General features: G+C 69.6%; 49 protein-coding genes, 8 pseudogenes and 1 riboswitch. Of the genes and pseudogenes, 36 read left to right on the top strand and 21 right to left on the bottom strand.

What is annotated here, in order from left to right:
* Positions 1-181: 181 nt before the first annotated feature.
* Entirely contained in the window at positions 182-970 is a 789-nt protein-coding gene (gene aztA / locus ACZ7L9_RS25070; RefSeq protein ID WP_471418345.1) for a zinc ABC transporter ATP-binding protein AztA, read from the bottom strand.
* Positions 971-1,036: 66 nt separating this feature from the next.
* On the opposite strand from aztA, the pseudogene aztB reads away from it, so the two are divergent.
* The 6 genes and pseudogenes from aztB to ACZ7L9_RS25100 form a co-directional block, all read left to right on the top strand.
* A pseudogene (aztB, locus tag ACZ7L9_RS25075) lies at positions 1,037-1,890 on the top strand (zinc ABC transporter permease AztB); the annotation flags it as partial.
* A gap of 265 nt (positions 1,891-2,155) precedes the next feature.
* Positions 2,156-2,884, top strand: a complete 729-nt coding sequence (locus ACZ7L9_RS25080; protein WP_471418347.1) for a hypothetical protein — start codon at positions 2,156-2,158, stop codon at positions 2,882-2,884.
* On the top strand, positions 2,881-3,834 hold the full coding sequence (gene aztC, locus ACZ7L9_RS25085) for a zinc ABC transporter substrate-binding protein AztC (RefSeq protein WP_471418349.1): 954 nt from the start codon (positions 2,881-2,883) through the stop codon (positions 3,832-3,834). The genes ACZ7L9_RS25080 and aztC overlap by 4 nt, the downstream gene beginning before the upstream one ends.
* A 50-nt stretch (positions 3,835-3,884) precedes the next feature.
* Positions 3,885-5,075 (top strand): zinc metallochaperone AztD, encoded by a 1,191-nt coding sequence (gene aztD, locus ACZ7L9_RS25090; RefSeq protein ID WP_471418352.1) that lies wholly within the window; start codon positions 3,885-3,887, stop codon positions 5,073-5,075.
* A gap of 424 nt (positions 5,076-5,499) precedes the next feature.
* Positions 5,500-5,611 (top strand): annotated as a pseudogene (locus ACZ7L9_RS25095) (DNA cytosine methyltransferase); the annotation flags it as partial.
* Positions 5,611-6,374: pseudogene (locus ACZ7L9_RS25100) on the top strand (DnaB-like helicase N-terminal domain-containing protein). The pseudogenes ACZ7L9_RS25095 and ACZ7L9_RS25100, both read left to right, overlap by 1 nt.
* Before the next feature lie 300 nt (positions 6,375-6,674).
* On the opposite strand, the pseudogene ACZ7L9_RS25105 reads toward ACZ7L9_RS25100, so the two are convergent.
* The 4 genes and pseudogenes from ACZ7L9_RS25105 to ACZ7L9_RS25120 all read right to left on the bottom strand — a co-directional run.
* A pseudogene (locus ACZ7L9_RS25105) lies at positions 6,675-7,345 on the bottom strand (DUF5655 domain-containing protein); the annotation flags it as partial.
* Between the two features lie 83 nt (positions 7,346-7,428).
* A complete protein-coding gene (locus ACZ7L9_RS25110; RefSeq protein ID WP_471418354.1) occupies positions 7,429-8,589 on the bottom strand; it encodes a caspase family protein in 1,161 nt (386 codons plus the stop codon).
* An 11-nt stretch (positions 8,590-8,600) separates the two neighbouring features.
* The gene (locus ACZ7L9_RS25115; RefSeq protein ID WP_471418356.1) at positions 8,601-8,951 is read right to left on the bottom strand and encodes an effector-associated constant component EACC1; all 351 of its coding nucleotides are present in this window, start codon (positions 8,949-8,951) and stop codon (positions 8,601-8,603) included.
* Positions 8,952-9,347: 396 nt separating this feature from the next.
* On the bottom strand, positions 9,348-9,674 hold the full coding sequence (locus ACZ7L9_RS25120; RefSeq protein WP_471418359.1) for a hypothetical protein: 327 nt from the start codon (positions 9,672-9,674) through the stop codon (positions 9,348-9,350).
* An 89-nt stretch (positions 9,675-9,763) separates the two neighbouring features.
* Between ACZ7L9_RS25120 and ACZ7L9_RS25125 the strand changes: the two genes are divergently transcribed.
* From ACZ7L9_RS25125 to ACZ7L9_RS25140, 4 genes are all read left to right on the top strand, one after another.
* Positions 9,764-10,213 (top strand): tyrosine-type recombinase/integrase, encoded by a 450-nt coding sequence (locus ACZ7L9_RS25125; RefSeq protein WP_471418361.1) that lies wholly within the window; start codon positions 9,764-9,766, stop codon positions 10,211-10,213.
* Between the two features lie 201 nt (positions 10,214-10,414).
* The gene (locus tag ACZ7L9_RS25130; RefSeq protein ID WP_471418682.1) at positions 10,415-11,050 is read left to right on the top strand and encodes an ATP-dependent Clp protease proteolytic subunit; all 636 of its coding nucleotides are present in this window, start codon (positions 10,415-10,417) and stop codon (positions 11,048-11,050) included.
* 7 nt (positions 11,051-11,057) lie between these two features.
* Positions 11,058-11,366: a hypothetical protein gene (locus tag ACZ7L9_RS25135; RefSeq protein ID WP_471418363.1), complete on the top strand. Its 309-nt coding sequence runs from the start codon at positions 11,058-11,060 to the stop codon at positions 11,364-11,366.
* Positions 11,367-11,769: 403 nt separating this feature from the next.
* Positions 11,770-11,934, top strand: a riboswitch (cyclic di-AMP (ydaO/yuaA leader).
* A gap of 3 nt (positions 11,935-11,937) precedes the next feature.
* Positions 11,938-12,411, top strand: coding sequence for a C40 family peptidase (locus ACZ7L9_RS25140; protein WP_471418365.1), 474 nt, complete (start codon positions 11,938-11,940; stop codon positions 12,409-12,411).
* A gap of 25 nt (positions 12,412-12,436) precedes the next feature.
* On the opposite strand, the pseudogene ACZ7L9_RS25145 reads toward ACZ7L9_RS25140, so the two are convergent.
* Positions 12,437-12,631: pseudogene (locus tag ACZ7L9_RS25145) on the bottom strand (LysE family translocator); the annotation flags it as partial.
* Between ACZ7L9_RS25145 and ACZ7L9_RS25150 the strand changes: the two are divergent.
* Positions 12,588-13,082, top strand: a pseudogene (locus tag ACZ7L9_RS25150) (LysR family transcriptional regulator). The pseudogenes ACZ7L9_RS25145 and ACZ7L9_RS25150 overlap by 44 nt on opposite strands.
* A gap of 156 nt (positions 13,083-13,238) precedes the next feature.
* On the opposite strand, the gene ACZ7L9_RS25155 reads toward ACZ7L9_RS25150, so the two are convergent.
* On the bottom strand, positions 13,239-13,670 hold the full coding sequence (locus tag ACZ7L9_RS25155) for an ATP-binding protein (protein ID WP_471418368.1): 432 nt from the start codon (positions 13,668-13,670) through the stop codon (positions 13,239-13,241).
* A gap of 215 nt (positions 13,671-13,885) precedes the next feature.
* Here ACZ7L9_RS25155 and ACZ7L9_RS25160 point away from each other — a divergent pair, with 215 nt between their 5' ends.
* Together ACZ7L9_RS25160 and ACZ7L9_RS25165 are read left to right on the top strand one after the other, a co-directional pair.
* Complete coding sequence (locus ACZ7L9_RS25160) at positions 13,886-14,746, top strand: helix-turn-helix domain-containing protein (protein WP_471418370.1); 861 nt, start codon at positions 13,886-13,888, stop codon at positions 14,744-14,746.
* Between the two features lie 25 nt (positions 14,747-14,771).
* The gene (locus ACZ7L9_RS25165) at positions 14,772-14,978 is read left to right on the top strand and encodes a DUF397 domain-containing protein (protein WP_471418372.1); all 207 of its coding nucleotides are present in this window, start codon (positions 14,772-14,774) and stop codon (positions 14,976-14,978) included.
* Here the strand turns inward: ACZ7L9_RS25165 and ACZ7L9_RS25170 are convergent.
* Positions 14,971-16,113 (bottom strand): 8-amino-7-oxononanoate synthase, encoded by a 1,143-nt coding sequence (locus tag ACZ7L9_RS25170; RefSeq protein ID WP_471418375.1) that lies wholly within the window; start codon positions 16,111-16,113, stop codon positions 14,971-14,973. The genes ACZ7L9_RS25165 and ACZ7L9_RS25170 overlap by 8 nt on opposite strands.
* A gap of 142 nt (positions 16,114-16,255) precedes the next feature.
* On the opposite strand from ACZ7L9_RS25170, the gene bioB reads away from it, so the two are divergent.
* The 4 genes from bioB to ACZ7L9_RS25190 all read left to right on the top strand — a co-directional run bounded on the left by bioB (position 16,256) and on the right by ACZ7L9_RS25190 (position 20,175).
* Positions 16,256-17,422: a biotin synthase BioB gene (gene bioB / locus ACZ7L9_RS25175; protein WP_471418377.1), complete on the top strand. Its 1,167-nt coding sequence runs from the start codon at positions 16,256-16,258 to the stop codon at positions 17,420-17,422.
* Positions 17,415-18,719 carry an adenosylmethionine--8-amino-7-oxononanoate transaminase gene (locus tag ACZ7L9_RS25180; protein WP_471418379.1) on the top strand — a complete coding sequence of 435 codons (1,305 nt, stop codon included), beginning with the start codon at positions 17,415-17,417 and terminating at the stop codon, positions 18,717-18,719. The genes bioB and ACZ7L9_RS25180 overlap by 8 nt, the downstream gene beginning before the upstream one ends.
* 1 nt (position 18,720) lies before the next feature.
* Complete coding sequence (gene bioD / locus ACZ7L9_RS25185) at positions 18,721-19,428, top strand: dethiobiotin synthase (protein WP_471418381.1); 708 nt, start codon at positions 18,721-18,723, stop codon at positions 19,426-19,428.
* 69 nt (positions 19,429-19,497) lie between these two features.
* Positions 19,498-20,175 carry a class I SAM-dependent methyltransferase gene (locus tag ACZ7L9_RS25190; protein ID WP_471418684.1) on the top strand — a complete coding sequence of 226 codons (678 nt, stop codon included), beginning with the start codon at positions 19,498-19,500 and terminating at the stop codon, positions 20,173-20,175.
* Positions 20,176-20,238: 63 nt separating this feature from the next.
* Here ACZ7L9_RS25190 and ACZ7L9_RS25195 read toward each other — a convergent pair whose 3' ends face one another.
* Together ACZ7L9_RS25195 and ACZ7L9_RS25200 are read right to left on the bottom strand one after the other, a co-directional pair.
* Complete coding sequence (locus ACZ7L9_RS25195; protein WP_093551070.1) at positions 20,239-20,610, bottom strand: fic family toxin-antitoxin system, toxin component; 372 nt, start codon at positions 20,608-20,610, stop codon at positions 20,239-20,241.
* Positions 20,607-20,834, bottom strand: a complete 228-nt coding sequence (locus ACZ7L9_RS25200; protein WP_471418384.1) for an antitoxin — start codon at positions 20,832-20,834, stop codon at positions 20,607-20,609. Before ACZ7L9_RS25200 ends, ACZ7L9_RS25195 begins: the two co-directional genes overlap by 4 nt.
* Positions 20,835-21,058: 224 nt before the next feature.
* On the opposite strand from ACZ7L9_RS25200, the gene ACZ7L9_RS25205 reads away from it, so the two are divergent.
* The 6 genes from ACZ7L9_RS25205 (at position 21,059) to mug (ending at position 27,501) form a co-directional block, all read left to right on the top strand.
* Positions 21,059-21,484, top strand: a complete 426-nt coding sequence (locus ACZ7L9_RS25205; RefSeq protein WP_471418687.1) for a GNAT family N-acetyltransferase — start codon at positions 21,059-21,061, stop codon at positions 21,482-21,484.
* Between the two features lie 178 nt (positions 21,485-21,662).
* Positions 21,663-23,003, top strand: coding sequence for a hemolysin family protein (locus ACZ7L9_RS25210; RefSeq protein WP_471418386.1), 1,341 nt, complete (start codon positions 21,663-21,665; stop codon positions 23,001-23,003).
* Positions 23,000-24,019, top strand: a complete 1,020-nt coding sequence (locus ACZ7L9_RS25215; protein WP_471418388.1) for a hemolysin family protein — start codon at positions 23,000-23,002, stop codon at positions 24,017-24,019. Before ACZ7L9_RS25210 ends, ACZ7L9_RS25215 begins: the two co-directional genes overlap by 4 nt.
* 551 nt (positions 24,020-24,570) lie before the next feature.
* A complete protein-coding gene (locus ACZ7L9_RS25220; RefSeq protein WP_471418391.1) occupies positions 24,571-25,419 on the top strand; it encodes an SGNH/GDSL hydrolase family protein in 849 nt (282 codons plus the stop codon).
* 59 nt (positions 25,420-25,478) lie between these two features.
* The gene (purB, locus tag ACZ7L9_RS25225) at positions 25,479-26,921 is read left to right on the top strand and encodes an adenylosuccinate lyase (protein WP_471418393.1); all 1,443 of its coding nucleotides are present in this window, start codon (positions 25,479-25,481) and stop codon (positions 26,919-26,921) included.
* 19 nt (positions 26,922-26,940) lie between these two features.
* The gene (gene mug, locus ACZ7L9_RS25230; protein ID WP_471418395.1) at positions 26,941-27,501 is read left to right on the top strand and encodes a G/U mismatch-specific DNA glycosylase; all 561 of its coding nucleotides are present in this window, start codon (positions 26,941-26,943) and stop codon (positions 27,499-27,501) included.
* Positions 27,502-27,630: 129 nt separating this feature from the next.
* Here mug and ACZ7L9_RS25235 read toward each other — a convergent pair whose 3' ends face one another.
* Both ACZ7L9_RS25235 and ACZ7L9_RS25240 read right to left on the bottom strand, forming a co-directional pair.
* Positions 27,631-28,374, bottom strand: a complete 744-nt coding sequence (locus ACZ7L9_RS25235) for an ABC transporter permease (RefSeq protein WP_471418689.1) — start codon at positions 28,372-28,374, stop codon at positions 27,631-27,633.
* Positions 28,371-29,309, bottom strand: a complete 939-nt coding sequence (locus ACZ7L9_RS25240; protein WP_471418398.1) for an ABC transporter ATP-binding protein — start codon at positions 29,307-29,309, stop codon at positions 28,371-28,373. The genes ACZ7L9_RS25235 and ACZ7L9_RS25240 overlap by 4 nt, the downstream gene beginning before the upstream one ends.
* A gap of 108 nt (positions 29,310-29,417) precedes the next feature.
* On the opposite strand from ACZ7L9_RS25240, the gene ACZ7L9_RS25245 reads away from it, so the two are divergent.
* From ACZ7L9_RS25245 to ACZ7L9_RS25255, 3 genes are all read left to right on the top strand, one after another.
* Entirely contained in the window at positions 29,418-30,590 is a 1,173-nt protein-coding gene (locus ACZ7L9_RS25245; protein ID WP_471418400.1) for a sensor histidine kinase, read from the top strand.
* A 4-nt stretch (positions 30,591-30,594) separates the two neighbouring features.
* The gene (locus tag ACZ7L9_RS25250) at positions 30,595-31,245 is read left to right on the top strand and encodes a response regulator transcription factor (protein ID WP_471418402.1); all 651 of its coding nucleotides are present in this window, start codon (positions 30,595-30,597) and stop codon (positions 31,243-31,245) included.
* A gap of 100 nt (positions 31,246-31,345) precedes the next feature.
* Complete coding sequence (locus ACZ7L9_RS25255) at positions 31,346-32,503, top strand: ROK family protein (RefSeq protein WP_471418404.1); 1,158 nt, start codon at positions 31,346-31,348, stop codon at positions 32,501-32,503.
* Between the two features lie 53 nt (positions 32,504-32,556).
* Here ACZ7L9_RS25255 and ACZ7L9_RS25260 read toward each other — a convergent pair whose 3' ends face one another.
* On the bottom strand, positions 32,557-33,324 hold the full coding sequence (locus ACZ7L9_RS25260) for a GntR family transcriptional regulator (RefSeq protein ID WP_471418407.1): 768 nt from the start codon (positions 33,322-33,324) through the stop codon (positions 32,557-32,559).
* 327 nt (positions 33,325-33,651) lie between these two features.
* Positions 33,652-34,536, bottom strand: a complete 885-nt coding sequence (locus tag ACZ7L9_RS25265; protein WP_471418409.1) for an RNA polymerase sigma-70 factor — start codon at positions 34,534-34,536, stop codon at positions 33,652-33,654.
* A gap of 319 nt (positions 34,537-34,855) precedes the next feature.
* Between ACZ7L9_RS25265 and ACZ7L9_RS25270 the strand changes: the two genes are divergently transcribed.
* Positions 34,856-35,323, top strand: a complete 468-nt coding sequence (locus ACZ7L9_RS25270) for an alpha/beta fold hydrolase (RefSeq protein ID WP_471418411.1) — start codon at positions 34,856-34,858, stop codon at positions 35,321-35,323.
* A 74-nt stretch (positions 35,324-35,397) separates the two neighbouring features.
* Here ACZ7L9_RS25270 and ACZ7L9_RS25275 read toward each other — a convergent pair whose 3' ends face one another.
* Positions 35,398-36,588: a DMT family transporter gene (locus ACZ7L9_RS25275; RefSeq protein WP_471418413.1), complete on the bottom strand. Its 1,191-nt coding sequence runs from the start codon at positions 36,586-36,588 to the stop codon at positions 35,398-35,400.
* A 47-nt stretch (positions 36,589-36,635) separates the two neighbouring features.
* On the opposite strand from ACZ7L9_RS25275, the gene pdxR reads away from it, so the two are divergent.
* From pdxR to ACZ7L9_RS25290, 3 genes are all read left to right on the top strand, one after another.
* Positions 36,636-38,129, top strand: coding sequence for a MocR-like pyridoxine biosynthesis transcription factor PdxR (gene pdxR, locus ACZ7L9_RS25280; RefSeq protein ID WP_471418416.1), 1,494 nt, complete (start codon positions 36,636-36,638; stop codon positions 38,127-38,129).
* Between the two features lie 92 nt (positions 38,130-38,221).
* Entirely contained in the window at positions 38,222-39,802 is a 1,581-nt protein-coding gene (locus ACZ7L9_RS25285) for an alkaline phosphatase D family protein (RefSeq protein WP_471418418.1), read from the top strand.
* Between the two features lie 708 nt (positions 39,803-40,510).
* A complete protein-coding gene (locus tag ACZ7L9_RS25290) occupies positions 40,511-41,935 on the top strand; it encodes a GNAT family N-acetyltransferase (RefSeq protein WP_471418420.1) in 1,425 nt (474 codons plus the stop codon).
* On the opposite strand, the gene ACZ7L9_RS25295 is transcribed toward ACZ7L9_RS25290, so the two are convergent.
* Positions 41,871-43,163 carry a trans-sulfuration enzyme family protein gene (locus tag ACZ7L9_RS25295; protein ID WP_471418423.1) on the bottom strand — a complete coding sequence of 431 codons (1,293 nt, stop codon included), beginning with the start codon at positions 43,161-43,163 and terminating at the stop codon, positions 41,871-41,873. The two genes, ACZ7L9_RS25290 and ACZ7L9_RS25295, sit on opposite strands and share 65 nt — an antisense overlap.
* A 59-nt stretch (positions 43,164-43,222) precedes the next feature.
* Between ACZ7L9_RS25295 and ACZ7L9_RS25300 the strand changes: the two genes are divergently transcribed.
* The 3 genes and pseudogenes from ACZ7L9_RS25300 to ACZ7L9_RS25310 form a co-directional block, all read left to right on the top strand.
* A complete protein-coding gene (locus ACZ7L9_RS25300; RefSeq protein ID WP_471418425.1) occupies positions 43,223-43,720 on the top strand; it encodes an Lrp/AsnC family transcriptional regulator in 498 nt (165 codons plus the stop codon).
* A 73-nt stretch (positions 43,721-43,793) separates the two neighbouring features.
* Positions 43,794-45,479 carry a DUF885 domain-containing protein gene (locus ACZ7L9_RS25305; RefSeq protein ID WP_471418427.1) on the top strand — a complete coding sequence of 562 codons (1,686 nt, stop codon included), beginning with the start codon at positions 43,794-43,796 and terminating at the stop codon, positions 45,477-45,479.
* A gap of 91 nt (positions 45,480-45,570) precedes the next feature.
* Positions 45,571-45,873, top strand: a pseudogene (locus ACZ7L9_RS25310) (Lrp/AsnC ligand binding domain-containing protein); the annotation flags it as partial.
* Here the strand turns inward: ACZ7L9_RS25310 and ACZ7L9_RS25315 are convergent.
* Together ACZ7L9_RS25315 and ACZ7L9_RS25320 are read right to left on the bottom strand one after the other, a co-directional pair.
* On the bottom strand, positions 45,764-49,000 hold the full coding sequence (locus ACZ7L9_RS25315; protein WP_471418430.1) for an AAA family ATPase: 3,237 nt from the start codon (positions 48,998-49,000) through the stop codon (positions 45,764-45,766). The pseudogene ACZ7L9_RS25310 and the gene ACZ7L9_RS25315 overlap by 110 nt on opposite strands.
* Complete coding sequence (locus ACZ7L9_RS25320; protein WP_471418432.1) at positions 48,997-50,163, bottom strand: exonuclease SbcCD subunit D; 1,167 nt, start codon at positions 50,161-50,163, stop codon at positions 48,997-48,999. The genes ACZ7L9_RS25315 and ACZ7L9_RS25320 overlap by 4 nt, the downstream gene beginning before the upstream one ends.
* 326 nt (positions 50,164-50,489) lie before the next feature.
* Between ACZ7L9_RS25320 and ACZ7L9_RS25325 the strand changes: the two are divergent.
* Positions 50,490-52,205, top strand: a pseudogene (locus ACZ7L9_RS25325) (RNA repair domain-containing protein); the annotation flags it as partial.
* 179 nt (positions 52,206-52,384) lie between these two features.
* On the opposite strand, the gene ACZ7L9_RS25330 reads toward ACZ7L9_RS25325, so the two are convergent.
* Positions 52,385-53,011 (bottom strand): YigZ family protein, encoded by a 627-nt coding sequence (locus tag ACZ7L9_RS25330; protein ID WP_471418434.1) that lies wholly within the window; start codon positions 53,009-53,011, stop codon positions 52,385-52,387.
* Positions 53,012-53,069: 58 nt separating this feature from the next.
* Between ACZ7L9_RS25330 and ACZ7L9_RS25335 the strand changes: the two genes are divergently transcribed.
* Positions 53,070-53,480, top strand: a complete 411-nt coding sequence (locus ACZ7L9_RS25335; RefSeq protein WP_471418436.1) for a CoA-binding protein — start codon at positions 53,070-53,072, stop codon at positions 53,478-53,480.
* Between the two features lie 73 nt (positions 53,481-53,553).
* A complete protein-coding gene (locus ACZ7L9_RS25340; protein WP_471418438.1) occupies positions 53,554-54,378 on the top strand; it encodes an AAC(3) family N-acetyltransferase in 825 nt (274 codons plus the stop codon).
* 35 nt (positions 54,379-54,413) lie between these two features.
* On the opposite strand, the gene ACZ7L9_RS25345 is transcribed toward ACZ7L9_RS25340, so the two are convergent.
* Positions 54,414-54,974 carry a YbaK/EbsC family protein gene (locus ACZ7L9_RS25345; RefSeq protein ID WP_471418440.1) on the bottom strand — a complete coding sequence of 187 codons (561 nt, stop codon included), beginning with the start codon at positions 54,972-54,974 and terminating at the stop codon, positions 54,414-54,416.
* A gap of 44 nt (positions 54,975-55,018) precedes the next feature.
* A complete protein-coding gene (locus ACZ7L9_RS25350; RefSeq protein ID WP_471418442.1) occupies positions 55,019-55,591 on the bottom strand; it encodes a helix-turn-helix domain-containing protein in 573 nt (190 codons plus the stop codon).
* Positions 55,592-55,661 lie beyond the last annotated feature (70 nt).

A 55,661-nucleotide genomic window follows, 5' to 3' on the forward strand; every position in this document is an offset into this window, starting at 1 on the left:
AACGCTCCAACACCGCACGCTCGTCAGCGGACAACAACAACGGTTCCAGCTTCGGACCACGACGCGGTGCGGGCACACCCGCAGAAACACTCATACAGGAACTAACGACGGATCTCCGGCGCAGGACACTAGCCCGGCTCGTCTCCTGTTGCCCCGCCCCACGGCGGGGCTACAGCCGCTCTCAGCCCGGATCGTCCACGGGGCACTCAGGACAGATGCCTGTCGCGGCCGCCGCGTGACGCACGTTCTCGAACCCGTAACGTGCCCCGGGCTGTTCGACGGGCAGCTGCCAGATCCGCTCGACGGCACCGTCGGTGAGCACCTCCCCCGGAGCCCCTTCCGCCCATAGGCGCCCTTCCTGGAGCACCAGGACATGCGCCGCCGCCCTGGCCGCCTCAAGGTCGTGCGTCGCCTGAACGACTGTGACCCCTTCCGCCGCCACCTCAGCCAGAACATCGACAATCAGGCGCTGAGCCGTCGCATCGAGGCCGGTGGCGGGCTCGTCGAGCAGAAGCAGATCCGCCTCCTGGGCCAACCCCTGCGCAACGAGAGCACGCTGGCGCTGGCCGCCCGACAGCTCTCCCAGCTGCCGATGGGCGAGAGAGGCGATGCCGAGCCGGCCCATGCTCGTTTCCACGACTTCCCAGTCCCGCCGCGACAGTCGCCGCCACAGCCCTCGACGCCCCCACCTCCCCATCGCCACGGCGTCCCGCACCGTCAGGGGCAGCACATCGGCCACCCTGCTGCGCTGCACCACGAATGCCGCGCGCCCAGCAGTCCGGTACCCCACCGCGCCCGCTGTCACCGGGATCACGCCGGCGATCACCCCCAGCAGCGTGGACTTGCCCGAGCCGTTCGGCCCGACCACCGCGGTGGTGGCGAACGCCGGTATACGCAAGGTGAGTTGAGTCAGAACCGAACGGTTCACGTAGCCGGCCGATACTCCGTCGAGCCTTACCTGCGGCTGCATCTCCCGAACCTCTTTCCATCACATCTCTTTGTATTGATAATCATTTTCATTGTAGTGTCCCGCTCCATGGAATGGTTGATGGGCCCCTTCGAGGTGACCTTTGTTCAACGGGCGCTGTGGGGCGGTGTTCTCGTGTCGCTGATCTGCGCCCTGGCCGGTACGTGGGTGGTTCTGCGTGGCATGGCGTTCTTCGGGGACGCGATGTCGCACGGCATGCTTCCCGGTATCGCGCTGGCTTCGCTGCTGGGAGGCGATCTGCTGCTCGGTGCGGCCGTAAGTGCGGCGGTCATGGCGCTCGGCGTCAGCATCGTCGGCCGATCGCCTCGCCTGTCCCAGGACACCAGCATCGGGCTGCTTTTCGTGGGGATGCTGTCGCTGGGCGTCATCATCGTTTCCCGCTCGCAGTCGTTCGCCGTCGACCTGACCGGTTTCCTCTTCGGTGATGTGCTTGCCGTGCGCTCGGCCGATCTCGTTCACCTCGGGGGCGCACTGGTGATCGCGCTGCTGGTCTCCGTATTCGGCTACCGGCCCTTTGTGGCCCTGGCGTTCGACGAGCGCAAGGCGCACACACTGGGGCTCCGTCCGCGTATCGCGCACGCGGCTCTGCTGGTCCTCCTCACCCTGGCGATCGTCGCGTCGTTCCACATCGTGGGCACGCTGTTGGTCTTCGGCCTGCTGATCGCACCGCCCGCGGCCGTCCTGCCCTGGGCCCGGCGCATCCCGGTGATCATGATCGGCGCCGCTTGCCTCGGCATGAGCGCGACGTTCATCGGGCTGTTGCTGTCGTGGCACCTCCACACGGCTGCCGGGGCGACCATCGCCGCGACGGCGGTCGTCCAGTTCCTGGGAGCCGAAGAAGCCGCCGAGCAGCAGTCCCGGCTCGTGCTGGCCAGCGCGGGCACCGGAGCGGTCCGGGTCCTGGACCTGGTCACCGAGGACATCACGTCCCTCAAGGGAACCGGCCACGTGAAAGGGCTGCGCACCGACGGTCGGTTCGCCTACCTGAGCAACGCCGAAGGGACACATGTCGTCGACGCCGGTGCCTGGATGGTGGACCACGGCGACCACGTCCACTACTACCGCGCCAGTATTCGCGACGTCGGGCCCATCGCGGGGAGGGACACCGCTCTCGTCCACAGCGATCGGACCGTCACCGCGGTCACCTCGTCGAAGGGTGACACGCAGGTGTTCGACCGCAAGAAGCTGGAGGACGGCACCGTTCCCCGCGGTCTCGCACTGACCAGCGCGGGCGCCGGTGCGGTCGTCCCCTACCAGGGGCATCTGCTGGTCACAGCGGCGGGCTCCGGTCAGGACGCCGTGGAGGTCCGCGACCGGGACGGTGCGCAGGTGACCTCGCTGAAGGAGCCGTGTGCTCAGGTGCGGGGCGAGGCCGTCACCCGCCGCGGCGTGGTGTTCGGATGCGCCGACGGCGCGCTGCTGGTCAGTGAGGACAAGGGGAAGTTCACCGCCGAGAAGATCCCCTACGGCAAGGCAGTGAACGCCTCGGAGCGTGCGTCCGACTTCCGTCACCGGGCGGGCAGCACCACCCTCGTGGCCACGTCCGGTGATGACGCCGTCTGGGTCCTCGATGTCACCGACCGCTCCTGGACGCGCGTCGAAACCGGCCCGGTGGCAGCGGCCAACACCGCTGGGGAGGGAGCTCCGTTGCTTGCGCTCGGCAAGGACGGGGCGCTCACCGCTTTCGATATCACCACCAAGAAGCGCACCGCTCGCAAGGAGCTCCTTCCGAAGGGCGTCGCGTCCGCCGTCATCGAGGTCGACACCACCCGCGCGTACGTCAACGATGCCACGGCACGGAAGGTGTACGAGATCGACTACAACGACCGCCTTCGGCTCGCCCGGACCTTCCCCCTCGACTTCACCCCGACGTACATGGTGGAGACCGGCCGATGAGCACTGCATCCGCGACCGTACGCGGGCGTTCGCTGCCCATCCTCACCCTCCTCGCCTCCCTGTCCTGCGCGCTGCTCCTGGGTGTCACCGGCTGCGCGGGAAGCGACAAGGGCCGGCCCACAGTGGTCGTCACCACCAACATCCTCGGTGACATCACCCGCAACATCGTCGGCGACGAGGCCGAGGTGACCGTGCTGATGCAGGCCAACGCCGATCCGCACTCCTTCGGCGTCTCCGCCCCGCAGGCGGCGTCCATCGAACGGGCCGACCTGATCGTCTACAACGGCCTCGGCCTGGAAGAGAACGTCCTGCGCCATGTGGAGGCCGCCAAGGCGGCCGGCGTCCCCACTCTGGCAGTCGGCGACGCCGTCGACCCGATCACCCACACGTCGGGGGAAACCGCCGGTGAGCCCGACCCCCACTTCTGGACCGATCCGGAGCGGGTCCACAAGGCGGTCGGCCTCATCGCGGACCGGGTCGCCGAGCATGTGAAGGGCGTCGACCGGGCCGCCGTCGAGAAGAACGCGTCGGGCTACGGGACGAAGATCGCCGAACTCACCGCGTGGATGCGCCAACAGTTCGACGAAATACCTGCGGACAAACGCCAGTTGGTGACCAACCACCACGTTTTCGGTTATCTGTCCCAACGCTTCGGGTTCCGAATCGTTGGCGCCGTGATCCCCAGCGGGACCACCCTTGCGTCGCCGAGCGCATCGGACCTCAAGTCCCTTGCCACCGCGATCGAAAAAGCGGGCGTGAAGGCGATCTTCGCGGACTCGTCCCAACCCGACCGTCTGGCCCAGGTACTGAAAAGCGAGAGCGACATCGAGGTCGGCGTCGTGCCGTTGTTCTCCGAATCCCTCACCGAGAAGGGAAAGGGCGCGGCCACCTACCTGGAAATGATGCGCGCCAACACCACCTCCATAGCCACCGGTCTGGGCACCGAATAGCCATGCTGTCGCCGGTCGTCAGCGACAGCCACGGAAAGGAAAATCACGCAATGAAGCACGTAGCACGCCCGAGGGCGGCGGCCGCCGTCACCGCCCTTCTCGCGACATCCGTCGCACTCACCGCCTGCGGCGGCGACAAGGAGCCCGCTGCCCGGAAGAGGGACAAAGCGCCGAGCTCGTCGGCCGCCCAGGTCAAGGACCCGATCGTCACCACGTACGACGGGGGTCTGTACATACTCGACGGCGCGACGCTGAAGCTCGCCAAGGACATATCGCTGGAGGGGTTCAACCGGGTCAACCCCGCAGGCAGCAACCGTCATGTGATGGTCTCGACCTCGACAGGCTTCCGGGTCATGGACGCCGTGCAGCAGAAGCTCACGGACGTCGAGTTCGAGGGCAGCAAGCCGGGCCACGTCGTGCGCCACGCGGGCAAAACGATCCTCTTCACCGACGGGACCGGAGAGGTCAATATCTTCGACCCCAAGAACCTTGGCGACACCAAGCCGAAGAGCGAGACGTACAAGTCCGCCGCTCCGCACCACGGTGTTGCCATCCAGCTCGTCAACGGCGAGCTGGTGACCACCCTCGGCACGGAGGAGAAGCGCGTCGGCATCGCCGTACTCGGCAAGGACCGCAAGGAAATCACCCGCAGCGAGGAGTGCCCCGGCGTCCACGGCGAGGCTGCCGCGCAGGGCGAAGCCGTCGTCATCGGCTGCGAGGACGGCGTCCTGGTCTACAAGGACGGCGCCATCAAGAAGGTGAAGAGCCCTGCGGCGTACGGCCGGATCGGCAACCAGGCCGGGTCCGACGAGTCACCCATTGTTCTCGGTGACTACAAGAAGGACAAGGATGCCGAGCTGGAGCGGCCGGAGCAGGTGTCGTTGATCAACACCGAGGCGAACAACATGCAGTTGGTCGACATCGGCACGAGCTACACCTTCCGTTCGCTGGCCCGCGGCCCGCACGGCGAGGCGCTCGTCCTGGGCACCGACGGCAAGATCCACGTCATCGATCCCGAGAACGGCAAGGTCATCAAGAAGATTTCCGCCCTCGGTTCCTGGCAGGAACCGCTGGACTGGCAGCAGCCGCGGCCGGCGCTGTTCGTGCGCGACCACACCGCGTACGTATCGGACCCGTCGAGCAAGAAGCTGCTGGCCATCGACATCGAGTCGGGCAAGCAGCTGGCTTCGACGGAACTGCCGAAGGCTCCCAACGAGCTGAGCGGCGTCAAGCAGCACTGAGCCCCCGAGGTATGAGGAGCGCGTTCCCGATGGTCGGGGACGCGCTTCTCGCGCTGCCGCGACGCGATCTTCCGCAGCGCTCCACGACAGGACCCGCCGGCTGGAACAAGGTCTTGCGGGCCGGGAACGACAACGAGTGGTGACACCGACCGCATCACCACCCGTCATGGACACGCAGGAGTCACCAAGAGGACTTGGTGACTCCAGGAAGGAACGGCGTGCGCCGGGCGGACGGCGATGGCCCACGAGGTCACCCGTCTGCTCGGCATCCTCGCGGCGCCGCGGGCACGGGAGACAACGCGCCGCTGACGTACGACGGCGACACCGAGAACGAAACCGAGGGCGAAACCAAGAACGAAGACCAAGAACCCGCCAGGACTCGTGAAGAGCTCCGGCGGGCTCTTCTCGCGGCCCGGCGCGTGAACAGCAGTTCTCGCAGATCGGCAACGCCGTACCCCCCGCTGCTCGCCGGCCACCTTCTCGCCCCACACCTCGGCGTCGCCCTCGACCCCGACGACTTCACTCTCGCCGCCTGATGCCCCACGCCCCCGAATCCGACGAAGACGACCCCGAGTTCATCGCGCCGCCGCAGCCGGTGTTCCACGTCGAGCAGGCACTCCTCGGCACCCTCCTCCTCGAACCGCACCGTCTCGGCGACGTGACCGGCATCGCCGCCGACTCCTTCTCCACTGCCGCGCACGCCGCCCTGTTCGCCGCAATCAGCACCCTGCCTCCGCCCGACCCCGCCGAGCACGCGAAGAACACCAAATGGCTCGACCGCGTGCTCGCCACGGGACGTGGGCAGGCGCGCGGACTGACCGCCTCGTACCTGCACACCCTCGTCCAGGTCTGCCCCTGGCCCCGCCACGCACCGGCCTACGCACAGATGGTCGAGGCCGAACACGCCCGCCGCCGTCTGCACACGGCCGCCGAACGCCTCGTCCGGACCGTCCACGATGCCTCCCTCCCGCACCCCGTCCAGACGGTGCTAGCCGAGGCCGACGCACTCGCCACGGTTGGGGACGGCATCGCGAGCCGCTTCCCGTTCCCTCCTGGCCACCGCCGATCACACTGGCCGGCGCATCGAGGCGTACGTCGGCGACCCGACGAACAGCCCGTTCCAACTCGTCGTCGGCGCCCGCCGATCCCTCGCCGACATCGGCGCCGTTCGCACCTGCTGGCAGCACGCCAGCAGAACGGTCCCGCCGCAGCAACCGCGCCCGGCGCCTAACCACCCGCGCCGGCCCGCCGACCACCACGGCCGCGCACACCGCCCGCGCTGCGCGAGCAACCCGATAACACCCGCATAAGAAACCGGCCTTCGCCGCCCGCAGACCGCGGGCCCCGAACGCAGGACGACACACTTCACCAGCCCGCCGGCCGCTCCGGCGGTCGCGGTCGGTCCCGCTGCCAGCCGTTCACGCTGATCAACGGCACGCGAGAGCGGGGCAACGTAGCGCGGGATCGCCGGTTAGCCAAACCGTCGATCCCGCGCACCATTGATAGTCCACCGCCACGCCCTGCCCGCACGTCGAAAGGCACCACCCCACGACCACAGAGCAGCCACGAAGCAAGAACGGCCAAGAGGCCCACAGGCGATCACGCCGCCGCGCAACTCGCCCGGAACAGATCCTGCGCCCGCACCACGTCCTTCGGCGTAAGGAGCTGCACCTCCAGATCACCCGTGGTGACCGAGACCCGACACGTCCCGGGTGAACCCCGGCACGAGGTCGACGCCCTTCGGGTCGACCTTCAGGTAGACCAGCAGCTTGCTCCGCTGCGGCGGACACAAGCAAGCGAAGTTCCGCAGACGCTGATACGCCCGGTACTGCTTGCGCTCAACACGGTTCACACCGTCCCCGAGCCCGAGCAGTGCCTCATCGACCGCGCCCGCCGGCTCCATCATCGACGCGCCCTGGACGTCGGCCGCCGCCCGAGCAACCGGCTGGCGACGCGCCCGGCGGGCCCACCTGCATGCCGCCGCTCACGGAAGCCACGGTCTCAAGCCCGAGCAGGTCGCTGCCGAAGAGTCGGTAGCGGACCAAGTCGATCGACCTCCGGTGCTCGCGCACCACATGTACGTCGTAGCGCGTGAAGTCACCGGCGATGCAGATCAGGCGCGGTCCGCTCCACAGGACCTGGGACGCGGCCGTCACCCCGAGCCGGTCGCTGACCACACGCTCGAACTCGGCCCGGTGGTCCATCAACCACGAGAGATAGAACAAGCCCTGGTTGATGACGCCGGCATCGACGCCGCGCTTGTATTCGACATTAGCGACCGCTGGAGTTCAGATACCCGCTCAGAACTGCGACAATTCATAGGCTACATGTCCGCAACGCTTGCCCGGGGGCGTTACTTCAGGACGATGGCGGACAGGATGAGTGAACCGATGACGACCAAGCCAACGGTGAACGCGCCGATGGCCTTGGCCCGCGTCCAATAGGAAATGCCCTGGCTCGGAGACGTGTTTAGTTCCCCCGCCGCAACGGTGCTTTTTTCGGTGGCGAAGCCACCGAGCCGGCGCTGATACCCAAACCCACCATCTACGCGGTCCGAGACCGTGCTGCGTTCGGGCTGGCTGTCTGCCACATCGAGCTCCGCGCCCAGCAGATACCGCTTTCGGTTGTGCAGGGCTGTAACAACTCGGGCAGCCGTGACTTCCTGTGCGGCCCTCATGGCGGTGGCGGCGTGAGTGAGAAGGATTGTGCGGGGAACTGGGGCGAGCTCTGTGCGTTCCGCGGCCAGCAACGCATGTGCAACTGGCGCATCGGGCGAGTACGCGGGAGCGCGATTGCGGACCAACCCGAGCAGGTCAGCGGTTTCGGTACCGCGCTGCTGCGGCGCTGGCAGCCCTTCGGCCCGAAGCTGGATGTGCAGATGCCGGTAGATGTCACCAAGGCTGAGCATCGCCCCGGCCCGTGCGCTGCCAGCACGTAGCAGCCGAAGCAGTCGCTCGGTGAACGCTGTGTGCTCTTCCCCTGGCAGGATCACCGCCGTGCGGTTCGCCGGGGCCGAGGTCAGCGTGTACGTTCCGCCGACCTGCAGCTGACCTAGGATCGTCTCTTCCTCGTCGGCAAGCGTCTCGCCGATCACCGTGCCGCTGAAGCAGCTGTCGAGGATCACCGCGCGGACGGCGGCCTTGCTGTCCAGAAAGACGTCGCGTACTGCCTCGAAGGGCAAGGCGGTGAACGGTAGCCGGTCTTGCCGGGTGGTTGACAGGCTCAGATACAGCTCACGGCGGCGCAGGCTGAGCAACCCGTGCCCGCTGTAGTAGAACAGCAGCAGGTCCTCGGCCTCCGCAGCTGCTTGTCCCAGTAGGTCGCCGACCTGCGCGACGCTGGCTGTCGGCGAAGCAGCCGTGCAATGTGTGGGGTCGAATCCGCCCAGTTGCCGGTCGGTGAGCACCTGGGCCAGGTCGGCAATGTTGCTGGCGACCACCGGCACGTCGGGAAGCTTCGGATCATCGTAAGTGGGAGCCCCGACCAGAAGGATCCGCGACCGACGGGGATCCACAGCTCGCACATTCATTCGGCCTGCCGGAGCGTCTCGCGGACTAGCACCTCGACATCGTCCACGCGCTTGGCATCCACCTCCACACGGCGCCCGTCCGGCGCGCGCACCACGATCCGGACATCCGATCGGCGCGGCTGGGCCAGGAACGCTCGCAGTGACGTGGCAAGAGCTGTCAGGGCCCCTCCGCTGCCCAGAGCAACGATCAGAGCATCGGTCACCGTCCCCAACTCACTGGGTCCAGGCCCGGCGCCTGCCGGTGTGATCAGCCCCCGAAGCTCTGGCTCATGCCGCAACCAGTCCGACAGATCCGCCAGCCTCTCGACCGGATCGTCGCCCTCTACTGACAACCACACGCCGTCCACGCGTTCCCCCTCACATGACGTTCCATCAGTATGCCCAATTCCCGTAGCCGACGGAGGAATTCAGCTGCAGCTGGGTGGTCCGGGCCACGCGCTGAGGAACACCTCGATGGCACAGCGTCTGACAAACGGGGGCGAACCATATGGGTCGCCCACCGCCGCTTGATGGCACGTTATTCAATCGATCGGTGACAGGGGTCTGCGGAGCGGGGCGAGCGGGTTCCAGACGTTCTCGCCAGGTTCCCGACCTGACGCGGTGGACTTCGAACTTCTCGAGAGCGCCCGAGTCAGACTGCTGAAGCGGAACTTGGGGTCGAGGTCGAGGGCGAAGCTCTGCCCCAGAGTGGTCGGTGGAGCCCAGGCTTCCTCGGGTGTCAGCAGGTAGGCGCTGGTCTCGGCTCAACCAGCCGAGCCGTCGTCCAGGTCACCGAGCAGGACATAGAAGATGGCCACCGGCTCGCCCAGATACTTCTGGAAGACGGCGAGTCCGTTGAGCCCGACCGTCTTCAACTGGATGGGCAGCATCCGACTCCTGGACCTGTAGGCGACGAGATCGACGCCTATGTCCCACTCGGGCCGGGCCACTTCAACACGCGACCGCAGGAGTTGGACGATGAACCAGGACCGGCCGGGGACCTCGGTCGCTCCAGTTTCGTTCTCGAGGTCAAGGACTTCCTTCTCGGCATCAAGGACGAACGCCTGTTTGCCCAGCTGACTCTGCCTCATGGGCCTGCGTCCCGCTGAGGTCGCCGGACTACGCTGGACGGACATCGACTTCGACGCCGAGACGCTGATCACCGCCAACAACCAGGACAATGATCGGCAACGCTCGGGTGCTGGAGAAGGACACCAAAACCGAGGCGAGCGAACGCACACTGCCGCTGCCGGTGAAGCAGGCGATGCTCGCCTATCAGGTGACCCAAGAGCTAGAACAGATGTCGATGGGCGCGCTCTATCAGCGCTCTGGCTACATGTTCGTCGGCCGCCTCGGCCAGCCGCTCACTACTCGCCACCTGCGTGAGGCCGCGTACTCCCTGCAGCGGAAGCTGGAGCTGCGAAAGGTCCGGCTCTACGACGCGCGCCACTCGTGCCTCACGATTCTTGCCGTCAACGGCGTGCCGGACGTCGCCCTCGCCGCATGGGCCGGGCATGCCAACGCCAACTTCACAAAGCGGGCGTACGTCCGCCCGAGCCCCGAGGACCACCGCATCGCCTCGGACCACCTCACTTCTCTACTCGGTTTCAGTGAGGGCGAAGCAGCCTGATGATGAAGACGTCGTGACAGCTTGTGAGATATCTGCCCTCGGCGAACAGCAAAAACGACCTCTGACCTGGGCACTTCAGTGGATCACCAGGATGTGCTCCCACATAACCTTCTGTACGTCCTGTACATTTTCTACAGGTGCTTGCGCAGACCCCGCCCATGCGAATCCCGTACAGATCCCTGAGGAGAGGCATCGTTCATGCTGTTCCGTCCTGCCGCCCGCTACGTGCTGCCCGAGTTCACCGAGCGCACGACCAACGGGACCCGCACCCTCGACCCGTACTCCAAGCTGCTCGCCGAACGGATCGTCTTCCTCGGCACCCCGGTCGACGACACCGCGGCCAACGATCTGGTCGCCCAGTTCATGTACCTGGAACACGCCGCCCCGGACCGGCCCATCTCCCTCTACATCAACTCCCCCGGCGGCTCGTTCGGGGCCATGTCGGCGATCTACGACACGATGGAGTACCTCACCTGCGAGGTGGAGACCTACTGCCTCGGCCAGGCAGGTTCCTGCGCGTCGGTGCTGCTCGCGGCGGGCGCTCCCGGCAGGCGGCACGCACTGCCCGGGGCGCGGGTCGTCGTTCAGCAGCCCGAGCTCACCGAGCCGGTGCAGGGCCAGCCGTCCGATCTGGAGATCGAGGCGAGGGAGTTGGAGCGGGTCCAAGAGATGCTCACCACGCTGCTGGCCCGCCATACCGGCCGCGGCGCCGAACAGATCGCCACCGACATCGAGCGCGATCTCATCCTCGACGCCTCGGGCGCCAAGGCGTACGGACTGGTGGACCACATCGTGGAGAACCGGAAGTCGTCGCTCCCGTCGCACGGCGCGCGGTGAACGCCCTGTGCCGCCATCCGAGTTGCCACCATTGCCCGCACTGACGTGCGCCGAGGGCGAGTTCATCGACCGCTATCTCGAAGTCCTCGACCAGCTGGGCCGGATCAATCCGGCCCGCGGCAGCGACACCTACGGCGCACTGCGGGCCGCGCAGGCACTGGCCTCACGGGCGGGTGCGCTGCGGGACGCCCTCGCGTTGATGCACGAGCGCGGCGAAGCACAGATCCACGCCGCCACCCTGGTCCGGGCGCTGCGGGTGCTGGACGGGGAACGGCGGGCCGGACGCGTCACCCTGCCCCCCGCTCCGGCGAGTTGATCAACCCTTTCGTCGCCAGGCCGGTCGGGACCAGCCGGCTCCCCTGCCCCCACCCGGAAGGAGGCACCCAACTCCCCTTCGCGACACGCCCGGTGGTCACATCAAAATTCCTCGCTCTTTCGGCGTAGAAACTTCCTCTCATGAGGGAATTCTCCACTTGCGTTCTCCGGGCGGGCAATGAGCGGAATCTGCGATTCCACCCCTGGTACGGGGACCGGTCCGAATGACCGTCAGCACTCCCGAAACCGTCGGCTCCACCCGAACGGGTCATCCGTGAGGAGCCACACAATTCGTCGTTCCTCCTCGGAAATCCGGCAGTCGGTGAGTCAAGATCCCTGGGACGACAAGCCCCCGCCACAGCGACGGGGCGGTCCGGGCGGACGCCGAGTCCTGCCGCCGTCCGGATGTCTGGTCGACAAAAGTGGATCGGCAGGAGTGGAGGACCCGAGCACAACGGGTCGACCGGATCTCCGGTCGGCCCTCGGGGTGAAGCCGCCGAGCGCGGCCGGGCAACTTCGCCAGCCCGAACCCGACAGGTCATCCTTCACAGGCGGCTGACGAAGGGTTGCGCATGACTGCGCAGGTTCATGTCCCGTCTCTGCTCGCCCGGGCCGGTACGGCCTCGGTTCTGACTCTGGCCGCCGTCGGCGGCACCATGCTCGCCCCGGGCGCCACAACGGAGGCCCAAGCGGCGCCCCTCTCCATGAAGGCGCTCAAGGTCGCCGCGTCCAAGAAGGGATCGCCGTACAGATGGGGGGCCATCGGCCCCAACCGCTTCGACTGCTCGGGGCTGACGGTCTATTCGTTCAGGAAGGCGGGCAAGAAGCTCCCCCGCACGGCCCAGCAGCAGTACAACAAGACTCGTCATATCCCGGCCTCGCACAGGCAACGCGGCGATCTGGTCTTCTTCCACTCCGGCCGCTTCGTCTACCACGTGGGGATCTACGCCGGTCACGGCAAGATCTGGCACTCACCGAGGACCGGTGCGGTGGTCCGGCTGGAGAAGATCTGGACGAAGCGCGTCTCTTACGGTCGGGTCCGCTGACGCGGTCTCAGCGCAGCTGAGAACCTCAGTGCAGCAGAGGGCCGGACGCCGGCACCGGCCCCAACGCGGTGAGCGCCGTGCCACTGCCGCCCTCGATGGCGCGGGAGGTACGCGGCCTGCGCAGCCACCGGCCCATCCGGTCCACCAGGAGCGCCACGGCGTGGAACCAGACCAACGTGAGCAGCACGACGATCGTCGCAAGCAGCAAGGCCCTCGGGAGCCGCTACCGCGCCTGCGCCCTCTCCCAGCAGCCCGCCGAACTGGAGCGGGAGGCGGGCGCCGCGCTGCTGGTCCGCCGCCACTGAGGGGCCCACCTCACAGCCGCCGGCGAGCTGCTGGTCGGACGCGCACGACGGATCCTCGACGAGATGGACCAGGCCCGCCATGAGCTGGCCCACCTCTCCGGGCTCTCCGGCGGACGTCTGCGCGTCGGTACGTTCACCACCGCGGGCGTCCATCTGTTTCCGCCGGTCCTGAGCGCCTTCCGTCGCGCCCACCCGGACGTGGAACCGGCCGTCACCGAGTGCCTCGACGCCGATCTGTTCCGCGTACACCAGTCCGCCTCCAGGGTGTCGAAGGTACGGCCGTCGTACAGGTCGGGCGTACGCACGGCGAACCCGTCACCGCGCAGTTCGTCGGGAAAGGCGGTCACGCCCGAGGTGAGGCCCTGAGCATGGTGAAACACCACAACTTCGGTCACCGAGGGTCTCCAACTGCCTATGGACAAGAATCGGTCCGTCAATCTAGCGCGGCATCCCGGGTGTTCGATCAGCGAGCGAGGCGTAGCCGTCGGCCTGCCCGGGGAACGGGGCAGATCGGAAGGCCGGTCAGTTCTGTACGGGGATGCTCCACGGGAGCGCGATCCAGACCGTCTTGCCGCCGTCGGCGGTGGGGGTGACAGTGAGCCGGCCTCCGCACTCCTTGGCCAGAGAGCGGATGATCACCATGCCCCGTCCGTTGTCCTGCTGAACGGCGGCGGGCAGCCGCCGGGGCCAGCGCGGGTGACTGTCCGTCACCCCCAGATGCAGCTGCTCCTCCCGCTCCAGCCTCAGGTCCACGGTGAAGGTGGGCGACTGTCCGAAGGTGTGCTGGACGGCGTTGGTCGCGAGTTCCGAAACGATGAGCCGGATGCCGTCGGCGAACTCCGTGGCGGTGGCCAGGCCCCATTCGGTGAGTACCCGGTCCACATATCTCCGGGCCGCCGCGACCGACACCGGCTCGCTCGGCAGAGTGATGCTTGCTTCTTGGTGGTCTGCCATGGCGAGCCGTCCCTTTCCCACCCGGACCGACTCGCGATCGGACCCGGTTGCGCTTCGCGCCAGATTGCCACTGATGCTGCCCCCTCTGGCGGCGATCCACCAAGATATGCATATATCTATCGCTCAATGCGGTGAACCCAGCCACGCAAAACCGTATGCGGGCGTCACACTGTCCGCTCGGCAGGAAGAGGAGCGGAGAGGGAGGGAGGCCGCAGATGCAGCACGGTCCTGTGGTACGACGCCGCAAGCTCGGGGAGGAGCTGCGGAGTCTGCGTCTGGCGTCGGGGCTGACCAGCCGGGACGCCGGGCGGATGCTCGGTTGGCACCAGTCGAAGGTGAGCCGGATCGAGACCGGTGTCAGTGGAGTGCGGCCGGCCGATGTGGCACGGCTGCTGGACGCGTACGGCGTGGACGACCCGCAACTGCGGACGCTCCTGGAGGGACTGGCGGGTTCGGCGGGTGGGGGCGGCACCGGCTGGTGGCATGCGTATCGCGGTCTGATTCCGCCCCAGTACCGCGACTTCATCAGTCTGGAGTCCCAGGCTCGGACCGCGCGCACCCTGGAGACCTCGGTGGTGCCCGGGCTCCTGCAGACGGCGGACTACGCCCGTGCGGTGACCCGGGCGTCGCTGGACGGGTTGCCCGCCGGCGAACTGGATTCCCTGGTGGAGGTACGGCTTGCCCGGCAGGGGGTGCTGCGGACCGATCCGCCACTGCGGCTGAGCGCGGTGCTCGACGAGGCGGTGCTGCGGCGCCGGGTCGGCGGGCGCCGGGTGATGAGAAATCAGCTGCGTCATCTGACCCGAGTGGCTCAACTTCCCCATGTGCGACTCCAGTTGCTGCCGTTCTCGGGCGGTGAATATGCCGGCCTCACCGGACCTTTCGTTATTTTCTCATTTCCGAACACTTCTGATCTGGACGTGGTAGTTCTCGACCATTTGACGAGTAGCCTCTATCTGGAGCGGAAAGAAGACCTTGAGGCGTACAGCTCGGCCTTCCGCACGATGCAGGCGCACGCGCTGTCGCCGCAGCACTCGTTGGACCTCATCGCCGCGATCGACCGCGACGATCAGTGAACCCGGACCGCCCGAGGGGGGCGTCATGTCGGATTGCTTCGCACAGCACTCGTTACGGTGGCGGCGCAGCAGCCGCAGCACGGGGATGAACAACTGCGTGGAGGCCGCGCCGTTCGGTGACGAACAGCTGGCCGTGCGGGACTCCAAGGATGTGTCCAGGCCACCGCTGCGGTTCTCCGCGGCGGCCTGGACCTCTTTCGTCTCCGGCCTGCACCGGGGTTCGGTCAGCTGACGGGAGCGGTCCGCCGCACGATCGCCACCGCCTCGGCGATCTGCTCCTCGGTCAGATCGGCGCGCGCGGTCAGCCGCAGCCGGGAAATGCCGTCCGGCACCGACGGCGGCCGGAAGCATCCCACCGCGAGTCCCGCGGTACGGCAGTCGGCCGCCCAGCGCACCGCCGCGTCCGCCGAGGGCGCCCGTACCGAGACCACGGCGGCGTCTGGGCGTACGGCGGTCAGGCCGGCGGCGGTCAGCCGCTCGTACAGCGCGGTGGCGACGTCACGGACTCGTTCGGCGCGCTCCGGCTCGCGGCCGAGCAGCCGCAGGCCACCCAGCGCGGCGCCCGCGGCGGCCGGCGCGAGACCCGTGTCGAAGATGAATGACCGGGCCGTGTTGACCAGGTGTTCGATGACCTGGGCAGGACCGAGGACCGCTCCCCCCTGGCTGCCCAGGGACTTGGAGAGGGTGAGCGTGGTGACGATTCCGTCGCCGCCCGCGAGACCGGCGGCGGCGAGCGCGCCCCGGCCGCCGTCCCCCAGTACGCCCAGACCGTGCGCGTCGTCGACGAGCAGTGCGGCGCCCTCCGTCCGGCAGACGTCGGCCAGTTCGGGCAGCGGCGCGGCGTCGCCGTCGACCGAGAAGACCGAGTCGCTGACCGCCAGCGCACGGCCGTCGTGTGTCTGCAGGGCCTTGCGCACCGCGCCGGGGTCGGCGTGCGGCACGACGGCGGTCTCGGCCCGGGAGAGCCGGCAACCGTCCACGATCGAAGCGTGGTTGCCCGCGTCGGAGACGATCAGCGAGCCGCGGCCGGTGAGCGCGGTGAGGGCGGCGAGATTGGCCGCGTACCCCGATGACAGGACCAGAGCCGCCTCGAACCCGCAGAATTCGGCCAGCTCGTGTTCGAGTTCGGCGTGCAGGGCGGTGGAGCCGGTGACGAGCCGCGATCCGGTCGCACCCGCACCCCACCGGCGGGCGGCCTCGGCGGCGGCAGCGGTGACCTCGGGGTGCCGGGTCAGGCCCAGATAGTCGTTGCTCGCGAGGTCCAGGAGTTCTGGTTCGGCGGGCCGCGGGCGGAGCGTACGGACGAGTCCGGCGTCCGCGCGGCGGCGCGCCTCGTCGTCGATCCAGTCGAACGGGGCGAACGACATGAGCGGTCCCTTTTGTAGGCAGCTCACAGAGCCTAGCCGGGCGCGCAACAGGTCATGGTGTGGCAATACACACACCCTCGGCGGGCTCTGTTGTCCGGTTCCTCCTTGGCTGCGGGCCGTGCCGTAGGCCAGGATCAACGTCATGGACCTCCTGAACACGCTGGTGGACAAGGGGCTGCGGCGCGAGCTGCCGACCCGCGAAGAAGCACTCGCCGTACTGGCGACCTCGGACGACGATCTGCTCGACGTGGTGGCCGCAGCCGGAAGGGTGCGCCGTCAGTGGTTCGGGCGGCGCGTGAAACTGAACTATCTGGTCAATCTCAAGTCCGGGCTCTGCCCCGAGGACTGCTCGTACTGCTCGCAGCGGCTCGGTTCGAAGGCCGAGATCCTCAAGTACACCTGGCTGAAACCGGATGAGGCGTCGAAGGCCGCCGCGGCCGGGGTGGCAGGTGGCGCCAAGCGGGTGTGTCTGGTGGCGAGCGGTCGCGGACCGACGGACCGTGATGTCGACCGGGTGTCGGAGACCATCGAGGCGATCAAGGATCAGCACGAGGGCGTCGAGGTGTGCGCCTGTCTCGGTCTGCTCTCCGACGGGCAGGCCGACCGGCTGCGTTCGGCGGGCGCCGACGCGTACAACCACAACCTCAACACGTCCGAGGGGACGTACGGGGACATCACCACCACCCACACCTACGCGGACCGGGTGGAGACCGTGCAGCAGGCGCAGGCCGCCGGACTCTCGGCGTGCTCCGGGCTGATCGCCGGGATGGGCGAGAGCGACGCCGATCTGGTGGATGTCGTCTTCTCGCTGCGGGAGCTGGACCCGGACTCGGTGCCGGTGAACTTCCTGATCCCGTTCGAGGGAACCCCGCTGGCCAAGGAGTGGAACCTCACCCCCCAGCGGTGCCTGCGCATTCTGGCGATGGTCCGGTTCGTCTGCCCGGATGCGGAGGTCCGGCTCGCGGGCGGACGCGAGGTGCATCTGCGCTCGATGCAGCCGCTCGCTCTGCACCTGGTCAACTCGATCTTCCTGGGTGATTACCTGACCAGTGAGGGGCAGGCGGGGCAGGCGGATCTGGACATGATCGCGGACGCCGGTTTCGAGGTGGAGGGAGCGGGGACGACGACGCTGCCCGCGCACCGTGCGCCGACGGGTGGCGGCTGCGGTTCGCACGACGGCGGGTGCGCGCCGTGCGGCGACGCGCCCCGGGATGCCGTGGCCGAGCCCGGCGAGGTCCCGGCAGCGCGCACGGACCTGGTGTCGGTACGCCGTCGCGGTGCGGGCACGGACCTCGCCCCCAATGCCTGAGGCCCTCGCCCCGGCCGAGCTGCGGTCCCTGGACCGGGCCCACGTCTGGCATCCGTACGGCCCCATGCCGGGACGTCAGGAGCCGCTGGTCGTGGAGTCCGCGTCCGGAGTACGGCTCCGGCTCGCCGAACCGGCCCACGGACAGCACGAGCTGGTCGACGGCATGTCGTCGTGGTGGTCGGCGGTGCACGGCTACAACCACCCGGTGCTCAACGAGGCGGCACGCGGCCAGCTGGACCGGATGAGCCATGTGATGTTCGGCGGGCTCACCCATGAGCCCGCCGTGCGGCTGGCCACCCGGCTGGTCGAGATCACCCCCGAGCCGCTGCGGCATGTCTTCCTCGCCGACTCGGGTTCGGTGTCGGTCGAGGTCGCGGTGAAGATGTGTCTGCAGTACTGGCGCTCGGCCGGGCGACCGGCCAAGCAGCGGCTGCTGACCTGGCGCGGCGGCTACCACGGGGACACCTGGCAGCCCATGTCGGTGTGCGACCCCGAGGGCGGCATGCACGAGCTGTGGTCGGGCGTGCTGCCCCGGCAGATCTTCGCGGACGAGCCACCGTCCGGTTTCGACGCGGAGCCGGATGCGGCCTACGCCCGTCATCTGCGGGAACTGATCGCGGAGCACGCCGACCGGCTGGCCGCGGTGATCGTGGAGCCGGTGGTGCAGGGCGCGGGCGGTATGCGGTTCCACTCCCCCGCCTATCTGCGGGTGCTGCGCGAGGCGTGCGACGCGTATGACGTGTTGCTGGTGTTCGACGAGATCGCCACGGGGTTCGGCCGTACGGGGAAGCTGTTCGCCGCCGGGCACACGGGGGTCTCGCCCGATGTCATGTGCGTGGGCAAGGCACTGACCGGCGGCTATCTGACGATGGCGGCGACGCTGTGCACCTCTCGCGTGGCGGAGGGTATCTCGCGCGGCGACGTGCCGGTGCTGGCACACGGACCGACGTTCATGGGTAATCCGCTCGCCTCCGCGGTGGCGTGCGCCTCCATCGACCTGCTGCTCGGCCAGGACTGGGAGCGGGAGGTCCGGCGGATCGGTACGGGGCTGCGGGAAGGTCTCGCCCCGGCGGCAGAGCTGCCCGGCGTGCGGGAGGTGCGGGTGCTGGGCGCGATCGGCGTCGTACAACTCGATCACGAGGTGGACATGGCGGCCGCGACCCGGGCAGCGGTACGCGAGGGTGTGTGGCTGCGGCCGTTCCGCGATCTCGTCTACACGATGCCGCCGTATGTGACCGATGACGACGACGTGGCGCGGATCTGCCGCGCGGTGTCCGCGGCTGCGCGGGAGGGCTGAGATGACGGTTCTGATGGTGACGGGTACGGGCACGGAGATCGGCAAGACGGTGGTGACCGCGGCCGTGGCGGCCGCGTACCGGGATCGCCGCGTCGCGGTGCTCAAGCCCGCGCAGACAGGGCTGGCCCCCGGCGAGCCCGGGGATGCCGCCGAGGTCGTACGGCTGGCGGGCGGCCATGTGACCGCCGTTGAACTGGCCCGGTTCCCCGAGCCGTTGGCCCCGGCCACGGCCGCCCGCAGGGCCGGTCTCCCACCGGTACGGCCGTACGAGATCGCCGAGGCGGCCGAGAAGCTGGCGGCCGAACACGATCTGGTGCTGGTCGAGGGTGCGGGCGGACTGCTCGTGCGGTTCGACGACGGCGGAGCGACCCTCGCCGACGCGGCCCGGCTGCTGACCGCACCGGTTCTGGTCGTGACGCAGGCGGGACTGGGCACGCTCAATGTCACCGCACTGACCTCGGAGGCCCTGCGGACCCGAGGGCTGGAGTGCCTCGGTGTGGTGGTGGGCAGCATGCCCACCGAGCCGGACCTCGCGGCGCGCTGCAATCTGTCGGATCTTCCGGTGGCGGCGGGTGCCCCGCTGCTGGGCGCGGTGCCGGCCGGTGCGGGGGCGCTGGAACCGACCGTTTTCCGTGCGCGGGCCGGGAGTTGGCTGGCTGCGGAGCTGGGCGGGAACCGGCCCCCGGATGAGCGACTGAGCCGTGCATGACGGGGGAGAATCGAAGTAGCCGTACCTTGCGGGTCGAGTGCCGTGTCGAGGAGGTCCGCCATGCGCGTCATGCGTCTTCGCAGCACGAAAATCCCGGAGGACGCGGTGCACCATCCCGTCTTCGCCCGGATCTACGCCCGGATGAGCGTGGCGGCGGAGACCGGGGCGGGGCTGGCCACGGTGCGCTCGGAGCTGTTGGCCGGTCTGTCCGGCCGGGTCATCGACATTGGTGCGGGCAACGGCCTGAACTTCGCGCACTACCCGCCCGCGGTATCGGAGGTGGTGGCCATCGAACCCGAGCGCGGCCTGCGGCAGTTGGCGGTGGCGTCGGCATTGCGTGCCGGAATTCCGGTGGATGTGGTGCCGGGCACGGCGGAGGCCCTGCCGGTGAAGAGCGAGGCGTTCGACGGGGCGGTCACCTCGCTGGTGTTGTGCACCGTACAGAATGTGGAGCGATCGCTCACGGAGATCGTGCGGGTGCTGCGGCCCGGCGCCGAGCTGCGCTTCTTCGAGCATGTGCGAGCCGATGACCGGGTGATGGCAGCAACCCAGCGGGCACTGGACCGTACGGTCTGGCCGCTGCTGACGGGCGGGTGTCACACGGCGCGCGACACCCTGGCCGCCATCGAGAGTGCCGGGTTCACGGTGGAGACCTACCGGCGGGTCAGGATGCCGGACTGGGGAATCCGGCTGCCCACGTCCGACTGCGTGCTGGGCGTGGCCCGGCGGCCGGCCGTGGTGGACTGACCCGTCGGTTCACTGCCGAGCAGTCCACCCCGCGCGCCGGAAACGTCCCGCCGGCCGGAGACCTCACAGACTCCACTGGCGCAGTTCGTCGGCGATGGCCCGGACGTCCGCCTTGCCCTCCTTCACCAGTCGGGCCAGGTCACGCACCTGCTCGGGCGAGGTGATGACCTTCAGCCCGGAGGCGACGAGATAGCCGTACGCGACAGCGGAGGAGAACATCGCGTTGGAGTGTTCGAGCGCGGGGACATGGAGCAGCAACTGCAGAAGGGCCGCGGCCCTGGAGTGCGGGTCGCTGTAGACAGGGCTGCCGAAGATCTCGGCCTCGTGGCGGGCCACCGCGGCCACGAGCGCACCCCAGTCGACGACCTGCGGATCGCCGGGGGTCTTGTGCTCGGCCACCATGAGCAGCCAGGAAAGGTCGATCTGGAGATTCAACGCGTGCCTTTGCACTCCGGGCCGAACTCCTCGGCGAACACCGACTCGTACTGCTTCATGAAGTCGGCCGCAGCTTCGACAAAGGTGTGTCCGGCCTCGCCCGCGTCCTGCTTCACGAGTTCCTCTATGTAGCGGTTCACGCTCATCCCCCTCTGTAGCGCGCGCTGTCGCGCGGCCTCGGCGGTGGCCTCGTCCACTCTCACATTCAGCTGAGTCTTGGGCACAGCAACACGCTAGCGCGGGCGTGCTAGCACCAGCAAGAGGAGCCTTACGGTGCCCCGTACACCGTTCGTGCGTGACCGCACCGGTCGCCGTCGACTGCACCGGTCGGCCATGACTGCGCGGTCGTGCGTCCCGGCCCGGCCGTCCGTGACCACATGGTGGAATTCGTTCGTCGCTCCCGCCGTCCCGGTGATGGGATCCCGGCATGACCAACCTCGATGCCGACATGCACGATCTCGTCGTACGGGCCGCGACACCTGCCGACCTCGACTCCGTCCTCGCCTTCTGGAAGGTGGCGGCCGAGGGAACCAGCATCAGCGACGACCGGGACGGGGTCGAGCGGCTCGTCGGCCGTGATCTGCAGGCGCTGATCCTTGCCGAGTCCGACGGCGTACTCGCCGGAACGGTGATCGCCGGGTTCGACGGCTGGCGGTGCCATCTGTACCGGCTCGCGGTCCATCCCGACCGACGGCGCCGAGGTGTCGGCAGCGCACTGCTCGCCGCCGCGGAGGAACGCTTTGTGCGGCTGGGCGGGCGACGTGGCGACGCGATGGTGCTCGACCGCAATGAACTTGCGCAGCACGCCTGGCGCGCCGCGGGCTATGGGCCCGAACCGCAGTGGAGCCGTTGGGTGAAGCCCCTCACGGACTGAAGTGGTGATCACCCGAAAAGAGCAACCCTCTTTGCCGATCCTTTACGATGGGTGGAATCCTGACCGATCCTTCCGAAAGGTGTGAGCGTCCGCCCATGGGCGAGCCCCCCAGTAGTCGACAGCTCCGGCACCGAGCGATCCACCCGCCTCTGCCCGATCATGGGACGGAGGTGAACCGATGACCGAAGTGCTTCTGCTGCTCGTGGCGGTGTTGCTCTCGCTCGCCTGCGGCGCCTTCGTCGCGGCCGAATTCTCTCTGACGACCGTCGAGCGCGGCCAGCTCGAACGGGCCGTGGAGCGGGGTGAGCGCGGCGCGGCGAGCGCGATGAAGGCCGTGCGCAGCCTCACCTTCCAGCTCTCCGGCGCACAGCTCGGCATCACCGTCACCAATCTGGTGGTCGGCATGCTCTCCGAACCGTCCATCGCGAAGCTGATCCGCGGTCCGGTGGAGGCCGTGGGTCTGTCCCCGAGCGTGGCGTCCTCCGTCGCCCTCGTCCTGGGAACTGCCCTGTCCACCGTGTTCCTGATGGTCGTCGGCGAACTCGTCCCGAAGAACTGGGCCATCTCCTCCCCGCTCGCCATGGCGAAGGCCGTGGCGACCCCGCAACGGGCCTTCACCGCCGTATTCCGGCCGTTCATCAGCCACCTCAACAACACCGCCAACCGGATCGTGCGCCGATTCGGCCTGGAGCCCGCCGAGGAGCTGGCCTCCGCGCGCAGCCCGCAGGAGCTGGTGGCGCTGGCCCGGCACTCGGCGAAGGCAGGCGCACTGGAGGCGGACACCGCGGAGCTGTTCGTCCGTACGCTCAACCTGGCGGAGCTGACGGCCGAGAACGTCATGACGCCGCGGGTGCAGGTCACCGCGCTGGAGGTGCAGGCGACCGCCGAGGACGTCGCGAACGCCACCCGGGCGACCGGCCTGTCCCGCTTCCCCGTCTACCGCGGCAGCCTCGACACCGTCGTCGGGGTGGCGCACATCAAGGACGTGCTGGCCGTCCCGGCCGAGCAGCGGCCCCGGACCCGCGTCTCGGAGATGCTGCGCGAACCTCTGCTCGTACCGGAGACCCTCACCGTGGACCGGCTCCTGGACCGGCTGTCCGGCAGGCTCACCATGGCCGTCGTCATCGACGAGTACGGCGGCACGGCCGGCGTCGTGACTCTGGAGGACATCGTCGAGGAGGTGGTCGGCGAGGTGCGCGACGAGCACGACCCGCACGAGACACCCGACCTGGCACCGGCCGGCGAGGACGCCGACGGTCGGACCCTGTGGTCGGCCGACGGCGCCGCCCGCATCGACCAGCTGAAAAGGATCGGGCTGCGGGTGCCGGACGGACCGTACGAGACGCTCGCCGGACTCGTCGCCACCGAGGTCGGCCGCATACCTGCCGTGGGTGATTCGTTCGAGCTGGCCGGCTGGCGGGTCGATGTGGTGGACGCCTCCGGGCGCCGTGCCGCACGAGCCCTGCTGCACGCGCCGCTGCCCGGCGACTGCGACGACCGGACGGAGTACGCACGATGATCGCCGTCCAGCTCTTCATCGGAGCGATGACCCTGGTCGTCAACGCCTTCTTCGTCGGCGCGGAGTTCTCGCTGATCTCGGTACGCCGCAGCCAGGTCGAACCCGAGGCCGAGGCCGGGAACCGGCGGGCGCGCAGCGTCGTCTGGGGCCTCGAACATGTATCGGCGCTGCTCGCGGCGGCGCAGCTGGGCATCACTCTCTGCACGCTGGTCCTCGGCATCGTCGCCGAACCGGCCATCGCACATCTGCTGGAGCCCGTCTTCGACGCGGTGGGTATGCCGCACGGACTGATCCACCCGATCTCATTCGTGATCGCACTGTCCTTGGCGACGTATCTGCACATGCTGCTCGGCGAAATGGTGCCGAAGAACATCGCGCTGGCCGAGCCGGTACGGGCCGCGCTGCTGCTCGGACCGCCGCTGGTGACTCTCGCTAGGGCGCTGCGTCCGGTGATCTTCGCGATCAACGCCTTCGCCAACGCGCTGCTGAAACTGTTGCGGGTCGAAACGAAGGATGAGGTGTCCGCCACGTTCTCAGACGACGAACTGGCCCGGCTGGTGAAGGACGCAGGGGACGCGGGGCTGGTCGACGACCGCGCGGCCGAACGGCTGCACCACGCTCTTGAGCTGGGCCGACGCCCCGTGCGGGATGTGGTGCTGCCGGTGGAGCGGGTGGTGTACGCCCGCATCGGAACGACGCCGGAGCAGTTGGAACAGCTCTCGTACGAGACCGGATTCTCGCGCTTTCCGGTGATGGACAGCGAGGAGCGGATCCTGGGCTATCTCCATGTGAAGGACGCCTTGGACGCCACACCGCGCGATGTGCCGTTCCCGGTCCCGGCGATGCGGCCGATCGCCCGGGTGCGGGCCGCCACGCCGCTCGACGACGTACTGACCGCGCTGCGGCGCAGCCGTACGCACCTGGCGGCGGTGCTCGACGAGGACGGTCGACTGGCCGGACTGGTCACGATGGAGGACGTGCTGCGGGAACTGGTGGGCCGACCGCAGGCACGCTGACCGGTGAGCGGGGGCGGTGGGGGCGAGCCGGACGGGCTCCGCGCGGGCTCGCCAACGCCGGGTTCGTCCTGTGTTCGTCCTGCGGCCTCCCCTGAGCGGATGAGAACGCGGCCGCTCGCAGGCCACTGCCACGCCTCGTGCCAGGCCGACGTCGCTCGGAAGGGTTCACAACCGCTGGGCCAACACCTTGTTTTAGCGAACACAGGCACGATCGAGTGATTGGTGTTTCGGTCTGTGGGTGTGCCTGGCGGGGCTGCGTCATGTGTGTGACGCGATCTGGGACGCCGGGTGTGGCGTCAGAAGTCGGGCCTCGTATCACCAGCGTGATGGTTCGGGGCCTCCCCGTCGCCTCTGGCCACACCCACATGGCCGGGTCGTAGGGATTCCGCCCGCCCGGGACGGACCGCATCCGGGATATGCGTCGCCGACCAGGCCGCGAAAGCGGAGGACCAGTGCGCCCAAGACCGTTCGGAGCGTACCGGTGAGACAGGACTCACTCCCTCTCACCGCCCGGAAACGGTTCGTAGGCACCGCGATACGATCGCACCGTCATGAAAGTGAATGCCTCGTACACCAGTCTTGTCGCGGTCGGCGACTCGTTCACCGAGGGCATGTCGGACCTGCTGCCCGACGGCTCGTACCGGGGCTGGGCCGATGTCCTCGCTGGACGGCTCGCGGTCCGTACGCCGGGATTCCGCTACGCGAATCTCGCAGTGAGGGGCAAGCTGATCGGCCAGATCGTCGACGAGCAGGTCGATGCGGCGGCCGCCATGCGGGCGGATGTCGTCACGCTCGTCGGCGGTCTCAACGACACCCTGCGACCCAAGTGCGACATGGGCATGGTCCGCGGACGGCTCGAGGAGGCCGTGGAACGTCTCGCGCCCTCGTGCCAGAAGCTTGTGCTGATGCGCAGCCCCGGTCGCAGCGGCCCGGTGATGGAACGCTTCCGGCCGCGGATGGAGGAGTTGTTCTCCCTGGTCGACGAGTTGGCGGTCCGCCACGGTGCATTGGTCGTCGATCTGTACGGGGCACCGGCCCTGGGCGATCCCCGGCTGTGGGACGTCGACCGGCTCCATCTGACGGCCGACGGGCACCACAGGGTGGCGGAGGCGGTTTGGCAGACGCTGGGGCTGCCGCCCGAAAGTGACTGGCGGAGGCCGCTCCCGATCTCCGTGCCCCCGGGATGGGCGATACGACGCGCCGAAGACCTCCGCTTCGCCCGCCGGCACCTGATGCCGTGGATCGGCCGCCGTCTGACCGGCCGCTCGTCCGGGGACGGGCGGACAGGCGCGCAGTACAGCGCGGAACTGGGGAGGGCATTCTGGGTCACCCCCGAGGATGTCCGCGACCCCGGCCCCGTGGCGACCTGGCGCCAGGTGGACGCGCCTCCGCTCTCGTAGCAACCCACAATCCGGACCGCGGCGCTGGCCTGCACAAACCGCCAGTAGAATCTGGACACGTGACTGCTGTGTCTGCGAAGCCTCGCATCCCCAATGTCCTGGCCGGCCGCTACGCCTCCACGGAGCTGGCCGTCCTCTGGTCCCCCGAGCAGAAGGTGAAGCTGGAACGCCGGCTGTGGCTGGCGGTGCTGCGCGCTCAGAAGGACCTCGGGATCGAGGTGCCGGACGCCGCCCTCACCGATTACGAACGTGTCATCGACCAGGTCGACCTTGCCTCGATCGCCGAGCGTGAAAAGGTCACCCGCCACGACGTCAAGGCGAGGATCGAGGAGTTCAACGCCCTCGCCGGCCACGAGCAGGTCCACAAGGGAATGACCTCCCGGGACCTCACCGAGAACGTCGAACAGCTTCAGATCCGGCTCTCCCTGGAGCTGATGCGCGACCGCACGGTGGCGGTCCTGGCTCGGCTCGGCAAGCTGTCGGGTGAGTACCGCGAGCTGGTCATGGCCGGCCGCTCCCACAACGTCGCCGCCCAGGCGACCACGCTCGGCAAGCGTTTCGCTACCGCGGCGGACGAGCTCCTGGTGGCCTTCGGACGGCTTGAGGACTTGTTGGACCGCTACCCGCTGCGGGGCATCAAGGGGCCCGTGGGCACGGCCCAGGACATGCTCGACCTGCTGGGCGGCGACGCCGGAAAGCTCGCCGACCTCGAGCAGCGCATCGCCGCGCACCTGGGATTCGCCCAGGCCTTCACGTCGGTCGGCCAGGTCTACCCCCGCTCACTCGACTACGACGTGGTGACCGCGCTCGTACAGCTGGCCGCGGCGCCCTCGTCGGTCGCGAAGACGATCCGTCTGATGGCCGGGCACGAACTGGTGACCGAGGGCTTCAAGCCGGGCCAGGTCGGCTCGTCCGCGATGCCGCACAAGATGAACACCCGCTCGTGCGAGCGCGTCAACGGCCTGATGGTGATCCTGCGCGGCTACGCGTCGATGACCGGTGAACTGGCGGGCGACCAGTGGAACGAGGGCGATGTGTCCTGCTCCGTGGTCCGCCGCGTGGCGCTCCCCGACGCGTTCTTCGCATTCGATGGTCTGCTGGAGACCTTCTTGACGGTGCTCGACGAGTTCGGTGCGTTCCCGGCCGTTGTCGCCCGTGAACTCGACCGCTATCTGCCGTTCCTCGCCACGACCAAGGTCCTGATGGGTGCGGTGCGCGCCGGTGTCGGCCGTGAGGTCGCCCACGAGGCGATCAAGGAGAACGCGGTCGCCTCGGCCCTTGCCATGCGCGAGCAGGGTGCTGAGCGCAACGAACTGCTCGACAAGCTGGCCGCCGACGATCGCATCCCGCTGGACCGCGCACAGCTGAACGCACTGATGGCCGACAAGCTCTCCTTCACGGGGGCGGCGGGCGACCAGGTCAGCGCGCTGATCTCGCGCATCGAAGAGATCACCAAGCAGCATCCCGAAGCCGCGGGTTACACGCCGGGCTCCATCCTCTGACGGCCGCCACCACACCCGGATGACACCCGAAGAGCTCCAGGCCGCCCGCGACCGCACCGTTCCCGATGTGGTCGCGGGCGGCCTGCGTGTGCTGTTCTGCGGGATCAATCCGAGCCTGATGACAGGGGCGACGGGCCACCACTTCGCCCATCCCGCCAACCGCTTCTGGCCGGTACTCCATCGATCGGGCTTCACCCCTCGGCAGCTGAAGCCGGCGGAACAGACCGAGCTGCTGCGTTACGGCCTGGGCATCACCAATGTGGTGGCCCGGGCCACCGCACGGGCGGACGAGCTGTCCACCGAGGAGTTCCGGGAAGGCGGACAGATCCTCGCAGCCAAGGCCGGGCAGCTGCGACCGCAGTGGCTGGCCGTCGTGGGGGTCACCGCGTACCGCACAGCCTTCGGCAGGCGGACCGCCCGAATCGGTCCACAGGACCACACGATCGGCGGCGCCCGCGTCTGGGCCCTGCCCAACCCCAGCGGCCTGAATGCCCACTGGACCGCTCAGACGATGGCGGAGGAGTACGGGCGTCTTCGCGCCTCCGTCGAGCACGACACCCTCACCACCGAAGAAGCCTGACAGCCTCGGCAACTCCACAAGGATTCGACACCGATGGCCACATGGGGCTGCGACCCCGGGGCGCGGCGGGGCCGTCACGGACAGCGGGTTCCGGGCCCACTCACAGCATATGCCTGCCGCGACAACCGACTATGCGTCTCTGCGCCGGATCGCCCACCAGCCCGCCAGCAGTGCGGCCGCTGCCCACGCGGCAGTCACGGCGAGGCCGCTCCACGGTCCGAGGCTGCCGGTGGGGTTCTGGTGGAGCACCAACTGTCCTGCCCGGTCGGGCAGATACTGCGCCGCCCCACCCGCGACATCTCCGACCACGAAGGAGACGATGAGAATGAACGGGATGAGAAGGCTGAGGACAGCCACAGCGCTCCGCAGCAGTATCGTCAATCCGGCGGCGAACAGAGCCATCAGGGCCAGATATATCCCACCACCAAAGGCTGCCCGCAGGGCACCCGGCTCCCCCAGGCCGATCGCGTACTTGCCCATGAACGTCTGTCCCACCAGAAAGGCGCTGAAGCTGGTGACAAGGCCGACGACGAGAGCCGGCACACCGACGAGGGCCATCTTGGCCGCGTAGAAGACGCTACGGCGCGGCACGGCTGCGAGTGATATCCGCAAAGCGCCGTTGAGGTACTCGGACGAGATCGCTGTCGCCCCGAAGCTGATGGCCGCGATCTGGCCGAAGTTCAATGCGTAAAACGCGCCGAAGAGCAGCTCTGTGTCAGCGTTGTCGGCCTCGGACTGGCCGACGCTGGCGAATGCGAGCACGGTGATGGCGAGCGTCACGAGAAGGACCGCTATCAGGGATCCGGTGACGGAACGCACCGATCTGATCTTGATCCACTCAGAGCGCAGCACTGCTGTGGTCGACACGGTCAGGCCTCCTGTCGGTTCGTGGACGAGGTCGCCGCAGCGGCGAAGTCCATCGCGTCAGCGGTGAGGTCGAGGTAGGCTTGCTCCAACGTGGCCTGCTCGTCCATGAGTTCAAGCACGGCAATACCTTCTGCGGCGGCTATCGCACCGATCTCCCCGGCCTTGGCACCGTCGACGGTCCAACGCCCGTCGCCATCGTGCGCAGGCATATATCCCTTGCGGATCAGGACATCACGCAGGCGAGTTGATTCGGTCGTGCGCACTCGCACCCGGGGCCGGCTGCGGGAGTCCAGGAAATCCTGCATCGACAGGTCGGCAAGGAGCCGGCCCCGGCCTAGGACCACCAAGTGGTCAGCGAACGAGGATGTCTCGTTCATGAGATGGCTTGAGACCAAAACCGTGCGGCCCTCTCGGGCGAGCCGCTTCATCAGCTCACGGATCCAGATGATGCCTTCCGGATCCAGTCCGTTGGACGGTTCGTCGAGCATCACGACCTCCGGGTCACCGAGCAGCGCGGCCGCTATGCCCAGCCGCTGTCGCATGCCGAGCGAGAAGGTCTTGATGCGTTTTCCGCCGACCTGGCCGAGGCCTGCTTCCTCCAGGACTTCGTCCACCCTCCGCGCCCCCATGCCGTTGCTGACCGCGAGGGCCAGCAGGTGATTCCGCGCGGTACGCGAAGGATGGGCGGCCTGCGCATCGAGCAGGGCGCCCACCCGGCGCAGTGGATCGTCGAGGGCGGCGTAGGGCTCCCCGTCGAACGTGGCCGTGCCGCTGGTGGGCCGGTCGAGACCGAGAACGAGTCGCATGGTGGTGGACTTACCGGCACCGTTGGGCCCGAGAAAGCCGGTGACGCGACCGGGTCGCACGCTGAACGTGAGGCTGTCCACGGCGCGGGTCTTGCCGTATTCCTTTGTGAGCTCATGCACGTCGATGCTGGTCATGTCCTCAGACTCGCGGCCGCGCCGGGTTCCCGGCCTCCCCCGGGGGTGGGGATCACCTCCCTCGCTCGGGGGAGCCGTCGCACCCGTACGGGCTGACACGATGGCAGCATGTTCCGCTTTCTCCGCCCGCTGGCCGCCTCTGCCACCTACTCCCGATGGTTGCATCTCCTCATCCCGGGGGCGGCCTGCAGCGTGTGGCTCTTCATCTCCATGGACAAGCCGTGGGCACTCATGGTCTTCGCTGTGCCGGTGGGGTTGTTGCCCGGCATGCGGCTGGCCGAGGGCGTTCAGGCACAGCTCCTGCTCACGCCTGCGGAGCGGGGCAGGTCCGACGCCACGATTTCCGCAAGCGCTGCGACCACTTGGTCGGATCGCTGGCGAACCGTGTTGTGGCTGGAGATACGACTGCTGTTCACCGTCGTCGTGGGGTACGCCACGGTGTGGCTGTCGGCGACCGCGGTCGATCTCGTCCTCACCGCCTCGGGCACCGGCCCGAGCGGCCAGTGGCTGGTCCGGGAAGTGGAACCGCACTGGTGGTACGCCCTGCTCTCGCCCCTGCCCATCCTGGTGCTGCTGGCCGTGGTCGTGGCGAGCGGCGAGCTCGTCACCGCCACCGCTCGTCGGCTCCTCGGCCCCTCGCCGGTGCAGCGGCTGACCGCCCTGGAGGAGCGCACCGAGCAGTTGCTCGAGCGCAACCGCATCGCCCGGGAGCTGCACGACTCGATCGGGCACGCGTTGACGGTCGCGGTCGTGCAGGCGGGTGCCGCACGTGCGGCTCGCGACCCGGAGTTCACCGAGCGGGCACTTGCCGCGATCGAGGAGACCGGCCGGGACGCGCTCGACGATCTGGAGCGGGTTCTGCGGGTGCTGCGCGAATCGGGGGGTCCGGTGGGACAGCAGCCGACGCTCGCGGAAGCGGACCGGCTCCTGGACTCCGCTCGTGGTTCGGGGGCGAAGATCGATGCGGATGTGTCCGGTCCGCTGGAGCAGGTTCCGGGGGCGGTCTCCCGTGAGGGGTATCGCATCCTTCAGGAGTCCCTCACCAATGTGCTGCGTCACTCCGGGACGGTTCCCGTCCGGGTACGGATCAGCGTCACCAACGGCCGGCTGGAGTTGGAGGTGACCAATCCGCTCACCGGGTCGGCGGGTACGCCTGGAGGCGGGAGCGGCTTGCGGGGCATCCGTGAGCGGGCCGCATTGCTGGGCGGAATAGCCAAGACAGGTGCGCACGGCGGCGATTGGAGGGTGCACGCAAGCCTTCCGTTGAACGGCCTAGGCTGACCTGATGCCGATTACCGTTCTTCTGGTCGACGACGAGCCCCTCGTCCGTGCGGGGCTGCGCGCGGTGCTTGAGGCTCAGCCCGATATCGAAGTGGTGGGCGAGGCGGGTGACGGCGCCGCGGTGATCCCGTTGCTGCGTCAGCTGCGCCCCGACGTGGTGGCGATGGACGTCAGGATGCCGCTGATGGACGGCATCGAGGCGACGCGGGTGGTGCTGCGCACCGTGCCGGATCCACCGAAGATCCTGGTGGTCACCACATTCGAGAACGACGAGTACGTGTACGAGGCGCTGCGTGCCGGAGCGGACGGATTTCTCCTCAAGCGTGCCCGGCCCGCCGAGATCGTGCATGCAGTGCGCCTGGTCGCAGAGGGGGAGTCGCTGCTGTTCCCGGCGGCGGTCCGGCAGCTCGCCGCCGAGTACGGCACGAGCAAAGCGCGGGCGGCCATGGACCGGGCATCACTGACCGAGCGGGAGGCCGCGGTCCTCCGGCTGATGGCGCGCGGTCTGTCGAACGCGGAGATCGCAGCCAAGCTCATGGTCGGTGTCGAGACGGTGAAGACCCATGTCAGCGCCGTACTGGCCAAGTTGGGTGCGAGGGATCGCACCCAGGCGGTGATCGCTGCGTACGAGTCCGGGTTCGTCGCTCCGGGCTGAGGGCCGCCGCCTCCCGCTGTCCGTTCCGGCCCACGGTCGCCCTGTACCCGGGCAGCGAGTACGATCCGCCTGACATGCGCACGAGCTGGGAGGACACACCGTGGGCCGGCTGACCGGTGGGGATCCGTCGCTGCTGCGACGTATCAATTCCGCGGTGGTACTGCATGCCCTCCGGGGCGCCGACTCCCCCACCCTCACGGACCTTACCCGGATCACCGGTCTGTCCCGGCCGACGGTCGAGGGCGTCATGGAGGGGCTCTTCGAGGCCGGGCTGGTCGTCGAGTCGGTACCCGACGGCGGCGAGACCCGGCGTCAGGGGCGGCCGGCCCGCCGGTTCCGGTTCCGGGCCGAGGCCGGGCATCTGCTCGGTATCGAGATCGGCCCGCATCGGATCTCCGCTCTGCTGTCGGGGCTCGACGGCCGGATCATCGGGGCGGGCTCACGCGAGGTGTCGGAGACGGCCTGCGCCGACGACCGGCTCGACAAGGTCAGAACCGTGGTCGCCGATGTTCTCCGGCGGACGGGTGTTGCCCGGAGCAGTCTGCGTGCGGTCGGCGTCGGCAGCCCGGGCATCGTGGAGGCCGACGGGACCGTTCGGCTGGGCACCGCACTGCCGGACTGGACGGGTCTGGCGCTGGGCGAGCGGCTGAGGCGCTCCTTCCGCTGCCCCGTTCTCGTGGAGAACGACGCCAATGCCGCGGCGGTCGCGGAGCACTGGAAGGGCGCGGCCACCGAAACGGACGACATCGTGTTCGTCCTGGCCGGGCTGAGCCCGGGCGCCGGTTCACTGATCGGCGGAAGGCTGCACCGGGGTTTCGGCGGTGCGGCGGGGGAGATCGGCGCGCTGCATCTACTCGGCCGCGAGGCGACGCCGGAGAGACTCCTGTCGACGACGGACACACCGTTGGACCCGTTGGACGAGCCTGCGGTCGCCGCCGTGTTCACGGAGGCACGGCACGGCGATATCGGGGCGCAGGCGGCGGTGGAGCGGTTCATTCAGCGTCTGGTGCACGATGTCGCGGCGCTGGTGCTGGCCCTGGACCCTGAGCTGGTGGTGATCGGCGGTTGGGCCGCTGGACTGGACGGTGTGCTGGACCCTCTCCGCTGTGAACTGGCCCGCTACTGCCTCAGGCCACCGCGGGTCACACTGTCGCTGCTCGGCGAGGCGGCGGTGGCCACGGGCGCCCTGCGGCTCGCTCTCGACCATGTCGAGGAGCAGCTCTTCGCTGTGGAGGGAACGGTGACGGCCCGCCGCTGAGTGCGACGGGCGGCACGCGAAGTGAACGTCTCGGGCGCGCATGGCCGGCCGTGTCAGGAGGCCTGGCGCTCCTGGCCGTGATGGCTGATCTCCAGGTCACCCGAGTCGCCGAAGGTGAGACGGCAGGTGTCGGCCCGGTAAGTGGCGACGGAGAGCGCAGCAGTGCCGCCGGCCGCGAGGTAGCGGGTGGTGACAACGAGAACGGGAGCGCCGGGAAGCCGGTCGAGCTCCTTGGCATCGTCCACGCGCGCCGAGCCGAGCTCCACCGAACGGTCCTGGCCGTCGAGGCCGAGCCGGTGCAGTTCACGCAGGACACTGCGGGCCCGGGCAGGGCCGGAGGGGGCGTCGATCCCGGAGAGTTCGGGCACGGACGCCGACGGGACGTACAGGAGTTCCGCCGCGACCGCCTGTCCGTGGGCGACCCGGATCCGGCGGACGATGTGCACCGGCTCGTCGCTTTCCACGTCGAGCACGGCCACCACTGATGCTGGTGCGATCGCCGTCGTGCAGTCCACGGGCTGCCATGCCTCGCCGGCACCGCCGTCGGCCCATTCGCGCTGTGCCGTGGAGACGGCGACCCCGACCCGCGGCGGGGCGACAGTGGTCCCGACGCCACGACGGCGTTGCAGTCTGCCTTCGAGTTCGAGCTGTTCCAGAGCTTGCCGGAGCGTCGCCCTGGCCACTCCGAACCGGGCGGCGAGTTCACGCTCGTTGGGCAGGATCTCGCCCACCGCAAAGTCCGAGTCGAGTGCCTCACTCAGCACGGTCTTGAGGTGCCAGTACTTCGGCTCCTGCACCGTTTCCAGCTGCGTGGTCCCCACCCTGTCCTCCGCAATCGCCCAGCGGCTATTCCGCGACGTTATTTATTAAAGGTTCCTGTCTTAACGTTGAGACCATAGGACGGGACACCCCCTTGGTCAAGACCAATCCTCCTCCGGTCACGCAGCGAAACGGACCCCTGCCGCAGAGCGTTCACGGGATGTTCTTGGTGCCGCGAGCGCCGCCCGCAGCACAAGGCCCCACGGCCAGGCCGCGTGGGGCTTCGGGCAACCGTGGGGCTTCGAGGCAGCGCGACAGACGGGTTCCTGCACAAACCGGAGGTGCTTGCGCCAGCTGGAAGCGCACGGTCCAGCGGCCAGAATGTGCGGCTATTCCCCAGCCAGACTGGCGAGTTTGTCAGGATTACGCACGATATATACGCACTGAATGAGTCCGTCCCTGACATCCACCTGGAGGACGGAGTCGGGCCTTCCGCCCGAGAGCACCAGCAGGCCCGGCCCGCCGTTGAGCTCCAGGAACCGGATGTCGAGGTCCGGGACCTGATCGTGAACGACCGCGAAGAGGAAACGGCCGACCTTGCCGGCGCTCTCGATGACCCGTAGCGGCGCCTTGGACTTGCCACCGCTGTCACCGATGAGCCGCACATCGGGTGCGAGAAGGATCAGCAGCTCCTCGATGTCGCCGCCAGCCGCCGCGGCGAGGAACCGCTCAGTAAGGTCACGGCGGTGGACCGGGTCGACGTCGTAGCGCGGCTTGCGCTCCTCGACATGGCGCCGCGCACGTCCCGCGAGCTGGCGCACCGCCGCCTCGGACCGGTCCAGCGTGGTGGCGATCTCCGTGTACGGAAAACCGAAGGCCTCGCGCAGAACGAAGACGGCCCGTTCCAGAGGTGACAGCGATTCGAGGACGACAAGCACGGCGACGGACACGGAATCGGCGAGAACGGCCTGTTCCGCGGTATCGGGCACGGCCGGCCCGAAGTCGGTGACCACGGGCTCCGGCAGCCACGGCCCGACATATGCCTCGCGCCGCGACTTCGTCTGCCGCAGTCGGTCGATGGCCAGTCGCGTGGTGACCCTTACGAGGAAGGCGCGCGGCTCCCGCACATCCTCGCGCGATGCCGACGACCAGCGCAGCCACGCCTCCTGCACGACATCCTCGGCGTCGGCGATCCTGCCCAGCATGCGGTAGGCAACCCCGGTGAGCATGGAGCGATGCTCCTCGAAGACGTGGGTCGCGGTGTCAGTCGTCACCCCTTCATCCCAGCCGACCCGCCGCACCCTGTCCAGCACGAATCACCCAGCCCGCTTGAACCGCAAGCTACCGAACAGTGATCGTTATTGACGAGACGTCTAAGAGGAGCTCACAAAATGGGAGTCCGATCAGCTCGCGGCGTCTGGTGCGTGCGATCGCAAGGCGCTGGAAGGTCCTTGTAGCGGAGCTACTAGGGCGTTTCGGCAACGCAGCGAGCGTGCGTGCCAGGCGTCGCGAGCCGGACGCCCATTTTGTGAGCTCCTCTAAGTCACCTTCAGGCATGGCTCGTTCATGCCGGATCATCCCGGGAGCACCAGTATGGCCACCACGGTCTCGCTCGACGTCGACTCACCGCAAGGCCCTCGGAGCGTGTCCGTGGCGTATGAACGGACCGGTTCCGGTGAGCCGTTGCTGCTGCTCCACGGCATTGGCCACCACCGTCAGGCCTGGGATCCGGTGCTGCCCGGCCTCACCTCGGAACGAGACGTGATCGCTGTGGACCTTCCCGGTTTCGGTACCTCTCCGGCGCTGCCCGAGGAGGTTCCGTACGACCTGGCGAGTGTGGTCCCGGTGCTCGGTGCGTTCTGCGCACAACTCGGCCTGGACCGTCCGCACGTGGCGGGCAATTCGCTCGGCGGTCTGCTGGCGCTGGAACTGGGCCGGAAGAAACTCGTGCGATCGGTGACGGCGCTGTCGCCCGCCGGTTTCTGGAGGGTGAGCGTCGCTATGCGCCCGGGACGCTGCGCGCGATGCGGCAGGGCGCACTGTCGATGCCCATGCCGGTGATCGAACGGCTCTCGCGCAGCGCGGTTGGCCGGGCCGCCCTGACCAGTACCATTTACGCCCGGCCGGGGCGCCGTTCACCCGGTGCCGTTGTCGCGGAGACCCTCGCGCTGCGCGAGGCGACCGGTTTCCACCAGACGCTTGCCGTCGGGCGGAGTGTCGCGTTCACCGACGATGTGCCGGGGCTGCCCGTGACCGTCGCCTGGGGCAGCCGTGACCGGCTGTTGCTGCGCCGTCAGGGAATCCGGGCCAGGCACACCATCCCCGGCGCCCGGCTGGTGCGGCTGCCCGGTTGCGGCCATGTTCCGATGAACGACGATCCGGCCCTCGTGGCGCGCGTCGTCCTCGACACCAGTCGCTGAATCGACGCCCGGCGCCACGTCGCGCCCCGCCAGGCATCCCGAACCCAGCACCACGCCCAGACCGACCAGAAGGCTGCCGCCGGCCTGCGGGATGCCGTACGAACCGGTGCCGACGAGCGGTGCGGTGAGCGCGGCGGAGACCGGGATCAGGCCGGAGAAGAGCGTGGCGCGTTCGGCGCCGATGCGGTGCATGCCCATGTACCAGCAGACGAAACCGACGACGGTGACCACGACCGCCTGCCAGAGCAGCGCCATCGCCTCGCCAGGTGTCGGCGTCCGCAGAACGCCCCCGCCGTCGAGCAGTACACCGAGCAGCACGGACTCCGCGGCGGCGATTCCGCAAACGGTGGCGGACAGCAGCTTCGGCCCCAGCGGGCGCAGCACCGGTACGGCGAGGACGGCGAAGCCGACCTCGCCCGCCAGTGCGCCGGCCGAGAAGAGAATGCCTGCCAGGTCCGTACGGCCCCACCCTTGGACGGCGAACGCTCCGGCGGCAACGAGCACGGCCGCGTACAGGACCGTTCGCGTGGGCCGACGCCCGTCCAGCAGCGGCACGAGAACGGCGACGAGGATCGGAGCGCAGCCGACGAACACCCCTGGAACGGCGGGTTCCGCGGAGCGTTCCGCGCCGAGGACGGCCAGATTGAAGCCGACCATGCCGACGGCCGCCAGCAGCGCGAGCCGTCCCCACTCGCGCAGGGTGAGGGCACGCAGCGCGGCAGCCGGGCGGGGCTTTCCGTCACGGGCCAGGAGGGGCAGGAGCAACAGCGCCGCGAGGCCGTACCGCAGTGCCTGACCGCCCGCGTACGGGTAGTGGCCGAGGACGCTGTTGGCGGTGAAGGAGGCGCCCACGAGCATGCAGGCGAAGGCTGCGAGGAGCGCCCCGCGCAAAGAAGTGGCGTTCATGGAGCCGACGCTAGGCAGCCCTGCGGTCCGGTTTAAGGTCCACTTTCATGACGTCTTCGGGGACCAATCCGTCATCGGACCGTAAGGAGACCGGGGATTTCGGCTCCGCTGCCTGGGAGTTGCTGCTTCCGGCTGCCGCCACCCCGGCACGTCGGCGCGGCCGCGCGCTCCAGTCGGCTCTGCGCGAAGCCGTGCGCTCCGGCAGTCTCGTTCCGGGTACGAGACTGCCGTCCAGCCGGGCGCTCGCCGCCGATCTGCGGGTGTCGCGAGGACTGGTCACCGAGGCGTACGAACAGCTCACCGCGGAGGGGTACCTGCGCAGCGGACGGGGTGCGGGCACATGGGTGAGCGAGACCGTTCGGGCCGCCGCCCTGGCCGCGCGCGATCGCGCTCCGCGCGCGCCCGGCGCACGTGTGGACTTCCGTCCAGGTACGCCGGATCTGTCGCTGTTTCCGCGCAGCGCGTGGGCCGCGACCTACCGTTCGGTGCTCGGTCGGCTGCCGCACAGCGCACTCGGATACCCCGATCCACGCGGGCTGCCCGAACTGCGCGAAGCCCTGGCCGCCCTGCTGACCAGGCGACGGGGAGTGGTCGCCGATCCGGAGCGCCTGGTGGTGTGCTCCGGCGTGGCGCAGGCGATGACGCTGCTCGGATTCGTTCTGCACGGGCGGGGAATACGGACCGTCGGCGTCGAGGATCCCGGCAGTCCTGAGCATCCCGCGCTGTTCGCATCGGCCGGCGTCACCACCACCCGGCTGCCGCTCGACGACGAGGGACTGGCCGCCGAGGCTCTCGGACGCTCGGGCGTCCGCGCGGTCGTGACGACTCCGGCACACCAGTTCCCCACCGGAATCGCCTACTCAGCCGCCCGACGGGGCAGGCTCCTGGACTGGGCACGCACCACGGACGGCCTGATCGTGGAGGACGACTACGACGGCGACTTCCGCTACGACCGCGCGCCCGTCGGCTCGCTGCAGGGTCTCGACCCGGAACATGTCGCGTACACCGGTTCGGTGAGCAAATCGCTGGCCCCGGGGCTACGGCTGGGCTGGCTGCTCGCACCGGCGACGATGACCGACGAGATCGTCGCCCGCAAACGCACGATGGATCTGGGCAATCCGGCCGTCGACCAGGCGGTCCTCGCCGACTTCATCGGGCGCGGCGGCTACGACCGGCAGTTGCGCCGCTGCCAGCGCGCCTACCGTGAGCGCCGCGACACGATGACCGCGGCGTTGACGGAGCGCTTCCCCGGTACCGAGGTGAGCGGGATCGCTGCCGGTCTGCACATCATCGCCCGACTGCCCGAACGGTACGGACCCGAGCCGGTGTTCCTGGCGCACGCGGACGAGGCCCGGGTGGCCCTGCGGCCACTGAGGGACTTCGGCGCCCTGCCCTTCACCGACCGAACGGTGAACCTGGTGCTCGGCTACGCGCATCTGCCTCCCCCGGACATCGCCGAAGGGGTGCGGTTGCTGGCGGCGGCTCAGCGGGATGCGAAGGGGCCGGACACCGGTGAGAGCAGGAGCCGGGTATTCATCTGAGGTTGGTGTGTGCGCCGCCGACGGGCACAAGGGTGGGATCGGCCGACCGGCCACGCCGCTTCGTCCGCCGACCCCTGCCCGGAGGCGCCTCGATGTCGTACCGTCCGCGTATTCCGTCCCTCGACCGCCGTGGTGTGCTGCGCGGTTCGCTCGCCGCATCGGCCGCGCTCACGCTCCCCGTGGTGGGTGCCGCGGCCCCCGCCTTCGCTCTGTCCGGCCGGCCGCGCGCCGCATGGGGCGCGCAGGTGGGCGATGTCACCTCGTCCTCGGCGCTGGTGTGGGTTCGTTCGGACCGCCCGGCACGGATGGTCGTGGAGACGTCGGCGACGGAGTCCTTCCGGCGGGCCCGCACCTGGCACGGTCCGCTCGTCGGTTCCGGCACCGACTACACCGGGACGACACCGCTCTACGGGCTGCCGCCGGGTGAGCAGGTGCACTACCGGGTCACGCTCGCGGACCCCGAGGACCCCCGCCGCACCGGCGAACCGGTGTACGGAACCTTCCGTACCGCGCCCGCCCGGCGCCGGGACGGGGTGCGTTTCCTATGGTCCGGCGACATCGCGGGCCAGGGCTGGGGCATCAACCCGGACATCGGCGGCTATGTGGTGTACGACGAGATGCGCCGCCTCGACCCGGACTTCTTTCTCTGCAGCGGCGACAACATCTACGCGGACGGGGTGATCGAGCCCAGCGTGAACCTGCCCGACGGGCGGGTCTGGCGCAACATCACCACCGAGGAGAAGGCGAAGGTCGCCGAGACCCTTGCCGAGTACCGTGGGAACTTCCGCTACAACCTCCTCGACGAGAACGTTCGCCGGTTCAACGCACAGGTGCCTTCGATCGTTCAGTGGGACGACCACGAGGTGCGCAACAACTGGTACCCGGGGCAGATCCTCGACGACTCCCGCTACACCGAGAAGAACGTCGATGTGCTGGCGGCCCGTTCGACGCGGGCGTTCCGTGAGTACTTCCCGGTGTCCACGCTGCGTGCCTCGGCCGGCGAGGGCCGGATGCACCGCGTGGTGCGGCACGGTCCGCTGCTCGATGTGTTCGTTCTCGACATGCGGTCCTTCCGCAACGCCAACTCCCCCGGCCGGCAGCCCGACGACACCACCGGGATCCTCGGCGCCGAGCAGCTCGGTTGGCTGAAGCACGAGTTGTCGCGATCCCGCGCGGTGTGGAAGGTGATTGCCGCGGACATGCCGCTGGGGCTGGTGGTCACGGACGGTGCGACGGACTTCGAGGCGGTCGCGCAGGGCGATCCCGGAGCGCCGCTCGGCCGTGAGCTCCAGATCGCGGAACTGCTCCGGTACATCAAGCACCGAAAGATCACCGGCACCGTCTGGCTGACGGCCGATGTGCACTACACATCGGCGCAGCATTACGAGCCCGAGCGTGCGGCGTTCAAGGATTTCGCACCGTTCTGGGAGTTCGTGTCGGGCCCTCTGGCCGCCGGCCAGTTCCCGGCAAACGCACTCGACGCGACGTTCGGTCCCGACCGGGTCTTCGTGCGGGCGCCCGACCGCGCGAACGTGTCGCCGATGGAGACTCCGCAGTACTTCGGTGAGGTCGACATCGACGGCCACAGCGGTGAGTTGACAGTGCGACTGCGGGCACAGGGTGGCTCGGTCCTGTTCAGCAAGGTGCTGTACCCGGGCCGCGTAGGACAGTGAACGGGCCTGCTGTGCCGAGGCCCCGGGTCGTGGTCCGGGGCCGATTGTCAGTGCCGGGTTCTACGGTTCTTGCATGACCCGATCCGTGCAGGCATTGGCCTACTCACGCCCGTCCGCCCTGGAGTTCTCGCATGCCGGGACAGAACCTCGGCCCGGAGTCTTCGGGTGGCCTCACACCGCGCGGCACCGAACCACACCGGTGGGCACCGAGCCGATACCCGGGCTTGCCGAAACGGCCGGGCGCGGCGGATCGTCACAGCTGGTACGTCAAGCGGTGCGCCTGAGGACGGTCTGGGAGCAGAGTCCGGGACCGAGGTAACGGCCCAGGACATCGTGGCGTAACCGGTAGCGACCTGTAGGACCAGTGGATTCCGCCCGGGCCGGGAGGAGCGATGACTTCCGCCCGGGCCGGGTGACAGCGTCCGGGCAGCACCGCGGTCTGCGCGGCGTCGTCCGGCCCGAGGGCACCTCTCCGGGCCCGTCGTCGCCCGCCCTCCGGGCCCTCGCAGGAGCTGTCCGGGGCCGGGCAGGAGCTGCCGTACCCGCCGGCTCACAACCCGGGTTCGGCGGCCCAGCCGTACTGCTCCGAACCGCAATCGATCAAGACATCAATCTACCAAAATAGGTGATAGTGGACTAGATCCACACTTAACCCATCAGTCACAGAGCGTTCGTGATCGGGCAACACCACTCAGTCACAGTGCAGGCATGACTGATGCGACCTCCGCCAAGACTGCCCGACGCTCCCACCACTGGCGGCGGGACGTGACCGAACTGGCCGCCCTGTTCGCCGCCGTCGCCGTGGCCGACGCGATCGCCAACCTGATCGGGCACCAGCCGGACGGACCGTATCTCCTGATCGCCTCGGCCGTGGCCCTGGCTGTGACAGCCGCGTTCCACACCTGGTGGGCACGGCGCCACAGCCATGCCCCGCCGCCGACCGGCACCGGCCTCATCACCGATACCTGCAACAACACCCACAGCGGCCACGACAATCACACCGCCGCGACCGTCGCCAAGGGCTCGGGCCCCTCCCCCGAGGACACGGTGTTGTGGCGGATGCGCACGACCGTTCGGGACGTCCCGGGCAGTCTGGCTGCGCTGTGCAGCGCGCTCGCCAGGCACCGGGTCGACATCCTCACCCTGCAAACGCACCCGCTGGCACAGGGCACGGTCGACGAGCTCCTGCTGCGCGCCCCCGCCCGACTCCAGGCCCAGCAGCTGAGCCGGGCAATCTCCACAGCGGGGGGCGGCTCGACCTGGATCGAGCGGGCGGATGCGCACGACCTGGCGGACGCGCCGACACGCGTCCTGGGTCTCGCCACGCGTACGGCCCTGGATGCGACCGAACTCCCCCTCGCGCTACGTCAGTTGCTCGGCCGTTGCGCGATCCGCTCGCTGCCCGCCGGCTCGATCACCGGCCGTACAACGGGTAAGATCGCCCCGGTGGAGGGTGTGCTGGATGAGACGGTGATGCGGCTGCGCGACCCGTCGGGAGGCGCCATCATCATCGAGCGGCCCTATCTTCCGTTCACCCCGACCGAGTTCGCCCGGGCCCGCGCCCTGGCGGAGCTGGACGCCCGGCTCGGCCCCCGCGCCACGAGCAGCGAGCGCTTCCTCACGCTCCCCGAGGGCAACGAGATCACCGTGCGCCACGCGGACCGCAGCGACCTCGAAGCCGCCCGCGCCATGCACGACCGATGCTCCGAGCAGACGCTGCGGCTGCGCTACCACGGGCCGGTCCGTGACGCCGACCGTTACCTGGACCACCTGCTGAGTCCCCGTTTCGGCCGAACCCTGGCGGTGCAGACGACCTCGGGCCGGCTGGTCGCCCTCGGCCACCTCCTGTGGGACGGTGACGAGAGCGAGGTCGCCCTGCTCGTCGAGGACGAGTGGCAGCGTCGCGGAATCGGCTCCGAACTCCTCGGCCGCCTGGTGGCGCTCGCCATCGAGGCAGGCTGCGAGAACGTCTACGCCGTCACCCAGGCATCCAGCACCGGCATGGTCGCGGCCATGCGTGCGCTGTCCCTGCCGCTGGACTACCAGATCGAGGAGGGCACGCTGGTCATCACCGCCCGGCTGGATGCGACTCCCGTCCGTTCACTGCCTCCGTACGAGCAGGCCGGCCGCTGACACTCCCCTGCTGACCGAGGCCCGGCCGGCCGACGCCGTGCGGACCGCTCTCCTTGCGGACGCCCGGCTCCTGTGAGCTCAGCGCCTGACACAGGTCGGCCCACAGATCCTCGACGTCCTCGAGACCGACCGACATCCGCAGCAGCCGGTCCCCGACACCGGACGCCTGCCGGTCTCCCTCATCCACAATGCGGTGGCTGATGGAGGCCGGATGCTGGATCAGGGTGTCCACACTGCCGAGACTGACCGCGGGCGTGACGAGCCGGACTGCCGAAATCACCCGGTGCGGATCCCCGTACACCTCGAACGAGACCATCGCCCCACCCAGCTTCGGGTAGTGGACCCGGGCGATACGCGGATCGGCCGTCAGCCGACGGGAAAGTTCGGCGGCACTCGCGGAAGCCGCCCGTACCCGCACCGGGAGCGTGGCGAGCCCGCGCAGCAGCAGGTACCCGGCCATCGGATGCAACACTCCGCCGGTGGCGAAGCGGACCTGCCGCAGGCGGGCCGCGAACTCCTCGTCACAGGCGACGACCCCGCCCATCACATCGCCGTGCCCGCCGAGGTACTTGGTGGCGCTGTGCAGCACGATCCGCGCACCGTGCTCTACAGGACGCTGGAGCACGGGTGTGGCGAACGTGTTGTCGACGAGCAGCGGCACGGAACCGCAGGAGTGCGCGATCGCCCGGATGTCGACCTCGGCGAGCGTCGGGTTGGCGGGCGTCTCCACCATCACCAGACCCGTGTCCGGACGGAGCGCCTCCGCGATGCCCGCCGGGTCGGTCCAGGTCACTTCAGTGCCCAGCAGGCCGGCGCCGAGCAGGTGATCGCTGCAGCCGTAGAGCGGGCGGACGGCGACCACATGGCGCAGTCCCATGCTGGCCCGGACCAGCAGGACGGCGGTGAGCGCCGCCATTCCGCTGGCGAACGACACCGCGCTCTCCGCTCCCTCGAGCCGGGCGAGGGCCGTCTCGAAACGGGCCGTCGTCGGGTTGTCCAGCCGTGCGTAGACGGGCGGCCCTTCGAGTCTCGCGCCGGTGGCGGCGAAGGTGTCGATCCGCTCGGCCTCGCCCCTGGAGTCGTACGAGGGGTAGGTGGTGGACAGATCGATCGGAGGGGCGTGCAGGCCGAGCGCCGCGAGATCGTCGCGGCCCGCGTGCACGGCTTCGGTGGCCAGCGCCCTGGACGGGGTCATCGTCGAGGGCTCCAGCATGGCTTCGGTGTCCATGTCAGCACTCTGAACAAACACCGGGTGATCACGACTCCATCCCGTGCTATGTTCGGCAGATGGCTGATTCAGTCGTACTCGACCCGGTGGATCTGCACATTCTGCGGCTGCTGCAGAACGATGCCCGGACCACCTACCGCGAACTGGCCGCCGAAGTCGGCGTCGCGCCGTCGACCTGCCTGGACCGGGTGGCCAGGCTGCGCCGCTCCGGCGTCGTACTCGGCCACCAACTGCGTCTGGACCCGGCGAAGCTCGGCCGCGGTCTGCAGGCGCTGCTCTCCGTACAGGTCCGTCCGCACCGCAGAGAGCTCATCGGCCCGTTCGTCGAACGCATCAGGACGCTGCCCGAGTCCCGCGCGCTCTTCCATCTGACCGGGCCCGACGACTATCTGGTCCATGTCGCGGTCACCGGCACCGCGGATCTGCAACGCCTGGTGCTGGACGAATTCACCTCACGCCGCGAAGTGGCCCGGGTCGAGACCCGGCTGATATTCCAGCAGTGGGAGTGCGGCCCCCTGCTGCCACCCGCCGCCGGACGGCCCGGGACCGGCGGCTGAGAACGCACGCCCGGCAGGCCGCCGAGGCCGAATGATGGTGACGCGCAGGCCGTCGACGTACGAGGATGTCCGCATGTCAGATATTCCCAGCAGCGCGCTGCCCCGCCAGGTCGCCGACGCCTACGTCGACGCATTCATCGAGCTCGACCCGATCGCCGGCACCTACCTGGGTGTCGCGGAGAGCTCGCGCCACCTTCCCGACTTCTCCCCCGCGGGGCAGGAAGCCCTCGCCCAACTCGCCCGCACCACCCTGGCGAAGCTCGACGCCGCTGAGCAGCTGCCCGGCGCGGACAGCGATGCCGAGCGCCGTTGCGGCCGCCTTCTGCGCGAGCGTCTCACGGCGCAACTCGCCGTCCATGAGGCCGACGAGGGACTGCGCGCCGTCTCCAACCTCTCCTCCCCGCCGCACAGCATCCGTGAGGTGTTCACGGTCACACCGACCGAGACCGACGAGGACTGGGCGGCGGTCGTGGACCGGCTGCGCGCGGTTCCCGCCGCGCTGGAGGGCTACCGCGAGTCGCTCGCGCTCGGCCTGGAGCGCAAGCTGTACGGCGGCCCGCGCGCCACTGCCACCTTCATCGGCCAGCTCGACGAGTGGGCCGGTGACGGCGGGACGGGTTTCTTCCATGACTTCGCGGCCGCCGGCCCGGCGTCCCTGCGTACCGATCTGGACGACGGCGCCCGCCGGGCCACGGAGTCGGTCGTGGCGCTGCGCGACTGGATGCGCGATGTGTACGCCCCCGCGATAGAGGGCGCGCCGGACACGGTGGGCCGTGAGCGGTACGCGCGCTGGTCGCGCTACTTCAACGGCACCGATCTCGACCTCGACGAGGCGTACGCGTACGGCTGGTCCGAGTACCACCGGCTGCTCGCCGAGATGAGGACCGAGGCCGAGAAGGTCCTGCCCGGTGCCGGTCCCTGGGAGGCACTGGCCCATCTCGATGTGCACGGCAAGCACATCGAGGGGGTCGACGAGGTCCAGGCCTGGCTGCAGAGTCTGATGGACGAGGCGATCGAGGCGCTCGACGGTACGCACTTCGAACTCGCCGAGCGGGTACGGAAGGTGGAGTCCCGCATCGCCCCGCCCGGCGGCGCCGCTGCCCCGTACTACACGGGCCCGTCCGAGGACTTCTCCCGCCCCGGCCGCACCTGGCTGCCCACCATGGGCGAGACCCGCTTCCCGGTGTACGACCTGGTCTCCACCTGGTACCACGAGGGTGTGCCGGGCCACCATCTGCAGATCGCCCAGTGGACGCATGTCGCCGACAGCCTCTCCCGCTACCAGGCGTCCATCGGCGGTGTCAGCGCCAACGCCGAGGGCTGGGCGCTGTACGCGGAGCGGCTCATGGACGAGCTGGGCTTCCTGCCGGACGCCGAGCGCCGCCTCGGCTATCTGGACGCGCAGATGATGCGGGCCTGCCGGGTGATCGTGGACATCGGCATGCACGCGGAAATGGAGATTCCGGCGGACTCGCCGTTCCACCCCGGCGAGCGGTGGACCCCGGACCTGGCCCAGGAGTTCTTCGGCAACCACAGCGGCCGTCCGGCCGACTTCGTGGAGAGCGAACTCACCCGCTATCTCTCGATGCCGGGGCAGGCGATCGGCTACAAGCTGGGCGAACGCGCCTGGCTGCTCGGCCGGGAGAACGCCCGCAAGGCGCACGGCGCCGCGTTCGACGCCAAGGCCTGGCACATGGCCGCGCTGTCGCAGGGGCCGCTCGGTCTCGACGATCTCGTGGACGAGCTGTCCAAACTCTGACCTGTCTCTCGCCCCCTCCCGTCGCCCCCGGTCCTCCGCACCACTCGCGGAACGCACCGGCTGGGGCGGCAGGGAGGGGGCACGCGTGAACAAGCCGTTCCACGATCTGCTCGATACGAATCCCGAGACCGTGGAGGCCCACCGTGTCACCGGCGACGACCGCTTCTTACTGAAGGTCACCGCCCGCTCGCTGCCTCACCCGGAGGCGGTCTCGGGGAGGATCGGCGCCCTCGGCTCCGTCACCACGAGCATCGCCTGGTCCTCGCCGCTCCCCCGGCGCGCCATCAGCCGCCGGCCTCGCCCGCGGTGCGGTGCCGCACCGCCGATCCATGTCGCTCCTTCACCACTTCGAGTTGTGCGGGGATACGGCGGCGCAGGTCGGCGACATGACTGACGATGCCGACGCTGCGGTCCCGTTCGCGCAGCGAGTCCAGCACGTCGAGCACCTCGTCGAGTGTCTGGTCGTCCAGACTGCCGAAGCCCTCGTCGATGAAGAGGGTGTCCAGCCGTACGCCGCCGGCCTCGTCGGTGACGACATCGGCGAGGCCGAGCGCGAGGGCGAGCGAGGCGAAGAACGTCTCTCCGCCCGAGAGCGTCGCCGTGTCGCGTTCGCGTCCGGTCCAGGCGTCGACGACGTGCAGGCCGAGGCCCGATCGGCGGCCTCCCGTGCGGGCATCGGAGTGGACCAGCGTGTAACGGCCGGACGACATGCGCTGCAGCCGTGCGGTGGCGGCGGCCGCGACCTGTTCGAGCCGGGCGGCGAGCACGTAGGACTCCAGCCGCATCTTGCGTTCGTTGTCCGCGGAGGTACCCGCGGTGAGCCCGGCCAGCCGGGCCACCCGGTCGTACTCCTCGCGCAGCGGCCCGAGTCCACGCACCTCGTCCGTGGCGCTGCGCGACAGCCTGAGCAGCTCGGCGCAGCGCTCGCGTGCGGCTGCCAGTGCCGCGGAGGCGTCCCGCAGCAACCGTTCGGCCGTGTCGTACGCGGCCTGCGCGGCGTCCACCGCCGCGGGCGGGCCGTCGGCGGCGGCTCGGGTCGCGGTCTCGGCGAGACGGTCGGCGACGGCTGCCGCCTCGGACTGCCAGGCGTCGATCAGGCGCTGCAGTCCGCGCTGTTCGGCGTCGGTGAGGAGAACCGCGGACGCGGCCTGCGGGGTGTCGAACCCGGCCCGGAACGCGGCGTCCGCGAGTCGACCGTCGGCCTCCTTGCGGCGCTGTGCCGCCGACTCCTCCTCATGCACCGCCGCGGCGGCCGCGGCGAGCAGACCGACCCGGCGCTCCAGCAGCTCGGCGTGCTCGGCGACGCTGCCGCAATCCCCTCGGGCAACCGTCAACTCTCCTTCCAGCGTGGCCTGTTCACGTTCCAGTCCTTCCCGTAGGGAGGTACGGGCCGCGGCCCTGCGCTCGGCCAGTTGGCGGCTCTCGAGGCGCTCGGCGTGTTCCCGCTCGGCCACGGCGAGTGCCTCACGTGCCGCGTGCATGCCGGCGGCGGTCCGGTGCGCCTCGGCGTGCCTGAGCGTCAGCCTCTCGACGAGCGCGGCGAGTTCGGCGACGGTGGGATCGGCGACGGGCTCGTCCCCGAAACCCGGAAGGGGCCGCTCGCCGTGGGCCGCATCGGTCGCAACCACCTCGGCCCCGGCGCCCGACGCGGACGGCGCCGACCTTGCAGCAACGCCGCCGGCCACCGACGCGGACACAGTCGACTCGGCCGCAACGCCCCCGGCCCCGCGCCCGGACGCACCCGGGCCGACGGCAGCGGCGCCGTCCCTCGGCTGCGGCACCGTCGCCTGTTCGGCGGCGGCGCGGGCCGCCAGGTGCTTCTCGCGTACGATCCCGAGCTCCCGGTCGGCCTCCGTGCGCGCCTCCTCGGCCCGCCGGTACGCGTCGAGGGCCCGCTCCTCGGTGGCCCGGTCGACATGGCCGTCGCCGGCGCGTGCGGGCCTGGGGTGGTCGGCGGAGCCGCACACCTTGCAGTCCTCGCCGTCCACCAGCTCGGCGGCCAGTTCCGCGGCGATGTCGCGGAGCCGTCGTTCGCGAAGCTCCAGCCACGTCTCGTGGGCGCCCGAGGTCAGCTCACGGGCCTCGGCCAGCCGCTCGGCGGCGGTCGCCGCCTGGATGGCGAGCGCGTCACGGCGGCGGGCCGCCTCCAGTCGTGCGCGGGCCGGCTCCAGTCGGCCGGCGAGCTGTTCGGCGCGGGTCGCGGCCTCCTGGGCCTCCTCGATGCGTGCCCGCAACCCGGAACGGGTGGCTTCCCAGTCGGCCAGCCAGCCCTCCGCCTCGTGGATCAGCTCGTCGTCGACCCGGGCCTGGCGCTCCAGTCCGGCCCGCTCGGCGTCGATCTGCGCGCTGCGCCGCTCCGCCCGCTGCGCGGCGTCGAGCCCGCCGAGTTCCTGGCGGAGTCTCCGTTCCAGTTCCGCCAGTTGTTCGGCACCGGCGTCGGCCAGGGTGTCGGGCAGCAGTGCCCGGGCGCCGTCGCGGGCCTCGCGGGCCGTGCGGTACGCGCGCTCGGCCTCGTCACGCAGCTCCAGCGCGGGGGCAACGAGGTCGGCCTTGCGGGCCCGCGCGAGCCGTTCACGGTGCCGGTCGTGGTCGGGACGGCCGGCTTCGAGCGCGGTGGAGCGGCGCTGCGTCTCCTCGTACCGCTGCTGGAGCGCGGCACGTTCGCGTTCGCTGTCGAGGGCCAAGCGGGCGGCCGACTGCCGGCCTTCGGCCATGGCCAGTACGGACTCGGCGATGTCGAGCCGTTCCCGGGCGTTGCTACGGGCCGCCGCGGCCCACTCCAGCACGCCGTCGGCGAGCCCCGGTTCGCCGGGCTGAATGTCGGGCAGCGGCGATTCGCGGGCGGCGGGTCCGGCCGCCTGGGCGATCCGCTGGGCGACCGCGAGGATCCGTTCGTCCCCGGCCCTGACCTGTGCTTCGGCGGTACGGCGCAGTTCGGCGAGGCGCTCCTCGACGGCGGCGAAACGGCGGGTGTCGAAGAGCCTGCCGAGCAGTTTGCCGCGCGCCTCGGCATCCGCCCGCAGGAAGCGTGCGAAGTCGCCCTGGGGCAGGAGGACCACCTGGCAGAACTGGTCCCGGCTCATCCCGATGAGCTGGGTGATCTCCTCGCCGATCTCCTGGTGCGAGCGGCTCAGGGGCTGCCAGCCGTCGTCGGGGTCGTACTCCCGCAGCCAGCTCTGGGCCTTCTCCGTGGTGAAGCCGTTGCCCTTCTTCTTGGGGCGGGGCTGTGCGGGGCGCCGGGTGACCTCGAGGCGTCGGCCGCCGACCGTCAGTTCGAGCGTGACCTCGGTGGGGAGGCCGGCCGGGGCGTGGTCGCTGCGCAGCGACGTGCCGGGGCCCTGGCGGGCGCCGGGCACCGCGCCGTAGAGGCTGTAGCAGACGGCGTCGAGGACCGAGGTCTTCCCTGCGCCGGTCGGACCGTGCAGCAGGAAGAGCCCGGCCGAGGAAAGTGCGTCGAAGTCGATTTCCTGGGTGGCGCCGAACGGCCCGAAGGCGGTGAGGCCGAGCCTGTGGAGTCTCAACGGTTCACCTCGCGGACGCTGTCGTCCACCCGAACGTGGTCGAAGGCGCCGCGCAGCACCGTTCTCTCCTGGTCGTCGGCTGCGGACCCACCCCGCACATGTGCCACGAAGTCCTCCGCGATCTGCTGGTCGTCACGCCCCTTGAGGCGCTGTGCGTACGAGGCGAGCGGGTTGTCGGGGGCGCGGTCGGGTTCGAACACGAGACTGAGTGTGTGCGGGAACCGCTCGACGAGGCGGGCCATGGGCTCGGCCGGACGCACCGGGTCGGTGAGCGTGGCCTCCACCCAGGATTCCGTGTGCTGCTCCAGCACGGGGTCGTCGATGAGGGTGTCGAGGCGGCCGCGGAGTCTGGCGAGCGGACGGGGCACCGGACAGTCGACGCGCTCGGCGGCGATCGATCCCGAGGCATCGAGGTCGATCAGCCACATCGTCTTGCGGTGGGCGACCTCGGAGAAGGAGTAGGCCAGCGGGGAGCCCGAGTAGCGGACCCGGTCGGTGACGGTCTGGCAGCCGTGCAGATGCCCCAATGCCACGTAGTCGACGCCGCCGAAGACCCCGGCGGGTACGGCGGCCACCCCGCCGACGGTGATGTCGCGCTCACTGTCGCTGGGCTCGCCGCCGGCAACGAATGCGTGGGCGAGCACCACGGACCGGGTGGTCTCCGGGCGGCTCGCGAGGTCGGAGCGCACCCGGTCCATGGCCGCGGTCAGCACCGCCTCGTGCCCGCCGCGCTCCGCCCTGAAGACGTCCTTCATCAGGGCCGGTTCCAGGTAGGGGAGCCCGTAGAACGCCACGTCGCCGTGCGCGTCGCGCAGGACGACGGGGGTGGCGCAGTGGGCGGGGTCGGTACGCAGATGGATTCCGGCCCGCTCGATCAGGCCCGCGCCGACGCCCAGCCTGCGTGCCGAGTCGTGGTTTCCGGAGATCATCACGGTGGGCACACCGGCGGCGGCGAGCCGGTGCAGCGCGTCGTCGAAGAGCTCGACGGCGGAAAGCGGCGGGACGGCCCTGTCGTAGACGTCACCCGCGACGAGGACCACATCCACCTCGTGTGCCCGCACCGTGGCCACCAGGTGGTCCAGGTAGGCGGCCTGGGCTTCGAGCAGGGAGACCCGGTGGAACGACCGCCCCAGGTGCCAGTCCGATGTGTGCAGAATCCTCAATGTTCCGCTCCGACCTGCACGTTTCCCCTCACTCCGCTCCCAGAACCAGCACTGGGCCGGCGCCGGCCCTCGCCACCATCACCCACCACGCTAGCGCCGGTCAGCACCTGATCCTTCACGGACCTCGGTTTGCCACCGGGGTCCCGGGCCTTCTCACCCACAGCCGGTCGCCCACCGCATCTGCCGGAGCTCGTCCGACGTGTGGCCCGGAAGGCGGGGGCGAGGCACGCGCATGCGTGGTCGATGCCGGCCTGACACAGGCACCGGAAGGGCAGGATGCACGGCACCCTGGAGGAAGAAGGTGTGAGGGCGCCAGAGGAGGGGTGATGCGGACCAGCGACCAGATCTTTCACCGGGTCCGCTGGGACCCACGGTTCGACCCGGCCCGGTTCGTACTCGGGATCAGGCGGCGCGAGGGTCCCCCCGAGCGCATCCCGCTGCCCTCCTTCGTGCCCGGGGGTGAGATCCCGTGGCACCGGGTGGTGTTCATCGAGGCGGACGGCGAGGTGGTCTGGGACCGGGCCACGGGTGTGGACCGCATCGACGCATCGGACGCCGGCCGGGTGCGGGACCCGCGACTCCTGCGCGCGCCGTTCTTCACAGCGAGGACACCGCACCTGTGGGACCCGGCCGCCGGGTGGTGCCCCGCAACCAGTCGGACAGCTGCGCCGGCCGCGACGGGCCTGCGCGTCCTGACCTGGAACACGCGATATGCCCCGTACGACAGCAGACTCATCGACACCGCCCGACACCGGCCGCTGCTGCTGAGGGCGTTGGAGGACGCCGACGCGGACGTCATCGCACTGCAGGAGGTCGAGGCCGGGCTGCTCGCCGTGCTGTTGCAGGCCCCCTGGGTACGTGCCGACTACACGCTGGGCACCGATCCGACCAGGACGGACATCGACGACAGCGGGTTGCTGCTGCTCAGCCGGCTGCCCGTACGGGAGGCGGGGTGGCACGTCCTCGGCCCCCACAAGGCCGTCACCGCCATCACCGTGGAGACCGCTTCCGGCCCGCTCGTGGTGGCCTCCACCACGCTGACCGGGGACCACTCCAAGGCCTGCCCGGCCCGGCGGCAGGCCGAACTGACACAGCTCGCCGAGGGGCTGCCTGCCATGGGCGACGACCTGATCCTGCTGGGCGACTTCCACGACCATGGGGACGGACCCGCTCTCGCGCTGGGCCTGTGGGACGCCTGGACGGAAGTGCACGGGCGCGATGACCGGACCCCGGTGCTCGATCCGCGCGTCAACCGGCCCGCCCCCCTCTCCTCGCTGTCCGGCCGGGCCTCGCCCCTGGACCGGATTCTGCTGCGCGGGAGCAGGGTGCGTGCGACCAGAGCGGTTCTGCGGGGTGACGCGCCCACCCCGGAGGGCTGGTACGCCCCGGACCATTGCGGCGTGGAAGCCGACCTGAGCTGCGCCCCGGGCTCCGGCGGGAGCGAGCCCACGGCCGTCCTCGACGTGTCCCCGACCGCCCGCACGGCAGTTGCCTGGATCCCGCCTTCGCACATGTGGCCGCCGATCCAGGACATCCGCCGGGACTACGATCCACAGATCCACCGCTGGCCGCCGCACGTCAATCTGCTTTTCGGCTTCGTGCCCGAGTCCCACTTCGAGCGGGCGGCGCCGCTGCTCGCTGCGGCGGCGGCCGAGACGCCGGTCTTCACTGCCCGGCTGGACGGGGTACGCACCTTCCGGCACCGGGCGTACTTCACTGTGTGGCTCGACCCGGCGGCGTCCGGCGCGGCCCCGTGGGAGGGCCTGTACCGCGCACTGCAGCAGCGGTTCCCGCACTGTCGTGGGCGTGGGAAGAGCTTCACCCCGCATCTGTCCCTGGGCCGGACCCAGGATCCGCGGCGGGTCGCCCCGGACTGCGCCGCTCGGCTCGAGGCCATGACAGCGACGCTCTGGGAACTCGTCCTGCTTTCGCGCAGGGGTGACGGGCCGATGCGGCCGCGGGCCACGGTCGCTCTGGGCACGGGCGAGGTGCGTTGGCTGCCCGAGCCGGGCTCCGGTGCGCCGGGCGCTGAGGACGCGGCCTGGCTCTCCGAGATCACCGACAGGTGAAACGCAATGCACCACCCGCTCGTCCTGCTGGTCCCCACTGACCGCCGGGCCGGGGACGGCCAAGAGATCGCTGCTCCACGCGCCCATTGCTCCGTGCGGAGGAGCACGCCACGGCTGCACCCGGGGGCCTTGGCCAGGAGGCCGGGATCCGGTCAGACGTCTCCGTACGCCTCGCCGCCCAGCTCCAGCCGGGCCTCGCCCGCTGTCGCGTCGGCCAGCCAGCCGCGAAATCCCTCGACATCGGCGTCCGGCAGCCCGATCTCGATGACGACGGCCTCCGCGTAGCGGACCTCGCGCACGGTCCGTCCGGTGGCCCGGAGGTCGTTCTCCAGCTTGCCCGCGCGCTGATGGCCTACGGTGATCGTGGCGAGTCGGAACCGCTGCCGGGTGAGGGTGCCGATGGCGTCGAGGGCCTCGCCGACCACTCCCCCGTACGCTCGGATCAGTCCGCCCGCACCGAGCTTCACACCGCCGTAGTAGCGGGTGACGACGGCCACGACATACCGCATCTCACGGCGCGTCAGCATCTGCAGCATGGGGACACCGGCGGTGCCGCCGGGCTCTCCGTCGTCGCTCGCCTTCTGTACTGAGGCGTCGGCGCCGATCACATAGGCGAAGCAGTTGTGGGTGGCGGTCGGGTGTTCCCTGCGGATGCGCGCGACGAAATCCTGCGCCTCCTGCTCGGTGGCGGCGGGGGCGAGCGCGCAGATGAAGCGTGACCGGTTGATCTCGGTCTCGTGCACGCCCGCTCGGGCGACTGTCCGGTACTGCTCCTGCATCAGGCCAGCCTATGCCCCGGCCGGGAACAGTCCGGGGCCGCCGTCCGTTGTCCGGATCATGTACGCAGACGCAGAGACGATCAGCAGGATCCTCCGGGACACGGGCGATACCTGGGCCGTGGTGGGCCTGTCCGACAACCGGTCGCGCGCGGCGTACGGCGTCGCCGAGGTGCTTCAGCGCTTCGGCAAGCGGGTGGTCCCGGTGCATCCGAAGGCGGAGCGGGTCCATGGCGAGGACGGCTATGCCTCGCTGGCCGACATACCGTTCCCGGTCGATGTGGTGGACGTCTTCGTCAACAGCGAACTGGCGGGCGGCGTGGCCGACGAGGCGGTGGCCGCGGGCGCGAAGGCGGTCTGGTTCCAGCTCGGGGTGGTCGACACCCAGGCGTACGACCGCACGCGCGCCGCGGGGCTCGACATGGTCATGGACCGCTGCCCGGCCATCGAGATTCCGGCGCTGAGCCGATAACCGCAGCACGCCCGTCTCTCGTCCGAATGTGCGTGGTGTCACACTCGCGGTCCGGCTGGGAGAATGGCCGGCTGTGTGTACTACGACTGCGCCGATCGTCCGCCACGGCCGAACCGGGCTGGCCGGGCAACTGTCGGAACTCGGAGTGGAGCGGAACGGCGTCCTTCTGGTGCATGCGTCGATGCGCGCGGCGGGCGCGATCAGCGGCGGGGTCGGGGCGTTGGTCGGTGCGTTGGGCGACGCCCTCGGCAGGCACGGCACACTCGTCGTCCCGGCTTTCACCCCGGAGAACTCCGACACCTCTCCGCACTATCTCGACCGGGTGCGTGGTCTCACCGACCAAGCCCGGGAGGCCGTACGGGCGAGCATGCCGCCGTTCGACGCGGCGAACACGGCCGCGCCGTCGATGGGCCGCCTCGCGGAGGCCGTGCGGCTCACCGAGGGGGCGGTACGCAGCGGACACCCCCAGACGTCCTTCGCCGCGCTCGGCCCGCTGGGCCGGAGGCTGGTGGCGCACCACCGCTCCGACTGCCATCTCGGCGAGGATTCCCCGTTGGCCCGCCTCTACGATCTGCGGGCCCAGGTGCTCCTGCTGGGCACCGGCTTCGACACCTGCACCGCGTTCCATCTCGGCGAGTACCGAGTGCCCGCCCCACCCCGCCGCACCTACCGCTGCGTGGTGACGACCGAGGGCCGACGCCATTGGTGGGAGTACGAGGACGTCGCGCTGGACGACGGCGACTTCGCCGCCCTGGGAGCGGACTTCGCCCGCTCGGACAACGGTGCGGCCGTCCGCACCGGTCCGGTGGGCGCGTCGACGAGCCGCCTGTTCCGCCTGACCGATGCCGTCGACTTCGCGTCCCGCTGGCTGCCGTCACACCGGAGCGGGTGCCGGTGAGGGCCCTCGGCCGCGCGCACGGCTGAGCGGCGGCCTCAGCCCCTGACGCCCAGGCCGTCGACGATCACCGCGCCCGGCAGCGCGGCCAGCGCCTTGCCCGGGACGATCAACTTGCCCCGGCGGCTGCCGCTGCCGATCAGCACCCACTCCTCGTCGACGACGGCGGGATCGATCAACAGCGGCCATCCGGCCGGGAGTCCGATCGGTGTGATGCCGCCGTACTCCATGCCGGTCTCGCCGACCGCCGTGTCCATCGGGGCGAAGGACGCCTTGCGGGCACCGAGGTGCTTGCGGACCGCGCCGTTCACGTCGACGCGGGAGTGGGAGAGGACCAGACAGGCCGCCAGCGTCACTTCGCCGCCGCGCTTACCCGCCACCACGACGCAGTTGGCCGACCGGTCTAGCAGTTCCACGCCGTGGTGCTCGACGAAGACCGCGGTGTCGGCGATGGCCGGATCGGTGTCGACGTGGATGACGTGCTCGGCGGGGACGCCACCCCAGCCCTCGGTCACGGCTGCGGCGACGGGCTCGGTGAGCAGGTCGAGGCGGTCGGCCGCCGGGCAGGCGTTCTCGAACGATCCGATGGGTGCGCGCATGCGCACCACGCTAACAGCGTCCCGGAGGCGGTCGGTTGGCCGTCTCACCGTACGGGCGGGATCGAGACCGCCATGGTCACCTCGGTGGGCTCGGAGCCGTCATTGCGGTAGGCGTGCGGGTGGTGTGCCTCGAAGGTGGCGGATCCACCGGCGGGTACGCGGTACGAGGAGCCGTCGACGACCAGGGTGAGCTCGCCCGCCGTCACGTGGAGCAGTTCGACGGTGCCCTCGGGATGCGGATCGGAGGTGCTGCTGTCGCCGGGCATCAGGCGCCACGACCAGAGTTCGAGCGGGCCCCTGGCCTCCGTACCGACGAGCAGGGTGGTGGTACTGCCCGCCTCCGTGGACCACATGCGTACCGCCTGGCCCTCGGGCACCAGACGGACCGGTGAGCCCTGCTCATAGTCGAGCAGGGTCGTGATGCTGACCCCCAGCGCGTCGGCGAGCTTGACCGTGGTGCCGACGCTCGGATTGGTGCGGGCCTGCTCGATCTGAATGATCATGCCGCGGCTGACCCCGGCACGGGCGGCGAGTGCGTCCAGAGTGAAGCCGCGTTCCCCCCGCCAGCGTTTGAGATTGCGTGCCAGCGACTGAGTGAGCTGATCCAGGTCAGACACATTCCGTCCAATATTTTGGATGACAGGGTCAAAAATACTGCACTACGGTGTGGTGGACCGCACCGTTCAT

This window comes from Streptomyces sp. NPDC111516 (assembly GCF_055635345.1).

Excerpts from the sequence above, each read along its gene's own strand:
- ACZ7L9_RS25140 (WP_471418365.1), top strand. The coding sequence starts at position 11,938 with ATGACTGCGCAGGTTCATGTCCCGTCTCTGCTCGCCCGGGCCGGTACG.
- ACZ7L9_RS25240 (WP_471418398.1), bottom strand. The coding sequence starts at position 29,309 with ATGACCAGCATCGACGTGCATGAGCTCACAAAGGAATACGGCAAGACC.
- ACZ7L9_RS25125 (WP_471418361.1), top strand. The coding sequence starts at position 9,764 with ATGATCGGCAACGCTCGGGTGCTGGAGAAGGACACCAAAACCGAGGCG.
- ACZ7L9_RS25155 (WP_471418368.1), bottom strand. The coding sequence starts at position 13,670 with ATGGCAGACCACCAAGAAGCAAGCATCACTCTGCCGAGCGAGCCGGTG.
- ACZ7L9_RS25245 (WP_471418400.1), top strand. The coding sequence starts at position 29,418 with ATGTTCCGCTTTCTCCGCCCGCTGGCCGCCTCTGCCACCTACTCCCGA.
- ACZ7L9_RS25170 (WP_471418375.1), bottom strand. The coding sequence starts at position 16,113 with ATGTCGTTCGCCCCGTTCGACTGGATCGACGACGAGGCGCGCCGCCGC.
- ACZ7L9_RS25215 (WP_471418388.1), top strand. The coding sequence starts at position 23,000 with ATGATCGCCGTCCAGCTCTTCATCGGAGCGATGACCCTGGTCGTCAAC.
- ACZ7L9_RS25330 (WP_471418434.1), bottom strand. The coding sequence starts at position 53,011 with ATGCAGGAGCAGTACCGGACAGTCGCCCGAGCGGGCGTGCACGAGACC.
- ACZ7L9_RS25180 (WP_471418379.1), top strand. The coding sequence starts at position 17,415 with ATGCCTGAGGCCCTCGCCCCGGCCGAGCTGCGGTCCCTGGACCGGGCC.
- ACZ7L9_RS25270 (WP_471418411.1), top strand. The coding sequence starts at position 34,856 with ATGGCCACCACGGTCTCGCTCGACGTCGACTCACCGCAAGGCCCTCGG.
- aztC (WP_471418349.1), top strand. The coding sequence starts at position 2,881 with ATGAGCACTGCATCCGCGACCGTACGCGGGCGTTCGCTGCCCATCCTC.
- pdxR (WP_471418416.1), top strand. The coding sequence starts at position 36,636 with ATGACGTCTTCGGGGACCAATCCGTCATCGGACCGTAAGGAGACCGGG.
- ACZ7L9_RS25160 (WP_471418370.1), top strand. The coding sequence starts at position 13,886 with ATGCAGCACGGTCCTGTGGTACGACGCCGCAAGCTCGGGGAGGAGCTG.
- bioB (WP_471418377.1), top strand. The coding sequence starts at position 16,256 with ATGGACCTCCTGAACACGCTGGTGGACAAGGGGCTGCGGCGCGAGCTG.
- ACZ7L9_RS25305 (WP_471418427.1), top strand. The coding sequence starts at position 43,794 with ATGTCAGATATTCCCAGCAGCGCGCTGCCCCGCCAGGTCGCCGACGCC.
- aztA (WP_471418345.1), bottom strand. The coding sequence starts at position 970 with ATGCAGCCGCAGGTAAGGCTCGACGGAGTATCGGCCGGCTACGTGAAC.
- ACZ7L9_RS25220 (WP_471418391.1), top strand. The coding sequence starts at position 24,571 with ATGAAAGTGAATGCCTCGTACACCAGTCTTGTCGCGGTCGGCGACTCG.
- mug (WP_471418395.1), top strand. The coding sequence starts at position 26,941 with ATGACACCCGAAGAGCTCCAGGCCGCCCGCGACCGCACCGTTCCCGAT.
- ACZ7L9_RS25210 (WP_471418386.1), top strand. The coding sequence starts at position 21,663 with ATGACCGAAGTGCTTCTGCTGCTCGTGGCGGTGTTGCTCTCGCTCGCC.
- ACZ7L9_RS25165 (WP_471418372.1), top strand. The coding sequence starts at position 14,772 with ATGTCGGATTGCTTCGCACAGCACTCGTTACGGTGGCGGCGCAGCAGC.
- ACZ7L9_RS25250 (WP_471418402.1), top strand. The coding sequence starts at position 30,595 with ATGCCGATTACCGTTCTTCTGGTCGACGACGAGCCCCTCGTCCGTGCG.
- ACZ7L9_RS25300 (WP_471418425.1), top strand. The coding sequence starts at position 43,223 with ATGGCTGATTCAGTCGTACTCGACCCGGTGGATCTGCACATTCTGCGG.
- bioD (WP_471418381.1), top strand. The coding sequence starts at position 18,721 with ATGACGGTTCTGATGGTGACGGGTACGGGCACGGAGATCGGCAAGACG.
- ACZ7L9_RS25335 (WP_471418436.1), top strand. The coding sequence starts at position 53,070 with ATGTACGCAGACGCAGAGACGATCAGCAGGATCCTCCGGGACACGGGC.
- ACZ7L9_RS25290 (WP_471418420.1), top strand. The coding sequence starts at position 40,511 with ATGACTGATGCGACCTCCGCCAAGACTGCCCGACGCTCCCACCACTGG.
- aztD (WP_471418352.1), top strand. The coding sequence starts at position 3,885 with ATGAAGCACGTAGCACGCCCGAGGGCGGCGGCCGCCGTCACCGCCCTT.
- ACZ7L9_RS25275 (WP_471418413.1), bottom strand. The coding sequence starts at position 36,588 with ATGAACGCCACTTCTTTGCGCGGGGCGCTCCTCGCAGCCTTCGCCTGC.
- ACZ7L9_RS25285 (WP_471418418.1), top strand. The coding sequence starts at position 38,222 with ATGTCGTACCGTCCGCGTATTCCGTCCCTCGACCGCCGTGGTGTGCTG.
- ACZ7L9_RS25190 (WP_471418684.1), top strand. The coding sequence starts at position 19,498 with ATGCGTCTTCGCAGCACGAAAATCCCGGAGGACGCGGTGCACCATCCC.
- ACZ7L9_RS25345 (WP_471418440.1), bottom strand. The coding sequence starts at position 54,974 with ATGCGCGCACCCATCGGATCGTTCGAGAACGCCTGCCCGGCGGCCGAC.
- ACZ7L9_RS25205 (WP_471418687.1), top strand. The coding sequence starts at position 21,059 with ATGCACGATCTCGTCGTACGGGCCGCGACACCTGCCGACCTCGACTCC.
- ACZ7L9_RS25295 (WP_471418423.1), bottom strand. The coding sequence starts at position 43,163 with ATGGACACCGAAGCCATGCTGGAGCCCTCGACGATGACCCCGTCCAGG.
- ACZ7L9_RS25120 (WP_471418359.1), bottom strand. The coding sequence starts at position 9,674 with ATGAGGCAGAGTCAGCTGGGCAAACAGGCGTTCGTCCTTGATGCCGAG.